Here is a 57,671-nt window from a genome sequence, read left to right on the forward strand (position 1 = left end):
CAGGTTTCATTGAAATAATTGTTTTTAAGCGGCAATGAAGCTTGCATGAGCTTCTTTTCATCTATAAACAAAGCCGCTCACGGATTGATTGGCGCGCGGTCAAGCGTTTTCATCAACCTTAAAAACATCGCAACGGCTTTTTTTTTGTCTTCGTTATATTGATAGTCGATATGCTCCATCAAATATTGGCGATAGTCAAAATCAAGCCTGGGCGGTAGTTGTTTGATAAGCTCTTCCCGATGGGCCAGTCCATAGGCCAGTGCTTCGTCAAATGCTTGGATAAAGGACACCGGAAGTGGTTTGTTGGCCACCCAAGCTGCAAATGTAAACGGTAACCCGGTAAACTGCTGCCAGTGCAGCGCCAAATCATAAACATAAGCATGCGAATGCTGCTTTCCGAACGTACGATCACCGATTTCGACATAAGCATCGGCATCACCGCTGGTCAGTACCGCTACCTCACGTTTCCAATGGTGCTGCAACAGGATTTGTGCAAGCCCATTTGATGTCCTGGACTGGCTGTCCAGGCGGAGCGTGTCGATTTCCTCAATTGGTTTTTCACTGAATATAAATACCGAATTGACCGCTCCTGTTGCGCCGAGGCAATAATCGGAAACAATCTCCGCATCAGGCAGATCAAGCAGGGCGGCTACCGGAACAATGCCCAAGTCAGCTTCGTTGTGGATTAGTTTGTACGCACATCGGCTAGGAACGTCCAGGCTCAATGTTATGCGATCGATAACAGCCGAACGTTGCAAGCCGTAAATAAAAGGCAATGTATTCGTATAAGACACCGCAGAAACTCTCACTTTTTCCATGCGCGTACGTATTATTCGGTAAGCAATCCTTCTAAATGCTGAATATTGTAGGCGTCTGCTATCGAAAATCCGCGGCCATCGTACAGCACCTTATAGAGCGCGGTATTGGTGTGCGGAAAATCATCCATCTGCGCAATATCCCGGTTGATCAACAAGCAGAGCAATACACGCATTGCCCTGCCGTGCATGCAGACCAATACCTTTTCTTCCTCGCGGACGGAAAGGATGCGGTCAAGCGCCTTCCGCTGCCGCGCAGCCAATTGATTTGGCGATTCGCCTCCGGCTACCGCAGCGTCCAGCTCGCCGTTGCGCCACCGCATAATCAAATCAGCAAACCCCTCCATGATTTCCGGTGTTTGCTCTTTGCCTTCGTAGATCCCCCATCCAATCTCATCCAGCCCTTCCAACTGTTCCATGGGTATGCCGTCCTGCATAAATGGAGCTACGGTTTGGTGCGTTCGCAACAAGGTAGACGTGTATATCTTATCGAAACGCTCGTCCCTGTAATGCGCATAGAAGGCCTCAGCCTGTTTTCTGCCCATCTCGTTCAATGGCGAATTGATCCCCCGGCCTTGTACGATACCCTTCAGATTGAGATCGGTTTGACCGTGACGAATGATGTAAAGTAATTTTTCCAAGAAGTATACGGCTATTTATCGTTCAACACTGGTAACTGATAATATCGCGACTGTTTGCCGGGCTGCTCGTCTTCAAAGACCACGTCTTTATAGTCGGTAATCACCCGATAAAGCGTATCCCGCTCAACGGGATGCCTTCCGGCATTTCGGATCAATTCAACCAGTTCGCGCGTCGACATTGCGGGATGCTGTTCTTCGGCACCGGCCATGGAATAAATTTTTGTGGTGTCATCCAGCGTTCCGTCAATATCGTTTACACCAAAGCCCAGTGCCAGCTGGGCCGTTTCCCGGCTAATCATGGCCCAATAGGCTTTGATGTGCGGAAAATTATCCAAGTAGATACGGCTAATCGCATAGTTGCGCAAATCCTCGACCACGGTTGTCTCCGGAACATGCGACATCTGGTTGTCCTTATTTCGAAACTTGAGCGGAATGAAGGTCTGAAATCCGCCTGTCTTATCCTGCAGGCGCCGCAACCGCTCCATATGGTCTATGCGGTGCCAGTATTGCTCGATATGGCCATACAGCATGGTCGCGTTGGAATGCATCCCCAGCCGGTGCCACACCTCATGAATCTGAAGCCATTGCTCCGCATTGCATTTATCCTTGGCTATCTGCTCCCGAATTTCGGGATGAAAGATCTCGGCTCCCCCTCCCGGCATCGAATCCAGTCCCGCGTCCTTCATCATCGCCATACCCGTCGCATAGTCGACCTTGGCTTTTTTAAAGATATAATGATACTCTACCGGCGTTAGCGCTTTCACGTGAAGATTTGGACGGTGACGCTTAATCGCGGTAAACAAATCCATATAAAAAGCCATATTGTACTGAGGCAATACGCCGCCGACGATATGCACCTCCGTTACCGGTTCGTTGTCATACGATCGGACCTGATTGAGCATTTCCTCCATCGTGGCTTCCCATCCATCATCGCGATGTTTAATCAATCGTGAATAGGAGCAGAACTTGCAATCATATACACAAAGATTTGTGGGCTCGATGTGAAAATTGCGATTAAAGTAAGTGACGGCGCCGTGCCTTTTTTCCCGGATAAAATTTGCCAATACACCTAAATACCCCAATTCGCCCCGTTCATACAAAAGCAGGCCTTCTTCTTCATTTATCCGCTCTCCGGCGTATACCTTAGCGGCGATGGCGCTTAACGCACCATCAAGGCGCTTATTTTCAAGGAGGAAGGTAAGTTTTCGTTCAGCATCCATTTCCTGAAATCTTAGCCAACAAACTTAGGCAAAATTGCGTTTATTTACAACGCAGCACCCGCAATCACGGCCGTCATTCGCCAAATTGCTGCATATCAATTAATTTTTTATATAGCCCACCCTTAGCCAACAATTGTTGGTGCGTGCCTTCTTCCACGATGTGACCGGATTCGAGCACAACGATTTTATCGGCATTCTGGATCGTGCTCAAACGGTGGGCAATGACCAGTGTTGTACGGTTTTCCATCAGCTTGCCGAGCGCTTCCTGTACCAGTTTTTCCGATTCGGTATCCAGTGCAGACGTCGCCTCGTCAAGCAATAAAATGGGTGGGTTTTTCAGTACAGCGCGGGCAATGCAAATCCGCTGCCGTTGGCCTCCAGACAACCTGATTCCCCGATCACCGATGTAGGTATCGTACCCTTTTTCGGTGTCCAGAATAAATTCATGTGCATTGGCAATTTTCGCTGCGGCAATTACGTCATCCAACTGTACATGCTCAGCCGCAAACGCGATATTGTTATATATCGTATCGTTGAATAAAAACGAATCCTGGTTGACCAATCCAATCAGCGAACGCAAATCGCTCGTTTTCAAATTCTTTACATTGACTCCATCAAGCAACACTTCGCCTTCTTTGACGTCTATAAACCGTGGGATTAGATCCATCAATGTCGATTTTCCACCGCCAGAAGGTCCTACCAGCGCGACGGTCTTGCCTTTAGGAATCTCCAGATTGATGGCTTTGAGCACCTGCCGATCGCCATAAGAAAAACTTACATCGACCAACCGGATACCTTGATTGAACGCCGTGAGCGGCTTCGCTGCAGGCGCATCGGGCAACTCGTTCTTCTGGTCAATTAAATCGAGCACGCGCTCACCTGCCGCTATCCCGGAGTGAATGTTGGCAAATGAGTCTGTGAGGGCCTTTGCGGGCCGCATGACCTGCGAAAACAACGCAATATAACCTATAAATGCCGCAGCCGATAAGTCATCGGAACCACTCAACACCAAATTTCCACCATAAAGCAGTATGACAGCAACCATCACGACGCCCAAAAGCTCAGAGACGGGCGATCCCAGCTGCTGCCGCCGGACCATCCTTCTGCTTATTTTGGAAAGCAATATATTTTCGTCATTGAATTTTTTCTTGATGAAATCCGTCGCATTGAAAGCCTTGATGATTTTCACGCCCGACAACGCCTCATCCAAATAAGCAATCATATTGCCGTATACTTGCTGTGCCCGGATGGCCTGTGCCTTTAGCCGCTTCACAATCCGGGAGATGAGAAAAGCGGACAATGGAATGACCGCCACTGCGAACAACGTCAATTCGGTGGAAATCAGAAACAACGCTATAATATAAAACACCAGCGTGAGCGGCTCCTTAAACACCACCTGTAGTGTACCGGTCACCGAAAATTGTACAACCTGCACATCCGACGCTATCTTTGAGATAATATCGCCCTTGCGTTGACTGTTGAAATAGCCGACATGCAAATCCATTACATTGTCGAAGACTGCTTTGCGCAGGTTCAATAGGGTATGGATACGGAGATTTTCCATAATCCGTTGCGACAAATAGCGAAACAGGTTGCTGAGGAACACGGAGACAACGATAATCAGACATACCCTTTTCAAGGCTTCATAAGGACCGTACAACAATCCGGCCTGCGTCGCATAGTAATTAAAATAATCGATCACATCATACCAGTTTTCGGGCTTTGCTACTTCGGCAGCAGTCCCATTGGTATTAAACAGGGTGTGCAGCAAGGGGATCACCAACGCGAGATTTAACGTGCTGAACACGACGCTCAACAACGTGCAAAGAACGTAGGGAATAGCAAATTTTTCAATGGGTTTGGCGTACGAAAGTAATCGAAAGTAAGTCTTCATCAAGAACTAAACAAGTTGCAAAGTTACCAAAAAAAGCAAGGCGACCGGAAAAATACGGACTTAATTATTGAATGTATTTATTTATTTTAGTCGCCTAAAAGTAAAAAAAATGCAAATAGAGCTTGCTAAGCGGATTCAACATACGGAAGAATATTATTTTTCAAGGAAGTTACGGGAAATCGACGCACTCAACCAAACGGGGGCTAAGGTTATCAATCTAGGCATCGGAAGCCCGGATTTACCGCCTCACCCAAGTGTCGTGGAGACCCTCCATCAATATGCGGCCATGCCAACGACGCATGGGTATCAAAATTACAAAGGAATCCACCCCCTGCGCAAGGCAATTGCCGACTGGTACCACCGGTACTATGGCGTGTCGATTCATGCGGACCGCAACGTGCTACCGCTAATCGGCTCCAAGGAGGGCATTGTTCATGTCTGTATGACCTATCTTGCAGAAGGTGACAAGGCGTTATTTCCCAATCCGGGGTATCCGGCCTATGCGTCAGCCGTACGGCTAAGCGGCGCTACCGGTGTTCCCTATAAACTCGCTTCGCAGCGTAATTGGTTGCCTGATTTGGATGCATTGACTAAAGGCGACCTTAGCGGGGTGAAACTCATGTGGCTCAACTATCCGCACATGCCCACCGGCGCAGCGGCCACAACGACTTTTTTTAACGAAGTGGTCGCTTTTGCGAAGCAGCACCGCATCCTGCTTTGCCACGACAATCCTTACAGCTTTATCCTTAACAATCAACCGCAAAGCCTCTTGGCTGCTGATGGAGCCCTGGATGTGGCAATTGAGCTCAACTCATTGAGTAAATCATCCAATATGGCCGGCTGGCGTGTAGGCACGCTTATCGGCGCCGAAGAACGCATCAATGAAATTATCCGCTTTAAAAGCAACATGGATTCCGGGATGTTTCTTCCCGTACAAATGGCTGCTGCAAAGGCCTTATCCCTGGATCCGGAATGGTACCAGGAGTTGAATAAGACCTACAGCCGCAGACGGGAAAAAGTATACCAGCTTCTGGATGCGTTAGCATGCACGTATGACAAGCAGCAGGTTGGCCTATTTGTATGGGCAAAAGTTCCGGCCTCCCAGGCCGATGGCTACGCACTAAGCGATGAAATCCTTCGGCAATCCAGGGTATTCATCACCCCCGGCGGAATTTTTGGGGATGGCGGCAATGCATACATCCGGGTAAGCCTCTGTGCAACGGAGGCCGTGCTGGATGAAGCCTTGGACCGCATTGCAAATGCCGTGATAACCCAATGATGTATTGAATAAACCATATACGCAAAGACAAATGAAGGTAGCCATCGTTGGTGTAGGACTCATTGGCGGGTCCATTGCCATCACCTTAAGAGAAAAAAAAGTAGCCACTAGGCTTGTGGGGGTAGACAAGAGTGAGCATAATCTAAAAAAAGCGATACAGCTGGGGCTTGTCGACGAGGGTATGACCATCGACGAAGCTGTTGATCATTGCGACGTGATCTTTCTCACCATCCCCGTTGATGCTATTCTGACTATCTTGCCTCCCCTGCTCGACCGGGTGACCAACCAAGTAATTGTCGACATGGGTTCGACCAAAGAGCGCATATTAGCACGCGTAACCAACCATCCGCAACGTGGCCGGCTGGTGGCCGCCCACCCCATGGCTGGTACCGAATACTCCGGTCCGGAAGCCGCTGTCGCCAATCTATTCAAGGGTAAAATGATGGTATACGTCGATGCGATGGATAGCGATGAAGATGCATTTGAGACGATGGAAGCCGTCACTGAGCACCTTGAAATGCGCACTACCTTTATGAATGCGCAGGAACATGACGTCCACACAGCCTATGTATCGCACATCTCGCATATTACTTCATTTGCGTTGGCGCTTACCGTGCTGGAAAAAGAAAAATCTCAGGGACGGATTTTCGAATTGGCCGGATCGGGATTCGAATCGACAGTACGGCTTGCGAAAAGCTCACCCGATATGTGGACACCGATTTTCCGGCAGAACCGTGAAAATGTACTCGAAGTACTGCAAGAGCATATCAAACAGCTCCAGCATATCCAAGAGGTGTTGGACAACGAAAACTATGACGCTTTCTACAAGTTGATCAAAAAATCAAACAAAATCCGGAAGATATTGAAATAGATCGCCCTCATCCTGAAAATACTAAAGGGCAACCGCCATTGGTTGCCCTTTAGTATTTTCAGATCAGCATAATGACCTAGTACTCCAGTACCGTCACCTCGGTCCTCCGGTTGGCCTGGTGCTCTTCTGCCGAACACGGGACACCATCGGCGCACCGATTGACCAATTTGTTTTCACCGTAGCCCTTCGCTACCATGCGATCGCGTGCTATACCACGGCTCACCAAGTAGTCTACCGCAGCCTGTGCCCTTCGTTGTGAAAGCACTTCATTATATGCGCGGCTACCCCGGCTGTCAGTATGGCTGGACAGTTCAATCTTCAAGGTCGGGTTGTCCCGCATCGTGCGAACCAGTTCGTCCAGTATCGCCGCAGCATCCGGACGGATGTTATACTTATCGAAGTCATAGTAGATATGCTCCAATTCGAATGTCTGCCCTGGCCGGAAAACGGGCTCCAACAGCAGGGCCACCTCCAGTGTATCAGATTTGGTGATTCCCAACGTACTCACCTTTGCCGAGTCGGCATGATAACCTTCTTTCTGTCCCAATACGGTATAATCGCAGCCAGGATCCAGCTCAAATACAAACGTACCGTCATTGCCGCTATTCACTTTTGCGACGATTTTCCGTTGGCCGTCATATAGGGTGACGGCCGTGGCAGGCAAACGCTCACCGGTGGCCTTATCCGCCGTGGTACCGTTCAGGATAATAATAATTTTCGGCTTCTCAAATGAAAACGAGTAAATGTCGTCGCCGCCCTTCCCTCCTGGCCTATCGGATGCAAGAAATCCATGGAAACTATCCCCTTCTTCGCGATGGACGATGTACGCGAAGTCGTCCGTAGCACTGTTGACGGGATATTTCAGGTTTTCCGGTGCCGTCCAGGAAGCTTTACTGCCTGTAGCCTGATAGATATCAAGGCCGCCCATGCCGGCAAAGCCATCACTGGAATAATAAAGGATCCCATCCGGGCCGATATTAGGGAAAAGTTCATCACCTGCACTATTGACTACATCGCCTGCGTTGACTGGGCTACCCCATGTTCCGTCAGCCTGCCGTTCACTGTACCAGATGTCCGTGCCGCCCTGGCCGCCGGGCATATCCGACACAAAATACAGGGTATTATCATCCGGAGACAATGTTGCGTGGCCTACCGAATAAGTGTTGACGTTGTTGAAGGCAAACGGCTCTTCGATCCATTCTCCATCTATTTTGCGGTACACGTAAAGTTCAAGCCTGTTGGTTCGATACCGGTGCCGTCCCGCTTTTTCCAATTGGCCGTCACGGCCGGCATATGTGCGGGTGACATAATACGTATTACCGTTCTTTTCGGCGGAAATCGGACCAATATGGTATTTGGCGCTGTTGATGGCCATGTCTGCCAGAGACGACGTGCCGAGGTTGCCACTGGCCGACAGCGGAGCGGTATAGATACGCAAAAAAGCGTTGCCCGTCCAACCATAGGTTGCTTCAAACGTCCCGGCAGCGGGTTCGCCGGCGTAATACACCTGATCTCCTACGGGAAAAACAGAGAACTCGGCATTCCCTGTGTTCACCTCAGTCTCGTTATGCAGCCGATGCAAGGTTGGGTTTGCCATCCAATGCAATGCCGAATCACAGCCCACAATTTCCAGCGCTACCCGCTCGCTATCGCCCGTTTTGGCGGCATAAGCTTCTAACTGCTGCTTTGCCGCTGCGTATTTACCGTTTATTTTGAGCACTGTCCCATAGTGCAGTAAGTGCTCAGGCGAGCTTTCGTCCTGTCCTATAAGGCGTGCATACCAATTTTCCGCCGACTCATAGTCTTTCATTTTCAGATAACTATCTGCAAGGCGTTCTAAATCTTGCACCCGCGGACGTTTGGTATCCACAAGCTTCGCGTATAATTTCACAGCGTTGGCATACTCAAAACGCCTGTACAACTCATCAGCGCGGTCGCGGAGACTGGGTTGTTCTTGGGCAAGGGAAATATGAGCCAAGAACATCAACGCCACCATCAACAAACCTACGTATTGCTGTTTCATTGGAAAATAATTTGTTCGTAAGGGTATGAGGGAATTTGCGTTTTTATCATCGTTTGTGTCAGACGCCGGCACGGCAGGTTTCGTTTGAATCATTGTTTTTAAGTGGCAATGAAGCTGGTATGAATGAATCATGTTTTTTTGCGATGGCAATTCAGGTTTCATATCGTCAAAATTAAAAGGAAGATGTCCATTAACTAAAAGAACCTTGGGCTTAATATACGCTGTGCTTTAGGACCGAAGGTGATCCCCAGTGTCACTTCATGTGACCCATTTTGGACGTTTGACAGCCTACTGATAATATGATCATATGAATAGCCTATCCTTAGCGTTTCGGTAGCATAAATCTGAGTCACCGCTGATATGGAGTTCCGGCCACTCAAGCTCTTGCCGCTTATCCGGTTATATTCACGTTCAAAGACGGCAACACCGGTGCGCCAGCCTGCTCCGAGCCAAAAGCGATCGCCGAAAATAAACATGGCATTTACGTCTAAACTCGTCGGCCCTTTGAAATCTTCCTTAACCAATAAGCTTGGGCGAAGCCTCAAACCTTGAGACAGATCAAATAATGCACCGGTGATAAAGTAAAGATGGCGCTTGCGCCGTATGTTGTCGGTGGTGGTTCCGTCCCAACGGAAGATATTATTGCTCTGGTCGCCGGAAAGCAAATCCATGACCGATACCCCGGCATACCATTTGGGATTGTAGTAGTATATCCCAAAGCGGAGATCAGGTATCCAATTGCTTATCTTACCTGCGGGAACCACTTGATCACTCCCTTCAATGGGCTGGAGTACTGTGCCGTCAAGACTGTATTGGGTCACGCCAGCACCAATACCAAAGCTCAATCGTTGCGTATCCTCCTCATTCAGCCGCAGCCGAAATGCATAGTTTGCATATGCCGAAGTTGAAGACTGCGGCCCCAGCCTGTCTGCAGTGAGCTGTAAACCTACGCCATGGCGCTTAGCTATCGGGTCTACGATACCGTCTATTGATAGTAAGCCCGTTTGCGGTGCCCCCTCCAATCCCACCCATTGGCTACGGAGGCCAAGCTGGCCAAACCATTGCTCCTTATACCCTGCATAGGCCGGGTTCACACTCATCGAATTGAAGATATACTGCGTAAATTGGATATTCTGCTGGCCATGGGCTTCCCTCGCTATTCCCACGGCAACCACCAATATCATTAATTTTATGTACTTCATCGTTTTTTTATTTTAATCAATGCCAACGTACTATGAGACCTCATGTTTACTATGTAATATCGATGATACGTACTACTGCCGTTTGATAAGCACCCAGCCCGTATGCCGCTCTTGACGTCCGCCCGCATGCGTGATGATGGAATAATAATAAGTTCCTTCATTCAACCCTTGCCCGTTCCACGTATTCTTGTAGTTTGTATTGCGATATACTTCATTGCCCCAGCGGTTCACGACCGTAATTTCGACACGGTCGAACCCTTCGATACCGACAATTTCGAAAACATCGTTACGGCCGTCGCCATTCGGGGTGAACACATTCGGAATCTTGAATGGATGGGCACTGACCGTAACCGCAATGGTAGCAACATTGGAAAGTAAACCGTTTTCATCGCTCACTTCATAACGCACCGTGCTTGTACCTACGAATCCAGCTTCCGGCATGAAAGATACAATGCCCTGTGTATTCACCTCATAGCGACCTTCGCCAGGAATGGTTACAGCATTCACACGATTGCCAGATGCATCGATCAACCTTACCGTGGCCGGCACTATCGGACTGCTTCCTGCTTGGTCATTTTCCAGTATCGCTATCGTCACGGCTTGCCCATGAGGGGTTGTCGCATTATCATCTACCGCGATCGGTGCGATTTCCGCTGCGACACCTTCCACCGTTATCGTAACGGTTGCTTCATTTGAAGCCAAGCCATTTTCGTCTTCTACAACATACTTCACAACGCTGACACCGACATATTCTGCATCCGGAACAAACGTGACACCGCCGTCCGAATGAACCGTATAGGTCCCCTCTCCTTCGATAAACACAGTGGTGACCTTATTGCCGGTCACGGGATCAATGAGGCGAACGGAACCGGGCACTATCGGGCTATTACCGGGCTCATCGTTTGCCAGCACAGTGACCGTTACTGGCTCGCCCTGGTTGGTATTGGCCTCGTCGTGATGAGCAACTGGCCCGATAATCACCGGTACATCCGGTGATTCAGGATGCTCGGTTTCCGGATTAGCGGGATCACCTCCCGTCACTAATGCGACGTTCCGTATTGCTGTGACTCCTGCCAACGCTCCCGCAACCTTTACTTTGAAGCTTACCGCGACTTGTTCTTCCCGGTTCAGGGAGATTTTCCAAATCAATTTACCGTTGACGAGCGCACCATTATGGCTTGCACTGCCAGCGATGTAGGTTGTATGGGCAGGAATCGCATCTTCTATAATGATATCATGGTAAACATCTTGCCCCATGTTTTTGACAATAATGGTATAGGTCAGCTCTTCTCCTGCCTCAGCTTTGCCGTCGCCGGTTGCGTCGGCCACCGTTTTACTTGATTCAAACCGGTTGTCCCGTACAACAGGCGTCTCGGTAGCTGGCTCTTCCGGTGTCTCCGGATCATCGCCCGTCACCCGGGCCACATTGCGGATGCTGCCAACACCTGTCAGATCCTCCGCAACGACTACCGTGAAGCGGACTTCCCGCGATGCGCCGAACGGCACGTCGAGTGTCCATGACAGCGTGCTGCCGCTCAACGTTGCCCCCGCACTGGCGCTGCCTTCTTTGTATATTGTATTTGCCGGGATGGCATCGGTGACCACGATACCCGTATAGTCCGCATCACCCGTATTGGTCACCCGTATCGTGTAGGTCAGCTCCTCGCCGGCCTTCACTTCCGATTTGTCCGCCGTCTTCACGCTGCTGAACGATTTCACCGGATCCGTCGGCGTTTCCGCCTCCGGCTCTTCCGGTGTCTCCGGATCATCGCCCGTCACCCGGGCCACATTGCGGATGCTGCCAACACCTGTCAGATCCTCCGCAACGACTACCGTGAAGCGGACTTCCCGCGATGCGCCGAACGGTACGTCGAGTGTCCATGACAGCGTGCTGCCGCTCAACGTTGCCCCCGCACTGGCGCTGCCTTCTTTGTATATTGTATTTGCCGGGATGACATCGGTGACCACGATACCCGTATAGTCCGCATCACCCGTATTGGTTACCCGTATCGTGTAGGTCAGCTCCTCGCCGGCCTTCACTTCCGATTTGTCCGCTGTCTTCACGCTGCTGAACGATTTTACGGGGTCGGTGTCGATAGTTGCCGTCGGGGTTTGTGGCGTCTCCATTACATCACTCGTTATAACGGCCGTGTTTTCGATCATGGAAACACCCGTCAAGTTCTCTGCAACTTCGACCACAAACGACACTGTGATACTTGTTCCCGCAGGAATTACCAGATCATCCCAAGTGATTTCATTGGCCGCAGCATCATAAATTCCGTTTGTAGCATTGCTAACATACACCGTATGAGCCGGCATTTGGTCGGCAATATTTACGGAGATATCTCGATCATACGTACTGCTGATTGCAATGGTATACGTTAATTGTTCTCCCGCCTGTGCCAGTCCATCGTTGTCCGCATCGGCAACCGTCTTTTCGCTTGTGATGGCACAGTCGCCGGCAATGGTCACCGATTTCTCCTGGTGTGCCACGCAATCCGCCTCACTTGATACGGTATAGCTAATGACAACCGTACCCGGTGCTAGCGCTGTAATCAAGCCGTTGGCGTCGACCGTGGCTATGGTTTCGTCACTGCTGGCCCAAATCCCCCCGGCCTGCACCGGTTGCATTACTGCTGTGGTTCCCGGGCAAAGCTTATCGGGGCCACTGAAATCCGCATCAGGTTGCGGATTTACCGTTACCGTAAATGAAACGGGGGTACCCTCGCAGCCATTCTCAGCCCGCGGAGTAACCGTAAAGGTTGCGACAATTGGTGCTTCGGTATCATTAACCGCGATAAATGAGATGTCACCTTCACCATTGTCTGCAACACCAATCGCCGCATTGTCACTGCTCCACAGGTACGTCAACGCTGCTTCGCTACGGAAGTCAATACGGACTTCATCGTTTGCGCATACAACCACATCCGAAGCACCGGTAAATGTAAAGCAGCTATTTAAGTCAACGTTGAAAGTCACCGCGCCATAAATCGGATTTCCCTCCGGGACGCAAGGTGTCTCGTCATCTCCAAAGCCACTGATAAAGCCCGAGGTAACCAGTTGCTCAGAAACCGAACCAATACCTGAAAAGCTACCGTCTATGGCAATCTGCGGCGAACACCCCCCTTCGATTCCTAATAACGAAGCGCAATCTTTCACCTTCACTTTATAGGTCATCCAGGCTATCACGTCGTTGATGTCGTCATGGCGATCAATCGCCGCAACATTCCAAATGAGTTTCCCGTCCACGAGCTGCGGTGTTTCGCCCTCAGAGACTGCGACAACTTCGATATCGATAAAATCGGGAACAGGAATTGTAATCACACCATCCCGAATGGCTTCATTACCTTTGTTTTTTATTTCGAGCCTGAACTCGACCTCATCGCCAGCCGCTACCGTACCGTCGGGAGAAATTCCCGAAACTACACGGTTGATCGGTTCAATAATCGGGATATACGCATCAACGGCAAATGTCAGGTTGTAAATCACATAGCTGTCATCTCTCGTGCTGTACCGAAAACTCGTATGATCGTCGCGGTTCCGGATGTATTGTTTTTCTTCATTGGGGATCTGGAAGACCGCGATGTCAATACCTGCATTGTCTGCCAAAACGGGCCTCCGTGGGGCGTCGTTGAGGATGGTGGAGTTGAAAAAGTTATCCACGTCATTGAGCGAATGCTGCAAACGGTCATAACTCCCGGTTTCCTTATTGAGGATACTCAAGTAATCGCCTAAGTCAATCCGATCGCCCTCGCCGGCCAATATGCCCAATTTGACATTTACAGGCCCCTCTTCATTAGACAAGAAGTCTTCAATGTCGATTTGGTATTCATCGGTGGTTCCACCCTGTACAAATGCGAACCCATCATATACCACCACATTCCGGGTGTTCATCACGGGGTTCTGGTATACCACGACCAATCCCCACCCACCGTAATAGCCAATCAGGCCTCCGCTCCGGTCCGGGCCTTCCGTCGTTGCAATATCTGCCACATAATATGCACCTTCTTTGTGGTTTTTCACGTAAGCTGTCACGTCCGCGAATGCCACATACATGCCACGATTCGTGGCGACATCCAACGGGTTGCCATCTTCAGCAACGATTTCATCCGCTGTAATATCCACATACGTGTCGCCTTCGTGCTTGAATTTCACCTTGTTTTTTTGGAAACGGGTATTGCTCCATTGGCCGTCAGGAAGCCTACCGGGCACATCGTTATTTTCTGTCTGCGCCCTACCGCTCCAATAAAGTCCGGCAAAAAGAACTTCCGTACATGCCGCCAGCGCACCATTTTCATTGGAAAACTGGAGTGAAGCCGATGAAGAATTTTGGGTCTGCGCATCGTCGTCGATATCAATGAACTCAACTCCTATACCATTGTGCGCGTCGGGACCGCTTTCGGTCAATCCGACGTTTGTATTACCCAATATGGAAAAATCCCCCCGGATAGGTGCGTTTGGAAAACGCGGGACAAATTCTTTCCTTACCTGTGCTTCCACAAAGCTGAACAGTGTTGCAACCAACATTAAGCTTGTCAACACATACTTACACAAGGATTTAAAGTCTACGTGTTTCATTTAGAATATATTTCAATAATTAATAGTCAATATCAGATTCCACTCAATAGGTATTTTTTCACCCGGCCAAGCAATAGTCGGCCAAATGATGTGCACAAATAGACAGATTTAGGTTATGAGCAGCAATTTGATGTGTACGAACGACAGGAAAATGTATGTAAACAGAAAATAATGTAGGTGAAATACTACAGTCTGACCCGTGACGCCAAGCTGCTAAATGGTGCTACCTATAGATTTTCGATAAGGCGATAAGATCAGATAACGCCTTGACATTGGTTTTTCTGAAAACCCGCTTTTTGTACGTACTGACCGTCGTTTCCTTTAAATTCATCCGTTTGCTGATTTCAATTAAGGGAATTCCCTTGATAAGCAAATCAGCGATTTGGGCTTCTCGGGCTGACAATAGGCTAAACGGTCCCCATCGGGTCACCCGCGATGGCTGCAATACGTCGCCGGTTTCCCGCTGAAAAACCCCGCCTCTCAATGCCGTTTCGAATGCTTGCACAATGCTATCGACCGCTGCATTCTTGGTTAGGTATCCATTGATACCAAATGCAAGATACTTGGGCCCATAAATGGCTTCATCCAGTTCGGAAAATATCAGTATGCGGGTTTTAGGGCTGATGGATTTGATATGCTCTACGATAGCCAACACGTGCGCGCTGTCGCTAATCTCGGCATCCAATACCACGAGGTCGTATTGTTTTTTAGGCAGATCGTTAAGCGTTTTTTGAAAGTTCTGTGCTTCACCGATGGCGGAAAACGGGAAATGCTGCTGCACTAACCACTTCATGGCGATTCCCACAATTTCATGACAATACGTCAAAAAAATATTATGCCCGATGTTTGCTAAGCTACTATCCATGGTCGTTTATGAGATTCCGCTATTTATTCTTGGTCAAAGTTAGGGGGTTACAGAGGCTTGCGGAAAAGAATGCGTGTAAACAACAAAAAATTGTATACGAACGACAAAGGCAAAAAAAAACCGCGCCTTTGGGAAGCGCGGTAAAAACAAAATGTTTTTTATCAACCTAAACCTAATCTCTTAACGCTGCAGATTTCATTTTGTTTTATGCAAACATGATTTTTTTTGAAATTCCAGCTAATCAGGGCGTCAATTTATCCAACGTTCGAAAAATTCATAAGTACGCAGCATCTGGTCGATGCGTTGCCGGTTATCCCCGCTGCGTGTAATTTCGTGACCTGCACCCGGATGGCGGACATATTCCACGGGCCTGTCCAATACTTTAAGGCTCTTGTAGAGCATTTCGCTTTGTATCACCCCCGTCCGAAGATCGTTTTCGCCATGGAAAATGATATAAGGCGTCTTGATCTGAGATACGTAATTGATCGGCGACTCGCGCTCCAGCACATCTTTTACCTGATCGTCCCAGGGGTATCCGCCAAAATAGTTGGGTACCAACCGCCATGCATTGCCTTCACCAAAAAATGTCTTTAAGTCATATACCCCACGCTGGCTACATGCGGCTTTGAAACGGTGATCATGAGCAATGATCCAGCTGACCAGATAGCCAGCATACGATCCGCCAGTAATCAGTAGTTTGGCGGTATCTACCCAGCCTTCGGCGATGGTTCTGTCCAAGGCGGTAAGCACATCACTGGCGGGACCGGCGCCCCAGTTATTCATGTTAGCCCGCAGAAATTCCTCACCATATCCACCTGATCCCCTCGGATTGCTGTATACTACGCCATAACCCTGTGCGCAGAAATATTGAAATTCATGCCACATGCTTGCCTCTCCCGGCCCCCACATGGCCGACGGTCCACCGTGGATTTCCAATAGCAACGGGTATTGTGTTCCTTCTTTGTAGCCGATTGGCTTCATAACCCAATATTCGATTTCCATTCCATCGTCATTGGTAAACACATGCTTTTGCGGAACACTCAATTGCTTCTTTGCTATCCAATGAGTGTTGAAATCAGACAGCTGCTTACTATTTTTCAACGATAAATCATCGGCGATGAACAGTTCCGACGGGCTGTTGATGCTGGTCTTCGTGTAAACGACACGTCCCCGTTCGAAATCGTAGTCGCCGATACCTTCATCTACTGAGGTGAGTCTGTCGACGTTGGCACCGTCAATTGCTGCCCTACATAATATTGTACCACCATTGCTTGCGCTGGTAAAGTACAGGTACTTTTCGTCACTACTCCACTTCAGTCCACTTTTATTCCGGTCAAAGGTGATGGATATCGGTGTACCGGCGGCGCCAGAGGCGCTCAAATTCACTACATATAATTTCGGGACGGAAGGTTTACCGATTTCAGACTCCTGATAGGCGAGCCATTTGCCGCTTGGTGAAACGGCTCCGACCGAAAAGCTTTTGCCCGGTTGCGCCAGCAGCTCCTTTTCGCCGGCGCCATCGACAGCTAACATCACTACCTGGCTCTCCTGTACGCGATCGGGATGAAGCACCCCTTCCCTTCTCACATTGACCACTAACCTGTTATCGTCCACCATCTGCGGCGATCCGTACGAATAAAACCCGCGGGTGATTGCTTTTGGTGATGCTCCGACTTCTGCGTCCGTGATGAAAATATGGGAAAAGCGGATCTCCGCCGAGGTGGCTGTTTCTCCTTGAAAATTAAGCTTGGTCAACACTTTCGCTTTCCTATCTTCCTCATTCTTTTTTAAGTAAGCTCGAATCTCGGCCAAGGACCCGTCCGGGTCCGGCTTGCTTGCCGTGTCCATTCTTAAATGCTCATTACCGCTGAATCCCGGTTTTTCATCCACCCATTCAGGAAGCCTGCCCCCTGGGTTGATGACGGAGTCGCGCAGTACTTCCTGTAGCGACAAAGATGCCGTAAACAAAATCCTCCGGCCGTCTTTTGTCCATTGCGGGTTACTCGCTCCATAACGGTGATTGGTAAGCTGTTGCGGCTCACCGCCAGTCAATGGCAGCAAAAAAAGCTGGGGTTTACGATCCACCGCTCTGACGAAGACGATGGATTGCCCATCCGGGCTGAATACTGGCTGGGAAACGCCTCCTTCGGAAAATGTAAGCTGCCTTGGGCCATTAGTGCCGTCGGTCGCCGCGAGCCATAGCTGATTGTCATAAGAATAATCGGATTTGCTCTGTTTATCCGGAACGATAGCCTGTACTGTAAACAGCACTTGTTTTTCGTCCGGAGATAAGTCAACAGATGTTATCGATTTGATCTTCAGCAAATCAGTCACTTTAATTTTCTCGGTAGCCTGTTGGGCCGTCGCGGCAATGAATAACTGGAAAAAAACAGCAATCAGTAAAAATCGTTTCATGGATTAATAATCGTTGGGTAAAGTATGTATGTGTATAAGCTAATAGTCGACATCCAGCAGACTGCCCAATGGCAAGACCACCCCATTTTTGATCTGAAGCGCGTCATCGGTAACCGTCCAAACCGTCGTTTCCACCCGTTTTGGTCCGTCGATTGTCTGAAACGTAATGGTTGCCTTGGCTTTAAATTCATTACCTAACCGCTGAGCACCTTGCAGTTTGGGACGCAACTCCACTGAATGATCTGCCGACGCTTTTGCCAACCTATACTTCGGGATCTCTTCCTTAGGTATCAATTCTACAGCTGTCATCATGGCTAGTGATTTGGATAAACAATACTACTGAAATTGAACCAGAATAACAATGACTGGTTTGAAAAATTGCAGTTACATGATCACTTCCAGGCACATTTTCATTATTTTGCACAATATTTTATTCATTGCAAATCGGCTTATGGTGTTTATAAGGACATTCATTATTATCATTTCCTGCCTGCTGGCCGTTTTGAACGGTTCAGCGCAAAAGGTCGACAGGGATCGCTTACTGAACGATATCAAAACTTTGTCATCCCGCGACTTTTCAGGCAGAAAGCCGGGTACGATGGGCCATCAGAAAGCCAGGACTTACCTTGCCGGGCGGTTTCAAGCGTTGGCACTGAAACCTTTCCAGGAAGGTTACCTTGACACCTTTGCCATGACCAATGGGCTCACCGGATACAACATTATCGGATACATACCCGGCAAACGCGAGGACGCCATCGTTATTTCAGGACACTACGACCACCTTGGCGAACGCAACGGTGCGATTTATTACGGGGCAGATGACAATGCCAGCGGTGCATCTGCTTTGCTCGCGTTGGCCGCCTATTTCAGCGGGCACCGACCCAACCATACCTTAATTTTTGCCGCCTTCGATGCCGAAGAAATGGGTTTACAAGGTGCACGGGCATTTGTCAGGGCACCGCCGATCCCGCTGGACAGGATTGTACTCAACGTCAACATGGATATGGTAAGCCGCAACGATAACAATGAACTTTACGCTTCAGGCACCTATCATTACCCTTTTCTCTCGCCTTTTATCAAAAGCGACAGCCGCTTCATCACCCTTAAGACGGGGCATGACCAACCCGGCAGCGGCCATGACGACTGGACAAAGCAGAGCGATCATGCAGCTTTCCATGAAGCAGGCATCCCATTTATCTATTTTGGTGTGGAAGATCATCCCGATTACCATACGCCACGGGATACTTACGAGCGTATCCAGCCGGATTTCTTTCATCATGCTGTCTTGGCGATACTGGACGTATTGGAGAATATCGACAAAGAAACCCTTCCGTCGCCCAAATTGGTTAGAAGCGGTTCTGCAGTAGGCGATTTGCCGTAAGCATCCCCGCTCTTGTGTACTTCCCCGCTTAGGTAGCCCAGGCCTTATCGCCTTTTTTATAGGGATAATCACCGTCGTACCGTCCGGGGATCTGAACGTAGCGCAATGCCTTGGTAGCTCCCAGCTCCGACGTAAAAAATCCAAGCAACGTCAGCTGCTTAAACAGGTGAAAATAATGGTCGGGGTCTTCGGCTGTTTTACTTTTTTGGTAATCCTTTGCCTCCTTATCGATCGCCGCCAGAAGCTCCGTACGTTCCGTAGCATTCAATTCCTGGAATTTCCGGCCGAATTTTTCATCAGCAGCATCTTCGAGTTTGCCAAGCCCGTCTACGAATGTCTTTTGCTCATTAGCTGTGTAACAATCTTTGACCATCACGGGGATAAATGCACCCACGCCGGCCTCTTTTGCACCCGGACTGCTTGTCGGCGGTAATATGGTGTCTGCCACATCCCCGAGAAAATCTACCATTTCCGGTTCAAAAAGGCCCTCCACATGCTTAGTGGCCTTGCGGGTACACCCTTCCAAAAATAGATTAGCACCAACAACCGCTCCGCCCATTATCCATGCAACCCTTGCCAAAGCTTCTCTTCTATTCATAATGTCATCTCGTTAATCGTTAAACTTGTCGTTATCAATGTCTATCCGGCTCCAATCGTGCAATGCACGTTACAAGTTGCCTTTCTTCAACTCGCTCACCGCAAAATCAACAGCACGAGCCGTCAATGCCATGTACGTGAGCGACGGATTCACACAGGCGGCAGACGTCATGCAAGCACCGTCCGTTACAAACACGTTAAGTGCATCCCATACTTGGTTGTTGCCATTCAGTACCGAGGTTTTCGGATCCCGGCCCATTCTTGCCGTACCCATTTCGTGGATGCCTTGCCCGAAGCCATATCCGTTGTCGTACGTATATACATCTTTCACTCCGGCCGCTTCCAACATTTCCTTGCCATCCTCCATCATATCCTTACGCATTTTCAGCTCATTTTCCTTGATTTCCATATCCATGGCCAATACGGGCAATCCCCATTTGTCTTTAACATCCTTGTCCAGGAATATCCGATTTTCATGATAGGGCAATGTCTCGCCGAATGCGGTGAAGCCAACAGACCAGCTGCCCGGCTCGCACATGGCATCCTTCCATTCGCCACCGATACTCATTTCAGCAATCTCACCACTCCACCGGCCACGGCTCGCAGAGCCTTGATAACCAAAGCCGCGCACATAATCGCGCTTATCATTGCCGACATTCCGGAAGCGTGGTATATACAGACCATTGGCCCGCCGGCCGTAGTAATATTTATCTTCGTACCCTTCCACGCGTCCGCTGGCACCGCAGCGGAAATGGTGATCCATCGCATTGTGGCCGAGCTCGCCGCTGCTGCTGCCCAATCCGTCCGGCCAGATATCGGTTGCCGAGTTCATCAATATCCAAGTCGAGTTGAATGCGGATGCGCATACAAACACGATTTTAGCAAAATATTCATAGGTCTGATTGGTTTCAGCATCCAACACCTCTACCCCTTTTGCCTTTTTCGTATCCTTATCGTACAGAATCTTGGTCACAATCGAAAAAGGGCGCAATGTCAGGTTGCCGGTAGCCACCGCAGCGGGCAACGTAGATGACTGTGTGCTGAAATAAGCCCCAAAATTACAGCCCAACCAGCATTGATTCTGGTATTGGCAATTGACTCGCCCTTCATGCGGCACGGTAAGGTTTGCCACACGGCCAATGATAAAATGGCGCTGTCCTTTATAGTGGGCTTTGATGCGCGCGGCCATATCTTTTTCTACCACGTTCATTTCCATGGGCGGCAAAAAATCACCGTCCGGCAATACATCGAGGCCGTCGCGGTTGCCACTGATGCCGGCAAAGCGCTCGGCATAGCTGTACCAAGGAGCGATGTCCTTGTACCGGATTGGCCAGTCCACCCCATGGCCGTCCTTGAGGTTTGCTTCAAAATCCAAATCGCTGAACCGATAGCTTTGGCGACCCCACATCAACGAGCGTCCGCCCACGTGATAACCCCGGTACCAGTCGAAGCGTTTCACCTCAACATACGGGCTTTCCTTTTCGTTTACCCAAAAATCAAGGTTCTTTTCATTCAAGGGGTAATCCCGCCGTAATACGGGATAATCTTCAACCATTTGCTGTGTCCGTCCGCCGCGGTGCGGAAACTCCCACGGGTGCTTCGTTGCCGCATGGTAGTCTTTCACGTGCTCCACGTTGCGGCCACGCTCCAGCATGATGGTCTTTAATCCTTTTTGCGTTAACTCTTTTGCAGCCCAACCACCGCTAATCCCTGATCCGATGACAATCGCATCATATACATTATCTGCCATAGCTTGTTATATAGTTTTTGTTTTAGTTATGCGTTAGTTTATCCCCTGTAACGGGATTATATTATTGACGTTATTATTATCATTTTATTGTCTCAAGTGGTGAAAATTAGCCGTTTACCGTCGCTTTCTCATTCCTGAAAAACACCGCAAACAGGAACAGCACCACAGCGGCGATTCCCGCCGGCACCAACCAGACATTCTGCCAAAAGTGATCCCCGGTAGGATTGGTCTTGTAATATTCACTGACCAATCCGGCCACCCAAAAACCGATCAATTGCCCGACGCCATAGGTCGCCAGGGTAATTAAGCCCTGTGCCGAACTTTTGTATTTTTCCCCTGCCCGCGCATCTGTATAAATCTGGCCCGATACGAAGAAAAAATCGTAGCAGATACCATGCAGCGCAATGCCTATAATCAGCATATAAGCCAACTCGCCGGCGTTGCCATAGGCAAAGAGCAAATAACGCACAGCCCATGCCAACATACCGAGCATAATGGTGTTCTTGAATCCAAAGCGGCTAAAAAATACCGGCAGCAGCAGCAGGAAGAATGCTTCCGAAATTTGGCCGATGGTCATTTTTCCTGTCGGGTTGGCTAATCCGATTTCCGAAAGGAACTGATTGGCATATTGGTAATAGAACGCCAAAGGGATGCATATCAGGATAGACGATATAAAGAACACGAGAAAGTTCTTGTTGCCAAGCAGTTTCAGCGCATTCAAACCCAGCATTTCGCTAATACTGCTACTTTCGGTAGTATCTCTTTTTACGGGGGGAGTTTTAGGAAGCGTAAAGCTGAACAGCCCCAGGACCAGTGAAGCGACAGCGGCCATCAAAAACGTATTTTTTAATAGGCCGGCACCGGTGTCCCATTTGAAGAGGTAGCTAATGGACAGGCCTGCCACTATCCAGCCGACCGTTCCGAAAACCCGTATTGTCGAAAATTCTTTTTCCGGATTTATCATTTGCCTGAACGATATCGCGTTGGCCAACGACAACGTAGGCATGTATAAGATCATATACGCTAGTACATACGGATAAAAGGCGCTCACATCCGGGGCATTGTACATTTGATACATCAAAAAAGCACCTATCAAATGCAATGTCCCGAAGATACGCTCTGCGTTAAAGTACTTGTCGGCAATCAGGCCGATGATAAATGGTGCGATAATCGCGCCGAGCGATTGGGTAGAAAACACATTAGCTTTCTCCAGTTCCGACGCATTGAGATTCTGGCTCAAGAACGTCCCCAATGTCACAAACCAAGCTCCCCAAATAAAAAATTCGAGGAACATCATAAAAGACAACTTAATTCTTATGCTTATGTTCATAATTGACTATGCACGACTGACGGAATGGTGAATCCGCAACGAATATGAGATATATTTATGAATACTACAACAAATTAACACTTATTAACCCAAAAAATTATCGACTTCGCGATAAGCAGCGATCAGCTTTACTTCGCCTTCCTTACCGCTCATTGATTTGCCGTGTTCCATACCAACCACGCCACGGTATCCCTTATCGTAAATGTGCTTAAACAAGTTTTTGTAATTGATCTCGCCTGTTGTAGGCTCCCGCCGACCGGGGTTATCTCCGGTCTGGAAATAAGCAATTTCATCCCAGCAGCGGTCGATATTGGCGATCAGGTCTCCCTCATTGCGTTGCATGTGGTATACATCGTATAGAATCTTGCAGGATGGGCTATTTACGCCTTTGCAGATGAGATATGTCTGGGTAGACGTCCGCAGGAAAAGATCAGGCGTATCGCTCAGGGGTTCCAACACCATCACGATGCCGTGGGGCTCCAATATCTCCGCACCGCGTCTCAATGCTTCGATAACATTGGCTGTCTGGATGTCCGGGGGCAGGTTTCTCGCGAAATCCCCCGGAACCACGGTCGTATACTTACCGCCGCACCGCTTAGCCAGTTCCACGGCCTGCCGGCATCCCTTTAGGAATATGTCTACATGCTCCTGCTTTCCCGCGGCCAACGTATTGGCACCATTCCCCCCTTTGTCCAGCACAAAAACCCCCATCGTCATGCCCAATTTCGCCAACAAGCTTCCGATACGTTCCTGCTCCTCCACAGGCCGGCCCGAAAACCCGTTGTCTTCGATGCTGCGAAAGCCTTGGTCATAGGCAAATTGGATTTGATCGAGGATGTTTTTCCCCGCATGGTTTTCAAATTGGCCTTGATGGGGCCCATAATTGAGGTTGAAGGGTTTGTTTTCCTGTTTTGGAGCGCCATTCGGTGTATGTCCAAAAGCATGTAAAGCCCCACTGCCCGCTACGGCACCGGTAGCCAAGAGGGAATTGCGAATAAATTGACTTCTCTTCATTGTATTAAATAGATTATACGATTTGTTAATAGCTGGATAACAACCTATTGAATCCAGCACTTGACGTATCCCGAACGAACCCGGATGCATCTCGATAAACGACCAGCACGTCCAAGTCCTCCCGTTGGTTGACAAATGCAACAGCCTCGTCAGCTTTCATGGCCATAATAACATTGTCATATCCATCCGCAGTGACTGCATTTTTTGCATAGATAGTGGCACTGATAATCTCGGTATCGAAGGGGTAACCTGTTTTTGGATTGATGTGGTGTGATACCCTACGTTCGCTGTCCTGTAAAAACTTACGGTAACTGCCTGCCGTGGTGACTGCCCCTTCCCGCACTTCCATCACGTCTTCGATCACCACCTGCTCCATGCCCTTACCTGACGGCCGTTCAATGCCGATACGCATCGGCGTGCCATCCGGCTTGGGCCCTTTAACGCGCAATTCGCCCCCCAGTTCTACGAGGTATTGGACTATTCCTTTGCTTTCCAAGTGGTCGGCCAGTACATCTACGCTGTATCCTTGCGCTATGCCATTCACATCAAGTTGTACACATAGGCACTGTTTCTCCAGCTTACCGCCCAGTAAGCGGATTTTGTCCATCCCTACACAGGCCAATGCCTGGTTCACCTCGGTACTATCGGGAAATTTTGTTATCGCTGTTGGTCCGAACCCCCAAAGCTGCACCAATGGCGCCACCGTGATGTCGAATATGCCCTCGCTGTCGTGATGGATTTCAAATGAACGGGCGAGTACCTTGTAAAAATGTTCGTCAACGTCAAAGGTCCCGTCCTCACTCCCGTTGATCTCATTGATGAGCGAATAAGGGTTGTATAATGACATGGAACTGTCAATCGCGGCCAGAATGCTGTCAACCGCCGCCTTGGTGACCGAGCTATCCGTTGCATAATAGGTAACCATGTAGTCCGTACCTTGCGCATAGCCCGTGATGGTATATCGCGTTAGCCCGCCGTCAACAAAGCCGGCCGCCACGCACCAGCAAGCCGTTATTCCGGCCATTAACAGCTTTGACTGTTTTTTCACTATAAGACGACCGTTTGCCCAGGAATCGCATAAGGGTACATCCCGTTTTCGCCGGGCAATACCTTAGGAAGGGCATCCCATGCCAGGCGTTCCGGCATTAAATCGACGTTGGATTTCAGCGCATCCTCCCATTTGATGACCTGGCCCGAATACGTAGCCAGCCTGCCGATGATTCCCGTCAGTGTACTATATGCACCATATTCCGCATTGTCAAACCGATATTCACCCTTGCTTATGGCATCAAAGAATTCCACGTGTTCATGCTGGTAAGGGTTGGCATTCCCGCGTTTCGGATGGCTATAAAGCTCGTTGCCCTTGGCATCCCACAGAATAGCATCATTGCCCGCTGAGAGGTATACACGTCCCTTGGTACCCTGGAATGTCTCATCGACCCTGTTGGATGTGCCTTCGAAATGCCGGCATTGGCTGTATATCACCGAACCATCAGCATAGGTAAGCTCTACCGCATGGTTATCGTAGATTTCGCCGTATTCCTTGCCCGTCCGCCATGCGCGGCTGCCGGTGCCTTGTATAGACACCGGGTAGCTCCCTTTTACCCAGTTGGCAACATCGATATTATGCACGTGCTGTTCGACGATGTGGTCGCCACAGAGCCAATTGAAGTAGTACCAGTTGCGCATTTGATATTCCATTTCGGTTTGATTGGGTTGGCGGGGCCTCACCCATACGCCGCCACTGTTCCAGTACACCTGTCCGGACACAATATCGCCAAGCGCTCCATCCTGTATACGTTTAATAGCCTCCCGGTAGTTGGCTTGATAACGGCGCTGCAACCCCACGACAACGTTCAGTTTCTTCCGCTTGGCCTCTTCGGCAGCTGCGAGCACCCGGCGCACACCGGGGACGTCTGTAGCCACGGGCTTCTCCATAAACACATGCTTGCCGTGTTTGACAGCTTCTTCGAAATGTATAGGCCTGAAACCGGGCGACGTGGCCAGTATAACGACATCAGCAAACGGAATGGCCTTTTGATAGGCGTCAAAACCCACGAATTTCCGGTCTTCGGGGACATCCAACTTATCCGCATGGCGCTCCGACAACTTGGTATATGCTTCATCCAGCCTATCGCGAAACGCATCGGCCAGCGCTACTATCTTAATATTGGCCCCCGAAGCAATAGCATCGAAAGCGGCCCCCGTTCCTCTGCCTCCGCAACCAATAACGGCTACCTTGATTACATCGTCTCCATGGGCGTATGCGCCCAATACGGGCATTCCACTAAGCAGGGCTCCGCCCGCCAGCAGTGCCGAACTTTTCAGAAATTCGCGGCGTTGTTCACCTATACGTTTTGTGCTCATCTGTTTTGTTTTAGATCTATATTAAGGTTCTCTTTTTTAATAATCCTGTATGGGCGCTTTATCGTAGTACGCCATGATTTCCGTTTCGGAAGGTGGGTTCAATGGTCTAACCAGTCTGATGCCGATAAAGGGTGCTTCCGGAAACCACCAATTACTTTTCGGTATCTGCGGGTCCAGCTGTTTCCATGACGGATCCGAAGGCAACCGGGATGCTGAGCGCAGATCACGGGCACTATCCTCAAAGGATCCCCCTCGGATGCTATGCGGATACAGTTGATCCGGTACAGCTACGGGGTTATCAGCGACAGTGCCATCAGACAACTGCTGATAGCGATCTTCGATGTATTGGTCATATGTCCATTCGGCTACATTGCCATGCATGTCATAGAGCCCCCATGCATTGGGCTTTTTCTGGCCTACGGGATGGGTTTTATTGTCGCTGTTTTCCTTATACCACGCATAATCCGATAAGGCCGCCGGGTCATCTCCAAAATAATATTCGGTACTGCTACCGGCCCGGCAGGCATATTCCCACTCGGCTTCCGTAGGCAGCCGGTAGAAAACCCCCGTGCGTATATAGAGCCACTTGCAGAACTGGATAGCATTATACTGTGTCATCGCAAGAGCCGGATGCCCCTCCTTCCCCATCCCGAAGGTCATATCCAGGTAGGGCTTAGTAGGCCGGGTCACTGCGTCTACCTCCGGCGCGACACGGCCACCGCTGCGGGCGAGCTCAAAATCCTTATAGACGAAGGGCTCGTATAGGTCCCAGGTCACTTCATAAGTCCCCATCCAAAACGAATCTACCCTCACGGGGTGCGGCGGTTGCTCATCCTTATTTCCCATTGGACTACCCATCGTATACTCTCCGCCGGGAATGGGTTGCATCGGAAAACTCAGCGCAGTGCCTTCGATATGCTGGGTATACGGTTCAAACAGCTCCTGCGCCTGCGCAAGATTCAGCAATACTAGACTACAAATAAACAAAGACTTCACAAACATCTCAGCTATAATCAAAAATTGGTGGCTGAATTTAAAGTCTTTTTATTTAAATGCAAAATAGATCAAGTATTTTAACCGTGACACGTCCAGCTTACAGCACCAAGGCGAATAATTAGGAATAAAAAAAATCGCCCACATTGTGTCCTTATTACACTTATGGGCGATTCGTTATTGTGGAAAACTTTTCGTGGGTACCGTTCCCGGCGCAAGCTTAAAGTTTGCGTTTTACCTCCACTTGTTCGTAGGCTTCAATGATGTCGCCTACTTTGATATCGTTGAAATTCTGAATATTTAATCCGCATTCATAGCCGGCAGAGACCTCTTTCACATCATCTTTGAATCGTTTCAAGGACGCCAACTGACCTGTATACACCACCACACCATCACGGATAACACGTATACTGTGGTTACGATTAATTTTGCCATCAAGCACCATACAACCGGCGATGGTGCCTACCTTGCTAATCTTAAACGTTTCACGGATTTCCACGTTGGCCACTATCTTTTCCTCATATTTAGGCTCCAGCATGCCTTCCATGGCTGCTTTCACCTCTTCTATCGCATCATAGATAATAGAGTACAGTCGGATATCGATCTGTTCTTGCTCTGCCAGCTTACGGGCACTTGTAGATGGCCGTACTTGGAAGCCAATGATGATGGCATCCGAAGCAGACGCGAGCAATACATCCGATTCGGATATCTGGCCCACTGATTTATGGATGACATTGACCTGAATTTCTTCTGTCGATAGCTTCAGCAGCGAATCAGACAATGCCTCGATAGAACCGTCCACATCGCCCTTGACAATGACATTAAGCTCTTTGAAGTTTCCGATGGCCAATCGTCTGCCAATCTCGTCGAGCGTGATATGCTTCTGCGTACGTAATCCCTGTTCGCGTTGCAATTGCAGCCGCTTGTTCGCCACTTGCCTGGCCTCCACCTCGCTCTCCATTTCGTAGAACTTATCTCCGGCAGTGGGTGCGCCAGACATCCCCAATATCTGTACGGGAGTAGAAGGACCCGCTTCCGTGACCTTTTGACCACGTTCGTTGTGTAATGCTTTCACTTTGCCGCTGTGGGAACCAGCCAATATAGGAGCCCCCACCTTAAGCGTTCCGGACAGAATCAACACTGTTGTTACGATTCCTCTTCCTTTGTCGAGACTGGCTTCAATGACCGAACCGACGGCCCGTTTTTTAGGGTCGGCTTTCAATTCCAGCAGTTCAGCTTCAAGCAACACCTTTTCAAGCAATAGATCGACATTTTGCCCGGTCTTGCCCGAAATCTCCTGGCACTGGTATTTGCCACCCCAATCCTCGACTAAAATATTCATATTGGAGAGCTGCTCGCGGATCCTATCCGTATTTGCGCCCGGCTTATCGATTTTCGTAAACGCAAATACAATCGGTACACCTGCGGCCTGCGCGTGGTTGATGGCTTCCCGGGTTTGCGGCATCACGCTATCGTCTGCCGCAATCACGATAATAGCAATATCGGTCACCTGCGCTCCACGCGCACGCATCGCAGTAAAGGCCTCGTGGCCCGGCGTATCCAAAAATGTAATTTTACGGCCGTCATCCAACTTCACCTCATAGGCGCCGATGTGCTGGGTAATTCCCCCTGCCTCCCCGGCAATCACATTGGATTTGCGGACATAATCGAGCAATGACGTCTTACCATGGTCTACGTGCCCCATAACAGTCACAATAGGCGCGCGGGGGACTAGATTTTCTGGATTGTCCGGTTCCTCAAGCTCGGTATTTTCCTCATCTTCAGGTTTGACAAACTCAATCTCATAGCCAAACTCATCAGCCACAATGGCAATGGTTTCGGCGTCCAGGCGCTGATTGATGGAAACAAAAAGCCCCAGGCTCATGCATGTAGCAATAATCTGAGTGACAGGCACGCCCATCATGTTGGCCAAATCATTAGCCGTCACGAACTCGGTCACCTTCAACACCTTAGACATCATTTCCTGCTCAAGTGCTGCCTCTTCGGCCGAATGAGCAATGTCATCCCGTTTTTGACGGCGGAGCTTTGCACGTTGCGCAAACTTACCGGACTTACCTGCACCGCTGAGGCGGGCAAGTGTTGCCTTAATTTGATCTTGTATTTCCTTTTCTGACGGTTCTTCCCGGCTTTCGGTGGCGTGCCTTGGTTTGCCTTTAAAGTCGTGGCGTCCCTTCGGCGCGGCGGTGCCGTGCTGCCCTTGTTGCCCTGGCGCGGCAGCCCCCGGGCGCTGGACTCCCGGTTTGTCTTTACGCTTCCGTTTGCGTTTATGGTCGTGCGCCGAAACGCCAGAAGTACTGGAGGAAGATGCGACCGGTTTTTCTCTCGGTTGGTGCGCCGTTAAATCAATTCGACCAACAACGTTGGGTCCCGTCAGGCGTTGGGCGCGAGCACGTATAACCTCATTTTGAGGCTCAGGTGCACGCTCTTTCGGCTGCGGCTTTTCCTCCGGCTCCCGGTTTTCCGGGACTTCGGGAGCAACCGGCTGGTCGATAACAGCCGGCGGCGTCTCTTCCTTGGCCTCCGGCTTGTGGTCGGGCTCCTGTTGAGCCGCCGGAATAGGCGCAGGCTCCTTCTCTGCCTGCGTGTCCGCAGGTGCCTCTTTCTCTTTCGTTTCTTTTTCCCCTTTGAGAGTCTCCTTCTGGTGCTTTCCGCCCCGGAAGTTGTCCAAATCAATTTTGCCGACGATCTTCATGCCGGGGATATGCGGCTTTTCAGTGGTCTTAACCGGATCCGGTTCTTTATCCTGCGCTTTTTCTTTGTCAGCCGGAGGCGTCTGACGCACCTCAGGTGTAAATGCACCCGTATTCTTAATCAGTATTTCTTCGGTATCCGTGTCTTTCTGTGGTTTTTGCACAACAGTTTCCGAAGGGGATTCTTCACGACGGATTTTGCCAATGATAATCTGATTGGCTTCTTCCTTCACAATTTTATCCCCCTGAAACTCACGCAAGAGAACATCGTAGGTTTCGCTATCCAATTTGGTTCCCGGTTTGGGCTCAATATCGTAGCCACTCTTGACCAAGAAATCAACAGCTGTACCTATACCAATGTTCAATTCCTTTGCTGCTTTCAGCAATGTTATGCTCTTACCTTCTGACATCTAATTTATTTACCTCTTATTTTTTGTGTTGATACAAAAATATATTTTTTTAAGCGTATATCGGCAAAGAATTAAAAAAGCACGACAAGCGGGTACATCGCCCGGTAGTCAATTATTCAAATTCAGCCTGCAACACCTGAATGATTTCGTGTATGGTGTTTTCCTCCAAATCAGTACGTCTCACCAAATCATCCACGGAAAGTGCCAGTACGGATTTGGCCGTATCCAGCCCCACGCGTTTTAGTTCATCGATGATCCAGCCATCGATTTCATCTGCGAATTCTTCGATATCCACATCCTCTTCGACCTCTTCTGCTTCGCGGTATACGTCTATTTCATAACCCGTCAGTTTGCCTGCAAGTTTGATGTTATGCCCTCCACGGCCTATCGCCAGTGATACTTGATCGGATTTGAGGTAGACTGCTGCCGTTTTGTGTTCGTCATCCAATTTTATCGAGCCAATGCGTGCGGGACTTAATGCCCGCTGGATGTAGAGTTGCGTATTGTTCGTATAATTGATGACATCGATGTTTTCGTTCCGCAACTCACGGACAATACCATGGATGCGGGAACCTTTCATGCCGACGCACGCACCTACCGGATCAATGCGGTCGTCATAGGATTCAACGGCTACTTTGGCACGCTCACCCGGTTCACGCACGATTTTGCGGATAGTGATTAAGCCATCAAAAATTTCAGGCACCTCCAACTCAAACAAGCGCTGCAAAAATTCGGGGGCGGTACGGGAGATAATAATCCTTGGATTGGCATTAACCATTTCAACCTTGTGTACCACGGCACGGATGGTATCGCCCTTTTTGAAATAGTCCGCCGGGATCTGTTCGGTTTTAGGTAAAATCAATTCGTTGCCATCATCATCCAGCACCAAGGTCTCTTTTTTCCAAATCTGATAAACTTCGCCGGTGATCAATTCACCTTCCCGGTCCTTGTATTTTTTAAATACCTCATCCTTCTCAAGTTCCAGGATTTTGGACACAAGCGTCTGGCGAGCCGCTAAAATCGCCCGGCGCCCAAAGCTCTCCAACGTTATTTCTTCGATATAGTCATCCCCGACTTCGAGATCGGGATCGTATTTACGGGCTTCTGCCAATTCGATTTCCAAATCGTCATCCTCTGAAAAACCATCTTCGACCACCACCCGCGTACGCCAAATCTCCAAGTCACCATTATCCGGATTGACGATGACGTCACAATTTTCATCGGTACCGTATTTCCTACGAATCATGCTTCGGAAGACCTCTTCCAACACACTGATGACCGTAGGTCGGTCGATGTTTTTGAACTCTTTAAATTCTTGAAAAGAGTCAATCAAATTGATATTATTGCTCATTTTATTTAAATGAAATTAACACCTTTGCTGTTTTGATACTTTCAAAGGGGATACTGTTTTGCTGTTCGACTGCTTTCTTCCCTTTTTCTTTAATTTCTTCCATAATCACGATATACTCGTCAGCCACTTCCAGCAATTTCCCTTCCTTCTGCCCTCCGTCTTGTAGCTTTACCTGTATATTCCTCCCGACATTTTTCTGGTATTGCCTCACTGAAGTGAACGGCGCATCGATACCCGGCGAAGAAACCTCAAGCCGATAAGCATGCGCGATTACATCTTCCTCCTCCAGATGGAAGCCTACATGCCGGCTAATAGCGGCACAATCCTGAATACTTACGCCCTGGTCACCGTCTACCAACACCTCAAGCTTGCCATTGGGATGCATCTTTATACTTACTATAAATAGGTCTTCCCTATCGGCAATCTTATCTTCAACCAATGCCTTTACCTTATTTTCTATTGAGTGCTCCACTTACAAAAATAAACCATTAGCCATGAAAAAAGGGGACGATTTCCGTCCCCTCTTTTTCAAGATGATGCAAAGATAAGTAAAATGTTTTATAATTAAAAATCTGCTTATGCCAATGGGTATGCCCGGCCGTTAACGGTTATCCACGACCGTACTGATGGTCTTCTGCATCTGGGCCATCATGGCGGTGAGTGTTTCCATGGTAGGCTCTGGGCTCGGCTCAGGCAGTTGGGTACTGATATAGGCCTTGGCCTTCCATATTTCCAGAATATCCGCTGCCGGCACCCAATAGGGCTCATAGCTCTTATTATCAGAAACCAGCTTCAACCCTTTATCGTCTTTATATTTAAATGCGATGCGTTTATAGACAACCCCATCGTTCCGGGATATCACCACATAGGTCTGACCCGGTTTTACGTCGTTCCAATTTTCGAGGTATTCCGCTATCACGATACTTCCCGGCTGAAGGGGCAGCATCGAATCGCCCTTGATTTCAAAAGCCCGATAGGTCCCCTGCCTGAACATGGGTAAGCTGAACTTCGGCAGTTCAGCTATATATTCGGGATCCGCGTACCCGTTAAGATAACCCGCGCTGGCCTTGACCGGCACCAATTCAATGTTCTCTTTATCGCCACCATCCACTGTTATACTCAATACCCGCACGTTAGCTGCATTGCCACGGGGAGTGGGCCGCCATTTGTCGTTGATCGTGTCATTTGCCAGCTCGTCCATGGTCAACCCATAGAAGTCGGCAATTTTCTTTAGCAATTCATATTTGGGTTCCGCACGATTTTCCTCATATGCACCGACAGATGCGCGTTTGATACCCATCTCATCCGCAAACTGTTGCTGAGTAAGCCCCTTTTTCTTACGGAGGTATTTAAGATTGTTAGCAATGTTCGACATAAAAAGTAAAAATAAATTTGAACAAACTAAATAAATTAGTATTATTGTGCCAATAAAGTTAGTAAAACTTTTCAGGGCGACAAAAAAATAACGTTAAATAATTTTCAACATATGAATAATTACATCTATATCTTAACCGATTGCAACCGTACCTGCTTACACGTTGGCATGGCACAGGACCTTGAAAGGGCGATTAAAACCTATAGAGAAGCTCCGGGCTTATTTTTTGATGCATGTGCAAAAGTTTCCCGCTTGGTTTACCACGAAGCGCTTCCTACCGAAGAATCTGCCTTACGCCGGTTCAGGGAATTAAGCACATACACCCGTATGCAAAAAGAAAAACTCATCCGGAAATATAATCCCAATTGGGTCGATCTCGGGTTGGTAAGACCGTTGAATGCCTTCGGCTCAAGCGGCCTTACCAACGCCCGGTTACATTTAAGAAGCTAAGCCGGTCCTGGGCGTCCTCAGGGTGCCCAATTGGGCGGCCACGATGTGCAAAATAGCAAATTACCACCCGGGTGCAAAATTAAGCCCGAATGTGCCAAAGTTCACGTCAGTACGCTGAAACGGGAACGCATAGTAAGGCTCGAGCACCATGGCTCCAAATAAATTGACCCGTAAGGATACACCGGCGCTTAACGCAGGGATACGCTCATAAACATCTACCATCTGGCCATTTGATGCCTCCACAGTTTCCAGGTACCTGGGTGTGCTTCTAAATGCGACTTTGGAGCTACTATCCCAGGCAAGCCCGGCGTCAAAAAAGAAATTCAGGTCAGAAAACAACATATTGGATCGAAGCACAGCCAACCGTTCAGGGCCGGTGAATGGCAGCCGTACTTCAAAATTAAATACGGCAATGCGCGTTCCCATCAAACTATTGAAATTAAAACGCTGATCCATATTGTTCCTAAAAGAAGCACTTTCATAGCCCCGGATCAGGTGAGGGTATCCCAAAAACAGCGGAAATAATGCATCTTCATTACGGCCTGATCGCATATAGGTATACGCCCTTGCTGCAATGGTGACCGGTTGATACCGATTATATTTCCGTAAGTCGAACGTATACGCCCTAAAGTTAAAATCACCGAAATACTGTTCCATCCCCACCCGGTAACGGAATCCCTGTAAGGGCGCAGCGATGCCGAACACTGCATTATCGCCGACAAACGAGGTATTGATCTGCTGGATGGTAAATGCATTGAAGTTGCCACCGAAGATGCCACTTGCTTCATCATTCGGCACCCTATCCCGACCGCCGTATCCGTAAAGGTAACTTTGCCACCAGCGATCCACCCGATAGCTATACCGCGCAAATGCCCCGCCCATTTCGAAACGGTGATGCCTTGAAAACGGGTATGCACCGAAAGCTTCCGCCTGCTGCTGGAATGTCCGGATGATATACGTATCCAATATCGGCTCCGGACCGTTTCCTACATCTCTTTGGCTATAGAGCGAATAGCCCGACATGAACGGAATGTGCGAGACGGCTCCGCCCCAATTTATCCGGCTCCGCTGGTTTATGTACGCGACCTGGCCGCCGAAATCATAAATTTCGCCATTAATGGACAGCGCGGCAAAGATCTGGTTATGGCCAAGGATGTCCGAAAACATTCCCTGTATGCCGCTGGCGATGCCGGCCCCGTACCGACTGCCCACCGCCAGGCCCATTCCGCTATTGGCCAAGTAGTCCAACTTGAAATTGGGCTTGTATGCGACCGATGAAATCTGCTTATCGCTGATACGCTGAAACAAGTTGAAATTACTCAGGTTGGCATTCACGACATCCACGCCAAGGTTTTCCGGAGGAGGCAGCATTGCGGCGTCGAAATTAACGACATAGGGATCGACCTCCTTCGGCTCAAACTCATCCACTTTCGCGTTATAGACACTGTATTCGTTCCGTCGGTAATAGGAATAGACGACGTCGCCATTAACCGAAAGGCTTAAGGCGGGAGAGTATTCCGTGATGCCACTGATGCCTGTGAAATATTCTGTCATCCGCTCAACCTTACGCTCAGCCAGCGTATACCGGTACATATTCCGGAAGCCGTCGCTATTGGAAAGGAAATAAATCTGGCTGTCGTCCGCAGAAAACTGAGGATTTAAATTATTCGCGCCCTGGAATACATCGACGTTTGTGATTTCGCCGGTTTCAACATCAACCATGGCAATATTCATGGGAATATCCACACTTCTTGTATCGGATTGAAGCGCTACGCGGTCGGTACTGAAAACAATGTATCTGCCGTCATGAGAAAAACTCGGTTGAAAATCCGAATACCAATCGTCGGTAAGCTGCGTCAGCTTTTTTGTATTCAGGTTATAGAGATAGATATCACTGTGGCCATTCTTCAGCCCCGAAAACGCAACGGTCTCGCCGTCGGGGGCCCATGCAATATTGGCAAACTCGGTGATATCCCCCATCGCTTCCAACGCCAGCGTTTTCCCATTCGCAACGTCCACAACCATGAGCTTGCTTCTACCCCGACTGAAGACACTGAAGGCAAATTTCTTACTATCCGGCGAAAAGGCACCCGCTGATTCCAAGTAACTGAATTCATCAATATCTGTATTGGTAAGCCTGCTGGACAATTTCCGGATTACGTCGCCGGTCTGGGCGTCCGCCAAAAACAAATCGATGCTGAACAAATCCCGTTCGGACATAAAAGCGACGTATTTGCCGTCGGGTGAAATCGCCGGCGATACATTCAGGCGGCCTGAATTCTTGCTGTTGATGATGGAGCGTCCTACCGGCGCTTTCCCCGTGTCAACCGGAAGGTTTCGGTAGGCATTCTCCATGCTGTTTCTCCACAGGTTGGATAAGGTCTGGGCATCATAGCCAAATACCCGCCTGATACCCATTTCATAGCCATACATGGCTGTCGCCTTAAATAACGGCATGATGACCGTATCCCCGTAGGTGGAGCCGATATAGGCCCAAAACGCCTGCCCAAACCGGTAAGGGAAATACCGGTTCATATTTTCGGTCATGGCTCGCAGAGATGGAATATCATTATTTATGTAGGCGTCACGCATCCACATGGCTGTAAACGCATCCTTTTTTCCGATGGAAAAATACTCCGCCATCCCTTCTACCATCCACAGGGGAATGTTACCTATATTTTCCAAACGAGTGGAATCGCCGCCTTCCATCAGTACCCGATATTGAAACGCATGCACCAACTCGTGTCCCAGTACATGCCGTGTCTGATGGTTAATCTGCATCACAGGCATCACGACCCGCGTCTTGAACGCTTCGGTAACACCTCCGGTACCTACTCCAATCTCTCCCTGGATCGTAGTCGTTTGCTGGAATTCGGGGTGATTGCTGTATAGGATAATCGGATTTTTACGCAAAAACGTATCCCTAAACACCTGCTGGTGCAATTCGTACCAAACTTCGCTTTCTTTAGCCAACCACCTGATCAATGTGTCATTTTGCAAATAATAGTGCAGATTAAAATGAGGCGTTCCGTAGACCTGAAATTTGAGCGACTTATATCGCATTTTATTTTGGCCGAAATATTGGGCCCGGGCGTTTAGGCCAATTGCGCTAAACATCAACACCAAACAACTATTCAGCAAGATAAGCTTGACAAATCGATTAAGGTACGTCATGGAAAATGGGTGTATAATCACAATGTCTAAATTAGAACGAATATCGGTGAAAAAGTTTAATTATTACCAACGGATATTATTTTTTTGACGGATACCGAATGCGAATCTTATTATTCGGGTGGGGCTCGGTGTGTGCGGCCGGCCCGTCTTGATCGCCATTCGCCTTGTGTTCTTCAGGAACCGGCGCTGTATTTTCAAACTGTTTTTTCAATTCTTCGACATCCACTGGAATTTCCACCGGGGAATCAGGCAACCTTAACGGTATGATCGTATCCAACAGCGTGCTGTCCGGACGGGAAATGCGTGGACTCGGGCAGTCGTATTTCCGGTTTATCGCTACGGCCGGTTCAGGAAACGGCCCGTAATCGTAATCCAATGAATCGTCATGATAGATTTTCTCCATAAACCGGCCGAACACCGGAAGCGCTGTGCGCGATCCCTCACCGGTCTGCGAATTTCTGAAATGAATACTCCGTTCGTCACACCCTACCCAAACACCCGTGACCAAATCCTTGGTAACACCCATGTACCATCCGTCTACATAATCTGACGATGTGCCTGTCTTTCCCCCTATCTGGTTTTTATTTCGCCACAAATCCCATTCCCAGAGCGCTTGAGAGGTACCTTCCGGTTCCTCCATGCTCCCCCTGAGCATATAGCCCATCAGCCAGGCTACCTCCTCACTGATGGCCTGCGTGGCAGTTGTTTCAAATGTAGCTACAATGTTGCCGTTGTAGTCGACAATTTTTGATACCAAGATGGGTTCCACCTTTTTTCCACGGTTCATGAACGTTGCGTACGCATTGACCATCTCAAACACACTGACGTCGTTGGAGCCGAGGCTCACCGAAGGCACACTGGCCAAGGGGCTGGTAATGCCACAGCGTTCGGCCGCATCAACCACCTTGTCCCATCCGATTTCTTCGGTAATCTGAGCCGTGATGGAATTGACGGACCTTCCCATCGCCCAGCGTAATGACATTTCGCGGCCACTAAATACCCAGTCGGCATTTTTAGGCTCCCATACTTTTTCTTCCCCGTTTTCCGTATAGGTTATGCGCACAAACTTATCGACATATTTGTCGCAGGGCGACATGCCTGCTTCCAGTGCTGCGAGGTATGCAAATGGCTTGAAGGTGGAACCGGCTTGCCGCTTTGCCTGGAATACGTGATCATATTTATAGTACTGGTGGTTGATCCCCCCCACCCAGGCTTTTATTTCACCGTTATACGGATCCATCGTCATCAGCCCCGCATTAAGCATCATTGCGTAGTGTGCCAGCGAATCCATGCTGGAATACTGCACCTGCTTAATTCCATCCCACGTGAATACCTCCATAGGTTTGGGCAGGTTCAAGTAGTAAAAGATACTGTCTTTATTGCCTTTATACCGCTCATCCAACTGCTGATAATACGTTGTCCGCACGGCGAGGTTTTCCAGAAAATCTTCAATAACATTACCTTCAGAATCCCGCCAGGGGATCTCGCCCTGCCAGGCATTTTCCAATCGCCGCTGCAAGGGCTTCATTTGTTCGGCCACCGCCTCCTCCGCATGCCGCTGTACCCGCGAATCAATGGTGGTGTATATTTTCAGACCATCCACGTAAATATCATATCCGTTTTCTTCGCACCATGAGGCCAGCCATCGTTCCACCGCCGTGCGCAAATAGGAATCACCGTTTCCAAGATCCTCGATTTCCCCGAGGTGCAATCCCAGTGCAGCCGCCCTGGCGGCTTCATACTCCTGCGCCGATATAAATCCGGCTTTATGCATCTGCCCCAAAACCACATTCCTCCGCTCAAGCGACCGTTCAGGGTTGCGTATCGGATTATAGAGCGTGGTGCCCTTCAACATACCGATGAGCACTGCCGCTTCTGCGGCAGTCAGTTCCTGTGTTTCCTTGTTGAAGTAACGTCTGGCCACCGTTTTTATACCGTACGCATTATTACTGAATGACACGGTATTGAGATACATGGCGATGATATCTTTCTTGCTATATTCCCCCTCCAGCTTGTATGCGGTAAGCCATTCTTTGAATTTTATGACCAGCATACGCACTCCGGGCACCTTATCCAGCAGCCCGACGGCCTGATTGTACCGGGTGCGGTATAAGTTTTTTGCAAGCTGCTGCGTGATTGTACTGCCTCCTCTCCGGTCGCCTTGCGCGGTGGATACGATGCTCGAGAAGATGGCCAAAAAATCCACCCCACGGTGTTTAAAAAAGCGAATGTCTTCTGTAGCAATCAGCGCGTTGATTACATTAGGCGAAATACTGTCATAGTGTACCGGGGAGCGATCTTCCTTATAATAACGGCCGATGAGCACGTGGTCTGCCGTATAGACTTCCGACGCCACGCTTTGAATCGGTTTACTGATATCTTTTGATGTCGGAGAATAGCCGAATAACCAAAGAAAATTCACTTCAACCATACAGACTATCAAAACAACCACATAAACGATTATTACAGCATAGCGTATATAGCGATTTCGTATCTCCTTAAACATCGCGTAAAGATGATGAAATGTTTTGATATTGCATACGGTTGTTCACCGCTTTATATTTTGTATTTACTCGTTATTCGTGAAAGTGTTTCTCGTTTTTACTGATGATCCGCTTATCCCAGACGATGTCAACGCGGGAAGCTTCACTGCGAATTGGGCAGTTTTTTACCCTGCAATAGTGACAACAGGCAGGCACGCAGGGATCAGCATGAATAAACAATTCAGCATTTGCATGCAACCCCTTATTAATCAGTTGATCGATAGCCGACACTTCATCATGAACTTTATTTAAGTCATAGTAATTGGGCAACGTTACATGACAATCGATATGAAGTTCGTGACCATAGCGCTGCACCCGCAGATTGTGCACATCTATCCAATCGTCCCTGCGATATCGCTGCAGGACGGCGGCCACGTCGCCCACCAACTTCATGTCAGACTCATCCATTAAGCCGGCGATTGACTTACGGAGCAGTTTATACCCACTGAACAAGATGTATAAGCCAAGCCCGATGGACAGCACGACGTCGATCCACGCCATTCCGGTAACATAGATGATGAAAAGCCCGACGAGTAACCCTGCGGTACTGTAGGCGTCGGTCTGTAGGTGCTTCCCGTCTGCCTGCAAGGTCAACGAGTTGAGCAGTTTGCTCTGTTTTACCATATAGGTGCCCAACGCAAAATTGACGATGCCCGTCAGCGCGACAAGCCCGATGCCTTCCAATAGGTTACCTAACGGCTCCGGCAAAAAGATATTGTACACTGCCTTTCCCAGAATCAGAACACCGGCGATAAAAATCAGCCCGCCCTCCAAAAAGACGGAAAAGAACTCAACTTTACCATGGCCGTACGGATGGTTCTGATCCTTTGGCCGCGCCGACAGATGGATGCTGTAGAAGGCGAAACCTGAAGCCACCACATTCACAATGCTTTCCATCGCATCGGTCAGTATGGCATTGGAATTCGTCAGCAGGTACGCCGTAAACTTAGTCAACATCAGTACAACACCAGCAGCTAATGCGAAAAGAATGATGTTTTTCTGTTTATTCAAAACCGATGCACTTAAGATAATTGGCAAAGATAATGAATTAGCGCCATACCGGTTGGAGGCAAATTTCTTGGGCGATTCTTCATGGCAAAGAAGTTTTTTATAATAGTAGAAATTTAGCTAAGTTTGCGCACCATGAGTACACCATCTGTTCTTTCTGATAGGATCAATAATCTATCTGAATCCGCTACGCTTAAAATGACCAAATTGGGTCGCGAACTTGCAGCAAAGGGCGTCAATGTCATTAGCCTTAGTGTGGGCGAACCGGACTTCAATACGCCGGCGCATGTAAAACAAGCCGCCAAGCAGGCGCTTGACGAAAACTACACCCGCTATTCCCCGGTGCCCGGATATCCCGAACTACGTAAGGCCATCGCGAATAAGTTGAAAAACGAAAACGGGCTGGACTATGACGTTTCGCAAATCGTGGTCTCAACGGGTGCCAAACAGTCGCTTTCTAACGCCATCCTGACGTTGATTAACCCAGGCGATGAAGTCATCATCCCGACACCTTACTGGGTATCTTATTCCGAGATGGTAACGCTTGCCGAAGGCAAGTCGGTGTTTATCAATACCACAATCGACAGCGATTTTAAGATTACCCCCGAAGAGCTGGAGGCGGCCATCACCCCCAAAAGCAAATTATTCATGTTTTCCTCACCATGCAACCCTACCGGCAGTGTTTATACCAAGGCCGAACTTGAAGGGTTGGTCCGCGTGTTCGAAAAACATCCTCATATTTATATCATTTCGGATGAGATTTATGAGCACATCAACTTCATTGGCAAGCATGAATCGATCGCTCAATTTGACAGCATCAAGGACCGCGTCATCCTCATCAACGGCTTCTCGAAAGCGTTTGCGATGACCGGATGGCGGCTTGGTTATTTGGCTGCCAGCAAAGAAATCGCTGCTGCCAACGACAAGCTGCAAGGACAAACCACGTCAGGTACTTGCTCTATTGCGCAGCGGGCCGGCATTACCGCCCTGGAACAAGGGCTGGAAACCGTGCAAGAGATGAAGGCGGCCTTTGAACGGCGCAGGGAATTGGTATATAACCTTTTGAAAGATATACCAGGTGTAAAGACGAATTTACCTCAGGGGGCTTTTTATTTTTTCCCTGACATCAGCTCGTTTTTTGGCAAAAAAGACGCACAAGGCCAAATTATAAAAGATTCGGCAGACCTTGCCCTGTACCTGTTGAACGAAGCTCACGTAGCGACCGTTGGGGGCGACTCATTCGGCAACAACAACTACATCCGCTTATCATACGCGGCCTCCGACGACAATCTCACGGAAGCATTGCGCCGGATAAAAGCGGCGTTGGCCAAATTGGCCTGACAGCATAACCGGGGAAAGACGAACTACCACATAAGCCGTAGATGGAACCGGGTCTCCAAACCCAACTCCGTTTACGGCTTACTTGCTCCGTATCGCCTCCACCGGATCAAGCCGCGCGGCCATAGCCGCGGGCACAATACCCGCAATAAGTCCAATTAGGGTAGACAATATAATGGTAAGCATCACCATTCCCATGTTGACAACAATGGTCAGGTCGAATGCAAACTTCACCAAAACCGTAAGCAGATACACAACAGACAACCCCATCAGGCCACCGATGAGGCACAAAGCGATGGCCTCGATAAGAAATTGCGACAGGATGAAATAGTTCTTGGCGCCTAACGACTTTTGAATGCCGATGATGTGCGTGCGTTCCTTGACGGACACAAACATGATGTTGGCGATACCGAAGCCCCCCACCAAGATGGAAAATATGCCAATAAAACCGCCGGCTGTATTGATGACCTGAAACATGGCATCCAATTGGGCTGTAATGATAGTGGTTTTGTTGAGTGAAAAATCATCTTCCTGCTGGGGACGCAACCGGTGAATGGAGCGCATAACACCGCGCAGTTCGCTTTCGGTTTCTTCCAATGATACATTTGGTGCGGCACTCACCATGATGGCTGGGCTATACCGCCGGATATTCACCACATTACGTGCAAAATTGAGCGGCACCATAATGACATTATCCATGGATACGTCAAAAATCATCCCCTCACCTTCCCTTTCAAATATGCCAATCACCGTGATTTTCCGCCCCAGCACCCGGATTGATTTTCCAATGGGTTCTGTGTTGGGGAATAAGCCTTCGGCTATGGTAGCTCCAATAACCGCCACATTCGTTCCCCGGCTCGATTCAGATTCGGTAAAATAACGGCCGTCCGCAATATCCAGCTCCCGGATGTCATACATTTCATGAGAAGCTGCCGTGACCGTTACCCCTGAGACGTTGTTATTGAGGTATTGCGCGGTCCGCCCACCGATATCAATAGAAAATGAGATAGCCTCTGCGGTGGTCATCCTCGCTTTGAGGGCTTCGTAGTCCCGAATGTCCGGCTCCGGACGGTTCACGTATTTCCACCACGGAAAATCCGGACCGCCATCCCATGGCCACTTCATTACGTAGATGGTCTTGCTACCTAATTTTTCGACACTGCTTTCCAAGTTTGCACGCAAGGTGTCTACTGCCGAAAACACGCCAATAATAATCAAGATACCAATCGTCACGCCAAGTAAGGACAGCAGGGTACGTGTGCGGTTTTCGCGCAGCGCCGAAAACGCAAAGCCAAAACTCTCTCCGATTAATTTCAGGAACAATATCATACGCAGTTAAGACGGCCAATCATTCGTTAAGTTACAGCGAAGATAAACTAATTTTCCAGATAATAATTATACTTATCCTTCACATCGCGTATGAAATAATTTTGTAACTTTGCACGCTAATTTATATACGTTGGGCATATATTTTGTGCCGCTATCTAAAATTTTGCATCAACAATGAAGCTATCACAATTCAAGTTCAATTTACCCGAATCCCTTATCGCATACGAGCCAACCGAAAGCCGCGACGAATCCCGATTGATGGTGCTCGACCGTAAAACCGGCAAAATAGAACACAAAATATTCAAGGACATCCTCAATTATTTTGACGACAAGGATGTCATGATCCTGAATAACACCAAAGTGTTCCCGGCGCGTATGTATGGCAACAAGGAGAAAACCGGCGCTACCATCGAGGTATTCCTTTTGCGTGAGTTGAATAAAGAACTCCGGTTGTGGGATGTATTGGTGGATCCAGCGCGGAAAATCCGCGTGGGCAACAAGTTGTATTTTGGCGACGACGACTTGTTGGTGGCCGAAGTGGTAGACAACACAACCTCTCGCGGACGCACTATCCGGTTCCTTTTTGACGGAACCGATGAGGAGTTTCGCCGCAATATTGAAATACTGGGCGAGACGCCACTGCCCAAATACATCAAGCGCAGGGCTACCCCGGAAGATAAATTCCGGTATCAGACGATATTTGCCAAGCATGAAGGTGCTGTGGCAGCCCCTACCGCAGGCCTGCATTTCAGCCGTGAGCTCATGAAACGCCTCGAACTAAAAGGCGTGGAATTTGCCGAAATCACGCTCCACGTAGGCTTGGGCACCTTCAGGCAGGTGGAAGTGGAGGACCTCACCAAACACAAAATGGATTCGGAGCAATTCGTAATCCCTGAAGAAGCCGCAAGGATCGTCAACCAGGCCATAGATGCCAAAAAAAGGGTATGCGCCGTGGGTACCACTTCAATGCGGGCCATTGAATCATCGGTGTCTGCGGACAAGCACCTAAAACCGGCTAACGAGTGGACCAGTAAATTTATTTATCCACCCTATGATTTCAGCATTGCCAACAGCATGGTTACCAACTTCCACACCCCTGAGTCGACGCTATTGGTCATGATTGCTGCGTTTGGCGGCTACGAAAATGTCATGAATGCCTATGAAATAGCCGTCAAGGAGAAATACCGGTTTTATAGCTATGGCGATGCCATGCTCATCATCTAAGCCGGCGAGTTTCGAAAAAATCATGAACTACGCGATCATCGTGGCTGGGGGTACCGGGAGCCGTATGAACGCGGATATTCCTAAACAGTTCCTGTCTTTGAAGGGTATGCCTGTCATGATGCATACCCTTCTTGCATTCCACAAAAGCCAAAGCTCACCCTGTATCATCGTCGTGCTGCATAAAGACATGCATGATTATTGGTCTGCGCTTTGCGAAACATACCGGTTTGATATACCGCATACGTTGGTAACCGGCGGGGACAGCCGTTTCAGCAGTGTAAAAAACGGCATCGAAGCTATAAAATCCATGCATGCCAATTTGTCGAACAGCCTGATCGCCGTTCATGACGCCGCGCGTCCGCTGGTGACGCCCGCATTAATTGATCGGACGTACGAGCAAGCCTCGAATACCGGAACGGCGGCATTGGCCGTGCGAAGTATCAACTCCGTCCGGATTGTGAGCGGCAACGGGCTAAAGAACAACGCCTGCCGGCGGGAAACTGTTTACCTGATGCAGACTCCCCAAACATTCAACGGTGCTGTCTTATCCGACGCTTACGAGCAACCGGAGCATGAAATGTATACAGACGATGCATCTGTGGTAGAAAAAAAAGGGTATCCCATCTCAATCATCGATGGCGACACCCGAAATATTAAAATTACTTTCCCTGAAGATCTGCGTATCGCAGCGATACTCTTAGAGACAATCGATTAGGCAGCGCTTCGAATAACGCGCAACAAAATCGCAATGATAGCTATCACCAATAAAACATGGATAATTCCTCCGGTGTAGTATCCACCAAAAAAGCTTATTGCCCAAACGATAACCAAGATCACGGCAATGATATAAAGCAAATTTCCCATAACTGTATAAGGTTAATGATTAACGATTATTTATACAGTACAACACCGGCATATAAAAAATGTTTGTCGGCGCCGTTGGTTTCAGGCCAGCTCCACCGACAAGCCATCATATGCCAGGAAAATCCCTTCCGGCAGTTCGGCCTGTACCTCATCGTGGAGCCCCAGTTTGTGGCTAATATGGGTAAAATAGGTTTGTTCGGCGCCGACTTGCCCCGCAAAGGCGATTGCTTCGTCTAACGTAAAATGGGAAATATGTGCTTCCCGCTGTAGCGCATTGACCACCAATATTTTCGTCCCCCTGATTTTCTGCACTTCGGTGTCTTCCACCGTTTTTGCATCGGTGATGTAGGTAAAATCACCTATACGAAATCCCAGGACGGGCATCATGTAATGCATGACCTCAATCGGGATGATCGGCATCCCAAACAGTGAGAACGGCAATGAAGATATTTCGTGCAGGTTCAGTTGGGGGACACCGGGATATTTTTTGGCTGCGAAGGCATAGTAAAACTCCCGCCGAAGGGCTTCATGTACCTCCAGAGCGCCATAAATATCAATGGCGTGGCCCTGTTGGCGGTTGAAGGCCCGCACATCGTCCAATCCGGCAATATGGTCCTTATGCGAGTGGGTAAACAGAATAGCATCCAAGTGGGTGACGTGCTCACGAAGCATCTGATACCGGAAATCCGGGCCGGTATCGATGACAATATTTTTGCCATTCACCTGTATCAATACAGCCGATCGCAACCGCTTATCTTTAGTATTTAAAGAAGTACATACCGCGCAATCACATGCAATCACCGGGATACCTTGGGATGTTCCTGTTCCTAAAAATCGTATGGTCAAATCGTTAGCTTAGTTTGTTTGATACTGCGCAAAAATTGCTTTTGCTTCTCATCGAGTGTCCCACTATCCGTCGGCATATCACGTAATATGCCCATCAGCGCACCGATTTTCATCTCCAGATTCGAAAATCGATTGACGACGACCACTTTACTGCTCTGCAGCACGCATGCTCCTGTCTTGAAGTTCCCTTTTTCGTACCGCACCCTGTATCCCAGATCTTTCAACAGGGCTTCCAGTTTATCCAGACTATGTTGCGTATTCGGTAACAACGGCAATCATTTTTAGTTCTGCCAAAATACGATTCGTCTGATGAAATCGCAAAAGTGTTTTATCCACAATAGCCGTGAGCCGGCATTAACGGCGGTTGACGATTACCCGTTTGATAAAGTCCTGCATAAAACCCAATCCATAAGCTACCAACTGGATGAATGAGGCAGCCACGCTGAGCAGTGCCACCCACGTATCTCGTGTCCTTGCCCAGGCATGGAAAAAGATCAGCGTAGCGTAGGCAAGCAGCAGTATATTGCCGGCAAAAGCAAGTGTACAACCTGCACCTGCGATGGCATTCCATGCATTGAGCCCCGCCACAATCATCAGAAAGCACACAAATGCCGCCGGAAAAAAATGTACCAGCTTCAGTTCGCGCGGAAAATGTTTATAAATATTGATTCTGGCCCGACCGAAAAAATGCAGCTGCTTATAAAACTGCCAGAAATCCGTCCGCCGCTTATGATATACCAACGCTTCGGAAATTAACCCGATCTTAAAACCCGAAGCCTGGATCCGAATGCTGTATTCGATGTCCTCCCCCAGCCGTGTAAGCTTGAATCCGCCTATCCGCTCCCAGACTTTCCTTGACACACCCATATTAAAGCTCCTTGGATGAAACGTCCCCAGATGTTTCCTGTTTCCGCGGATGCCACCTGTAGTAAAAGGCGACGTCATGGAATAACTGATGGCCTTTTGTACCGGAGTAAAGGACTCATGGGCTGCATCGGGACCACCAAAGGCATCCAGCGGTGTCTTTTTTAGAAACGCGACGACGTTGGAAAGATAATCCGGGGGAATGAGGCAATCGGAATCAAAAACAATAAAATAATCGCCCTTGGCACGCGCAAACCCGAAATTACGTGTAAACCCCTGCCCCTCATTGGGCTTACTATAATAATGTACGTCCAGGCTGTCGCTGTAGCGTTCGACAATGGTTCGCGCGTCATGCATGGAGCCATCCTCAATAACCAGTACCTCGAATGCCGTGAAGCGTTGATGGGTAAGACTTTCCAGCAGCTCATTAATCTCCTGGGGCCGATTGTACAACGGAATGATGATGGAAAAAAACATAGAACAGGAAAGCCAACCTAAAATCGAAAATTTAATATCACAACGCTAACATCAAATCACTTTCTCAATCTGGTAATTGTTGCGATCGGCGCTGTTGCGGGAAACCAGTTCGGCAATAAATCCGGTCAGAAACAGCTGTGTTCCCAAAATGATAGCCACCAACGCCAAAAAAAACAGAGGTTGGTCGGTGACGTTCCGGTAAGGACTTTGATTGGCTATGCTGATCAGTTTTTCAGCGATAAGCCACACGGCAATGATGAAGCCGGCCAGAAAACTCAACACGCCCATTGTACCGAAAAAATGCATCGGCCGCTTTCCGAATTTGCCGACGAAGAATATCGACAGCAAGTCCAGGAACCCCTTGATAAATCGCCCCGGTCCGAATTTCGTCTTCCCGTATTTCCGCGGGTAATGTTGCACGACCTGCTCATCAATACGCTTGAAGCCCGCCCATTTGGCAATAACGGGAATATAACGGTGCATCTCACCATACACCTCGATATTCTTCACCACGTCCTTCTTGTAAGCTTTCAGTCCGCAGTTGAAATCATGGAGATTATGGATACCTGACATCCCCCGGGTGACTGAATTGAACAGTTTGGTAGGAATGGTTTTACTTGGCGGATCATGGCGCTGCTTTTTCCAGCCTGATACCAAATCAAACCCCTCCATGGCAACTCTTCGGTATAATTCGGGGATTTCATCAGGACTGTCCTGTAGGTCGGCGTCCATGGTGATCACGACGTTGCCCTGCGCCGCCGCAAATCCAACATTGAGTGCTGCCGACTTGCCATAATTGCGCCTGAATTTGACACCGGTAATTCTCGCATTGACAGCTTTTAACTCCTCAATAACTTCCCAAGAGCCATCGATGCTGCCATCGTCTATCAATATAATTTCATAGCTGAACCGATGGTCGTCCATCACACGCTGTATCCAAGCCGTTAACTCGGGCAGCGACTCCGCTTCATTGTATAAAGGAATAACGACAGAAATATCCATATCCATAGTCATGCGACGTTGCAAACTTAGCTAAATCGCATGACATTATCGGCTACTCTTCATCGACCTGGGCAAATATGGGCGGATTCCGCTTGAAAATTGCCGCAAAAATCAGTGCACCGATAAAATACACAATGGCCGCGATGGCCAAGCCCTGAATGAGATCGACCAAGCTGGGATTCACCTGCTTTTCAATACTTTTCTCAGCTTCCTCGATCATCTTATCGATAACCTCCTGGTCTGAGCTAAAGGCCTCCGCCATCCGCGTGGTAGCGTTCAGCGATGCTTCCCGCATCATATTGGCATAATCCGGCTCTATCCATTTGGCAAAGGCTGTCGTAAACAGCGTATAGATCACGACCTGCACAAAGAACATCAGGAAGATATTCCCCAGCGCTTCCCGAAACGACCAATAACCGCCGATTTTTTTCCGAAGATCCAGCGTGAAATAGACCGCCAACCCGATTCCTACTGCAATGGAAATAAAGCCAAACACGGGACTGGCCAGTGTTGCCGGAGATGCGTAATACACCAATAGGAAAATAATGACGTTGATCGCCGCCCATATCAGCGCGTTGTTAACTGCAATTTTCCTGGGGTTAACTATTTCAGCTGTGTTTAGATTTGTTGTCATGGTTCTTTATTTTTGAATTAACGACTATAGGCTACCAGTAAATGATATACGGCCTTGTCAAACGCAGGATTTACACTCGCCGCAATATATTCCTCCCAGTCCTGTGCCGTGGGGCGCTGCTCATAGAAGAATCCCATCATGGGATAAAACAATTCAGCCAATTCCGTGTCCTGGGAGATTTTCGCAGCCACCTCGGCGATTTCGTCATAGGAACTATCCACGAGCAATTGGTTGGCAATGACTGGCTCGTAAATCCGATGCTCATCCTGGAATTCATCCTCATCCACCAACAAAAATTCTTTGAGGTAATCCTCCAGCTGCGGTTCGATAGCTTCATCTGCACATTCGCGCAAATAAAGCAGCAAATTCAACACTTCCGTTCCCCGGTCAATGGTCTGGTCTTCGATGGCTTCCCATTCGTCCGACTCCAGGTAGTCGCCCTCCAATTTTTCCACATCCGCAGCGAAAAAATTCATCAACAGTAAATCGAACGCGATCTCCCGCAGTTCTTCTAATTTGGGGTGGTCGTCAAACGCCTCATCCAATAGCGCAACCTTCTCCAGGTAGGGTACGTCTGCTTCAAACACGCCACTGAGCTGAGCCGATAGGCCATCAACGCCGACGCCCGCTATTTCGCCATAAGATTGTAGAGCTGCCTCAAGAGCCCGTTGTATGTGAAGATCCATAGTTAGTGCTGTGTGTTTACCATTTGACGCTTATTAACCGCCATTGTTACCTGGCCCGTTAATTCTTTTCCAAGCAACGGGCTGTTGCTTGACTTAGACCGGTTGGTACGCTGGTCAAAACGCCAGCGTCTTCCGGTATCAAGCAAAATAAAGTTTGCCATTGCCTGCTCTTGAAATTCCGGAATGGGCAATCCCAATATACGCCGAGGGCCAACAGCCAGTTTGTCTACGATCAAATCGACCGATAATCCGGCCTCCAAGGCGAGTGGCAGTACGGTTTGTAGACCAATGATTCCTTCTGCCGCAACCTGAAACTCGACCTGTTTGAACTCGACTTCATGAGGCGTATGCTGCGACACAATGGCGTCGATGGTACCATCTTCAAGCCCTTTGCGCAGCGCCATCACATCGGTATCCGTCCGCAACGGCGGGTTTACTTTGTAGTTGCTATCAAAACCGACGACCAATTCGTCCGTCATGATCAGGTGGTGCGCCGCCACATCACAGGTTACCCGGATACCGCTTGCCTTTGCGTTACGAATCAGGTTGACGCTCTCAGCGGTACTGATTGTCGTGAAGTGTATCGCCGCTTCATTGTATTCAGCGAGATGCAAATCGCGGGCAACCATCAGTTCTTCCGCCAGATTGGGGTTACCTTTCATTCCAAGGTAAGTACTGGTAACGCCTTCATTCATCTTCGCTCCACCAGCTACCGAAGCATCCTCGGGATACGATACTATCACGCCGTCAAAGCCCTTTGCATACAACAATGCCCTGCTCATCAGCCCTGCTTGCTGCACCGGTCTGTCGCCATCGCCGAAGGCGACGGCTCCCGCCAATTTCATGTCGTACAATTCAGCCAGTTCCTCCCCTTGCCTTTTTTTGCTGATGGCACCTATCGGAAATACATCAACCGGCAACGTCTTTGCCCTGTTTACAATCAATGCTACCTCCGACCGGCTGTGTACCGGAGGTTGCGTATTGGGATGAACGGCCACTCCCGTGAACCCTCCCGCAACTGCCGCTGCACACCCCGACAAGATATCTTCCTTGGTTTCCAGCCCCGGCTCCCCAAAATTGGCATTCATATCAAAAAAGCCAGGGGCAACGTATTGCCCACTTGCATCAACAACAAGCAGCTGGTCATGTTCAACCCCGATATGAGGCGCTATCTTGACGATTATCCCGTTTTCTACCAGGATATCCACTTCTTTACCATGAAAAGGTGAGTTGCGAAAGGCTACTTTGGCCGATTTGACAAGTAAGTTATCCATGTATATAAAAAGAAGAATAAGGCGTTAATAGGACAAGAAAGGCGATTTTCAAAGGAATTATGGCAACGAGCACATTCATTAAAAAACAAAAGTACAAAATTGACCGTATTGGCAAGGGTTTATTTTGAAATATTCGTTTTCCCCGGCAGTCAACTTCCCCATTCGTACCCGTTAGTTTCCAGCCCCGCCAACCCCAGTGCCCGATCCACCACCGTCGTAGCGAGTTCCTCAAAATTTGCCGGAAGGCTGTAAAAAGATGGACTCGCCGGACAAATGATGCCTCCTGCCTCGGTAACGGCGACCATATTACGCAAATGAACCAAGCTTAGCGGCGTTTCCCTTGGCAATAAGATGAGCCTGCGCCGTTCCTTCAGCATCACGTCCGCGGCACGGGTAGTCAAGTCAGACGAAGTACCCCCAGCGATGCGGGCCAATGTACCCATAGAACATGGGCATACGATCATCGTGTCAAACTTGGCTGAGCCCGATGCAAACGGGGCATAAAAGTCGTTTTTTTGGTAAAATGAAAAAGGATATTTGGCATAGTCCTCATTGTTCAACTCGAATTTCCAGACGTCCTTTGCATTATCGGACATGACGACGGCCACAGTTTCCAGCTGGGATTGGAGACGCGAAAGCTTATCAAGCAATACTTTGGCATAAATAGCACCACTTGCACCGGTGACGGCAACAATTATTTTTCTGGACATCCGCTTAAAATAATGGCCAAAGCTATAAAAAAATAGCCCAAGGTGATGACTTGGGCTCAAGAAAAATCGGATTAAAGCAATCTCATCGCGATCGGATTTCCTTCCGCATAAACGAAACGTAGGATAAGACGAAGCAAATGACCGTTGCCGCAATCAATCCTGTTAACTGCGGCCAAACAATCAGCAAGCTCTGCCCCAGGGGCAGTGGGCTCGGTATCGCCCCATAAGCCTGCTCCATCGTCAGCGGACCCAAGCTTCGTACCGAGGGACTCAACAACGTCGTCGTGGCATCCGTATACAGCTGGCTCGGGACGACACGCATTAAATTAAGCACAAACTGCTGGTGGCCTATCAGCTGTTGCGGAGACGCCATTTCCGAAGGCATCATCGCCCGGGCGACGAGATTCACGATGATCTGGTAAAACACCGTGAAGAACAGCCAGATAGCTATGGCCGTGAGTGCCGAAGTAGCAGCCTGCCGAAACCGAATAGACAAAAAGACAGACAGGTTGAGCCAAAAGGCTACATACAACACACTCAACAGCAAAAAAAACACAACCCTTAAAAACTCCTCAGCAGTGGGCGGTATCCCAATGATGACCATGCCAAACCCCATCACCAAAAAACCCAACGCGAAAAACATGACGCCAATGACTACAAATGCCGCCATAAACTTGGCATTAATCAGGTAATCGCGATGGATGGGTTGGGCCATGATGCGGCTCAACGTGCCCGAATTCTGTTCGGAATTAATTGCGTCAAAACCAAGGCCTATTCCCAATAGCGGGCCAAGAAACCCGATGAACACATGAAAGGGCGGCAACGAACCGTCTGACAACGTAAACAGCTTTAAGAAAAAGTAAGGATCGTCGGCATCATTAGCTTTTGCCGCTTCATCGACCAGGTTGGTTATCGACGTATAGAGCGAACCAAAACAGGTCAACAATATTAAGAAAAGCAATACGTTGAAACGCCAGCTGCGTACATGGTCAGCCACTTCTTTCTGGACAATCACCCAGAAAGGATGGGTAACGCCATTCATCCGCCTCTCCCTTACCCGCTCCAGGTAGCGGCTGGACGAGTCTGCCAACTTCGCCGCCCAGGGCCTGGTCTTCAACTGCCTGACGGCATTATGCAGTTTTTCCATATAGCTCCCCTCCTTCAAAGTATTTCGTGTAAATATCATCAAGCCCGTATTCTTTCATGTTGAGGCTCTTCAATCCAAACCCAGAATCGACAATTGTCTGCGCAACCAAGGTGGTCACATCTTGGGTACTTCCAATGTAAAACCGATTGCCGTCCACTCGTACGGATACCACTCCCCGCAATCCAAGCAACCGCGCCCTCAATCCCTCTGCCAGCGGCCTACCGTCGGTTGTTTCCGTCCGCTCAATACGGGCCTCGGTGCTGTAGGGTTCCTTATCGGAAAATAACGCCTTCGATAACTCAGCAATATTCCCCTGTGCAAGTAATTTTCCAGCCACGAAGATCCCTACCCTATCACAAACCTGCTGCACCTGATGCAGATGATGTGAAGAAAGCAATACCGTAATCCGTTCTTCGCGGCTGAGGGAAACGATCAAATCAAGAAATTCACGTACGCCTATCGGATCGATTCCCAGTGTTGGCTCGTCGAGAATAATGACCTCCGGATTTTTTACCAGCACATCGGCCAACCCTAAACGCTGACGCATACCACGGGAATATTTGCCCGCTTTTTTCGCGGATGCTTCGCGAAGCCCTACCCGATCAAGCAGCCTGTCTACCCGTTTCTCCGCCTCCCGCCAGGACAGCCGGTTGAGCCTGGCGGTATATAATAGGTTGTCGCGCCCGCTCAATTGTTCATAAAACCCGACGTCATCGGGCAAGTACCCCACTCGCCTTTTCACCTCGATTGGATTCACGGTGGAGTCGATGCCGCATACGCTTACTTTGCCGGATGTCGGCTCAGTAAGCCCAAGCATCATGAGGATAGTCGTCGATTTACCGGCGCCATTTGGCCCCAGCAAGCCAAATACCTCACCTTTCGTAATGGAAAGGTCGAGACGATCTACCGCCGTAAAATCGCCATACTTCTTGGTTAGCCCCTTCAGCTCAATAATGGTGTCGCTCACGGCTTACCTCCTTCCGTATTTGCGGAACAAATAGTACACGCCACCCGCGGCGCCGAGGATAATCAATATGCCCAGCCAGCCCCAAAGCAAGGGCGTGCGGACCGCCATCCGGAAGGATGCCGTGGCTGACTTCTCGGGGGTCTTAGCCTCCATATTGACTACGTAATCACCGGCGATAGCTTTTCTGCTGGCGTTGATTGTCGCAAAAACCTGTGCATGTTGCCCCGGTGCAATCACATCAATTTTACTGGGCTCAAACTGTACGGTCCAATCCACTGGCGCAGAAGCTTTCATTTCGATGTTTTTCAGCGGTGCCGATCCCGTATTTTTGACCAGCATCTCCACTTTTTTATTGCTGCCTGCGGTGATGTTCGTGCTCAACCTTCCGGAAGGTGTGGTCAGTTCCAAACTATACGAGCCGGTAATTACCACCTCAAGTTCCAGGTTGGATGACATTCCGCTTGCGGAAGCCACGACAGGAATTTTGTACTTTCCTGCGCCAAGGTGATCGGGTGGATCCAGTTCGATGGTGATATTCTGCGTTTGATTCGGCCCCACATTAACCGATGACACCTGCTTGCCATTGGCCCGGAAAAGCGCATTCCAGCCCTGCGGGACCTGGGCCCTCAGCCCATAGACCTGCTCCTCACTGGATGGGTTCCGCAGTGTAGCGTTGAATGTGAAGGTCGAGTTTGCCGCTCCCTCCATATTGGCCTGGTCGGTATTAAACTCTGACTTAAAGCTACCCTGCTCCGACACCACCACCGTCAGCGGCAATTGGCTCATTCCTTTGGCAACCACTTGAAAACGGTAGGTGCCCTTATCTACTTTATATGGCACCTGTACCTTGAATGAGAAGTTCTTTTTTTCCTTAGGCAGTACGGCAAGCTGTTCCACCGACCATCCACCGGATTTGAGCTCATAAGACCATCCTTCGGGAAGGCCAACAACAGCAATCTCAGCGCTTCTGACGCTGCCGCCGTTGTTGATGACGTCGACGGAATAATCAATGGACTCGCCAGGCGGGACGGAAATTTTCGTGTAGGGAGTATAAAGCGTAACACCTTGTGCCACAGCTTTTTTACAAACCAATTGAATCGGAATTACTCCACAAAAACAGAAAAATAAAAGAAAGATTTTAGGTAAAGTATTGGCACGTGCTAACATAAAAAACTAACTATTAATTTAGAATGATAAACAGTACGCGCGCAAAAATAGAAATTCACCAAAATATCAAAAATATTTTTTACATTTTTTAACATTTGGCTTCAGCGGGTGTATGAGAGACATCCATTTGCTCAAATTCAAAATTATCGTGCTGCCGATTTAAGCCTCGCATGAAGACAAAAAAAAGGGCCGAATAATAGAATATTCGACCCTACATCTACCTATGAAAAACATGCCCTTTGGGAGGGCATTACAAAAGTACAGCTAAGAATGAGGATCCAAAACAAATAACGTGTTAAAAAACGTTTTTGTAGATGTAATACTACAAGAAATGACTACAAGACGTCCTATACCTTGTTTTTGATGGCGGTGAAGCGGCGATTAGACACCTTTTATAGGCGACGATTCGTGCAGGTTTAATATTTTTTTAGTTAATTCGTCCCTGAATTTTAATTGTAGATTTATCCAAACTGAAAACATGAGCCTTAGTCAACTCGAAGAATACATCGAAACGGGCAATAGCCTAGCCATTGACAATTTGCTACGTAGCGACCCAAGCTTAGGCAAACAAAAAACCAGTCACGATATATCCCCTCTGTTATTGGCCTGTTATTACAACAAACCTCAAATTGTCAGTGTTCTATTGAGACATATTGATGAATTGACCATCCACGAAGCTGCGGCAGCCAATCTTTTGGAGCAGGTACAGGCGATGATTGATGACAACCCACATTTATTGGATGAAGTCTCGGATCATGGCTTTACCCCGCTGGGACTCGCCACACACTTTGGAAACGAAAATGTCGTGCGGTATCTTCTGGCGAAAGGCGCCGATCCCAATATACAATCCCACAACGGTTACAATGTATATCCCCTCCATGCGGCCATCAGTTCGGGGTTTGACAACATTGCCAAAATGCTGATTGAAGCAGGTGCCGAGGTAAACGTTTTCCAGGCATCGCGGATCAGCCCGCTCCATTTGGCTTCCCAGACCGGCAACATCGATCTGATCATCCTGTTGTTGGAAAATGGTGCACTTATCGAGGTCAAAAATGATATGGGCAAGACCGCATCAGACTTAGCGGCGGAGAAAGGGCATGTCGAAATCGCTAATATTTTAAAAGTCTAAACGTCCCAAAGCCTATGGCGCATACGTTTGATGTAATTCCGAAAATCCAGCACTATCCCGGCTAAAAAGTAGAAGATGATCGGAAATCCTACAGCCAGGAAGGAAGTGTAAATAAAAAACAAGCGAAGCTTGGATATGGAAATACCTAAACGTTCGCCGATATAGGTGCATACGCCAAATGAACGTTGTTCAAAAAAGAGAAGAATCCGCTTTACCATCACGCATCGTTTTAATCAATTGTAAGCCTACCCCGCAATCCAAGCATTTTTTCCTATCGCAATAATATGCTTTCATTTGTAACAAAGCCTGCGAATCAGCGGCTTGTTCCGCATGCACGCCCAGCGCCGAAAAACGCCTGATAACAGCATTATCCTCGGCTTTCAGGTGCTCCAACAGGGCAATAGCCCGGTAAAGATACGCTTCTTTACCAATATATTTACCATAAGCAAATAAAATACCAGTTATCGCATTAATTAGCAACACATCGATAGCCTGCGCCCCCAATTGGTTGCTGTGTGCGGGCGCCGGCGTATCAAACCGGTAATGGCGCTGCCAATAAGGGTGCACGGGCAGCTTATCAAACCATGCTTTCAACACCGCTACTTCTTTGTTGTCAATAATGGCAGAAAATAAATGTACGGCATATTGGCAAAGTGCGGCAAACTGCGCGATACGCATGGTGGGAAAATTCGCGGGGCGGATACGCATAAATTTCCATACGGTCGCATCGACCGGCGTTAATGCATGGAGCTTCCGCAGGTAGCCATATTCTTGCTGCAGCATCCGCGGATAATCGTCGCTGAAATTAACACGTTCAAGCATACCGGCCTGACCGAAGAACAACGCTTCCACCGCGGCCGGATGATCCTTGTGTTTAGCGACTACGCCGCGCGGCAAGCTACGGGCAAGCTGTTCGAAAGCTTGCGCATTCACCTTGAATCCGAAGCTCCGCGCCATCCAGATGTAGCAGGTCTCTTCCCAGTCTCCTTTTTGTTGGGTGAGTAGATCAAAGACGGCAGAAACCCGCCGTTCCAGACGTTCGATTACCAGCCGGGACAGCCATTGGGACAACTGGAATGACGGTACGGCATGAATGCGCCGCTCACAAGGTATCCAATGCCTACCGGCCATCAGCTCCCGGTATCGGCCCAGAATATTTTTCGGCACCAACGGCCCCAGTTCGAGGGTTTCGGGAGGGATGCCATCCTCGCGTTTTATAGCCCGGTCATATTCATAGACGACATGCAAAATTACATTGTTATACGCCCTGTCAAACTGGTGGCGATGAACATCCCAATCAGAAGCCCGTACGTGTATCTCCACGTTCCCCGCCCACTCGGTATCGCCAATTCGTATGCGCGCGCCAAGAAAATCAGGACCAGCATCCCGGTTGTACATTCCAGCATCTAATACCGTAACAGTTTTTCCCGATACCGTAAGGACATGCCGCGTACTGTAAAGGCGATATCTCCAAACGAAATGTAATATGTCTTCTGGCAAGGTCATTCCTTTCGGCTTTAGGTAATGTATGCCAAAGATAAAAGTTTCAGCGAAAAGCCCAAATTTTTAGCGCATGGTAGGCGCGCTTAGCAGCCCGTTCAATAGTAATCAAACCAAGACACGACATCCGTCTGTTTAAGTGCCAACTTAGCCTGCTGATCACAATCCCGGATAATCTTGCCATTTTCCATTTGGATAAGCCGTGTCCCGTAACGTAGAGCCTCAGCAATATTATGTGTCACAAGCAATGCCGTGA

General features: G+C 48.8%; 48 protein-coding genes (1 of these 48 only partly in view). 8 read left to right on the forward strand and 40 right to left on the reverse strand.

What is annotated here, in order from left to right; all coding sequences use genetic code 11:
* Window positions 1–77 precede the first annotated feature (77 nt).
* From B5X72_RS17930 to B5X72_RS17945, 4 genes are all read right to left on the reverse strand, one after another.
* Window positions 78–818, reverse strand: coding sequence for a menaquinone biosynthetic enzyme MqnA/MqnD family protein (locus tag B5X72_RS17930; protein WP_079718304.1), 741 nt, complete (start codon window positions 816–818; stop codon window positions 78–80).
* Between the two features lie 11 nt (window positions 819–829).
* Window positions 830–1,456, reverse strand: coding sequence for a histidine phosphatase family protein (locus B5X72_RS17935; protein WP_079718305.1), 627 nt, complete (start codon window positions 1,454–1,456; stop codon window positions 830–832).
* 11 nt (window positions 1,457–1,467) lie between these two features.
* On the reverse strand, window positions 1,468–2,676 hold the full coding sequence (mqnE, locus tag B5X72_RS17940; RefSeq protein ID WP_079718306.1) for an aminofutalosine synthase MqnE: 1,209 nt from the start codon (window positions 2,674–2,676) through the stop codon (window positions 1,468–1,470).
* 73 nt (window positions 2,677–2,749) lie between these two features.
* Window positions 2,750–4,570 carry an ABC transporter ATP-binding protein gene (locus B5X72_RS17945; RefSeq protein ID WP_079718307.1) on the reverse strand — a complete coding sequence of 607 codons (1,821 nt, stop codon included), beginning with the start codon at window positions 4,568–4,570 and terminating at the stop codon, window positions 2,750–2,752.
* A 109-nt stretch (window positions 4,571–4,679) separates the two neighbouring features.
* On the opposite strand from B5X72_RS17945, the gene B5X72_RS17950 reads away from it, so the two are divergent.
* Together B5X72_RS17950 and B5X72_RS17955 are read left to right on the forward strand one after the other, a co-directional pair.
* Window positions 4,680–5,849, forward strand: a complete 1,170-nt coding sequence (locus B5X72_RS17950) for a pyridoxal phosphate-dependent aminotransferase (protein ID WP_079718308.1) — start codon at window positions 4,680–4,682, stop codon at window positions 5,847–5,849.
* Between the two features lie 31 nt (window positions 5,850–5,880).
* The gene (locus tag B5X72_RS17955) at window positions 5,881–6,720 is read left to right on the forward strand and encodes a prephenate dehydrogenase (protein WP_079718309.1); all 840 of its coding nucleotides are present in this window, start codon (window positions 5,881–5,883) and stop codon (window positions 6,718–6,720) included.
* 76 nt (window positions 6,721–6,796) lie between these two features.
* On the opposite strand, the gene B5X72_RS17960 is transcribed toward B5X72_RS17955, so the two are convergent.
* The 6 genes from B5X72_RS17960 to B5X72_RS17985 form a co-directional block, all read right to left on the reverse strand.
* Window positions 6,797–8,743, reverse strand: coding sequence for an OmpA family protein (locus tag B5X72_RS17960; RefSeq protein WP_079718355.1), 1,947 nt, complete (start codon window positions 8,741–8,743; stop codon window positions 6,797–6,799).
* A 194-nt stretch (window positions 8,744–8,937) separates the two neighbouring features.
* Window positions 8,938–9,945, reverse strand: a complete 1,008-nt coding sequence (locus B5X72_RS17965; RefSeq protein ID WP_079718310.1) for a PorP/SprF family type IX secretion system membrane protein — start codon at window positions 9,943–9,945, stop codon at window positions 8,938–8,940.
* A 72-nt stretch (window positions 9,946–10,017) separates the two neighbouring features.
* Window positions 10,018–14,523: a DUF7927 domain-containing protein gene (locus B5X72_RS17970; protein ID WP_079718311.1), complete on the reverse strand. Its 4,506-nt coding sequence runs from the start codon at window positions 14,521–14,523 to the stop codon at window positions 10,018–10,020.
* Window positions 14,524–14,746: 223 nt separating this feature from the next.
* Complete coding sequence (locus B5X72_RS17975) at window positions 14,747–15,316, reverse strand: response regulator transcription factor (protein ID WP_176146259.1); 570 nt, start codon at window positions 15,314–15,316, stop codon at window positions 14,747–14,749.
* Between the two features lie 321 nt (window positions 15,317–15,637).
* Window positions 15,638–17,803: a S9 family peptidase gene (locus B5X72_RS17980; RefSeq protein WP_079718313.1), complete on the reverse strand. Its 2,166-nt coding sequence runs from the start codon at window positions 17,801–17,803 to the stop codon at window positions 15,638–15,640.
* Between the two features lie 39 nt (window positions 17,804–17,842).
* On the reverse strand, window positions 17,843–18,115 hold the full coding sequence (locus tag B5X72_RS17985; RefSeq protein WP_233632477.1) for a hypothetical protein: 273 nt from the start codon (window positions 18,113–18,115) through the stop codon (window positions 17,843–17,845).
* A 139-nt stretch (window positions 18,116–18,254) separates the two neighbouring features.
* On the opposite strand from B5X72_RS17985, the gene B5X72_RS17990 reads away from it, so the two are divergent.
* Window positions 18,255–19,184 carry a M28 family peptidase gene (locus B5X72_RS17990; protein ID WP_079718357.1) on the forward strand — a complete coding sequence of 310 codons (930 nt, stop codon included), beginning with the start codon at window positions 18,255–18,257 and terminating at the stop codon, window positions 19,182–19,184.
* Window positions 19,185–19,212: 28 nt separating this feature from the next.
* Here the strand turns inward: B5X72_RS17990 and B5X72_RS17995 are convergent, their stop codons facing one another.
* From B5X72_RS17995 to B5X72_RS18045, 11 genes are all read right to left on the reverse strand, one after another.
* Complete coding sequence (locus B5X72_RS17995; protein ID WP_079718314.1) at window positions 19,213–19,782, reverse strand: gluconate 2-dehydrogenase subunit 3 family protein; 570 nt, start codon at window positions 19,780–19,782, stop codon at window positions 19,213–19,215.
* A 69-nt stretch (window positions 19,783–19,851) separates the two neighbouring features.
* Window positions 19,852–21,531: a GMC oxidoreductase gene (locus B5X72_RS18000; protein ID WP_079718315.1), complete on the reverse strand. Its 1,680-nt coding sequence runs from the start codon at window positions 21,529–21,531 to the stop codon at window positions 19,852–19,854.
* Between the two features lie 106 nt (window positions 21,532–21,637).
* On the reverse strand, window positions 21,638–22,861 hold the full coding sequence (locus B5X72_RS18005; protein ID WP_079718316.1) for an MFS transporter: 1,224 nt from the start codon (window positions 22,859–22,861) through the stop codon (window positions 21,638–21,640).
* Between the two features lie 84 nt (window positions 22,862–22,945).
* Complete coding sequence (locus tag B5X72_RS18010; RefSeq protein ID WP_079718317.1) at window positions 22,946–23,875, reverse strand: hydroxypyruvate isomerase family protein; 930 nt, start codon at window positions 23,873–23,875, stop codon at window positions 22,946–22,948.
* A gap of 25 nt (window positions 23,876–23,900) precedes the next feature.
* Window positions 23,901–24,899, reverse strand: a complete 999-nt coding sequence (locus tag B5X72_RS18015) for an FAD:protein FMN transferase (protein WP_079718358.1) — start codon at window positions 24,897–24,899, stop codon at window positions 23,901–23,903.
* A gap of 23 nt (window positions 24,900–24,922) precedes the next feature.
* A complete protein-coding gene (locus tag B5X72_RS18020; protein WP_079718318.1) occupies window positions 24,923–26,242 on the reverse strand; it encodes a Gfo/Idh/MocA family protein in 1,320 nt (439 codons plus the stop codon).
* A 36-nt stretch (window positions 26,243–26,278) separates the two neighbouring features.
* The gene (locus B5X72_RS18025) at window positions 26,279–27,208 is read right to left on the reverse strand and encodes a formylglycine-generating enzyme family protein (RefSeq protein WP_370584473.1); all 930 of its coding nucleotides are present in this window, start codon (window positions 27,206–27,208) and stop codon (window positions 26,279–26,281) included.
* 247 nt (window positions 27,209–27,455) lie between these two features.
* Complete coding sequence (gene infB, locus B5X72_RS18030) at window positions 27,456–30,356, reverse strand: translation initiation factor IF-2 (protein ID WP_079718320.1); 2,901 nt, start codon at window positions 30,354–30,356, stop codon at window positions 27,456–27,458.
* 112 nt (window positions 30,357–30,468) lie between these two features.
* The gene (nusA, locus tag B5X72_RS18035) at window positions 30,469–31,707 is read right to left on the reverse strand and encodes a transcription termination factor NusA (protein ID WP_079718321.1); all 1,239 of its coding nucleotides are present in this window, start codon (window positions 31,705–31,707) and stop codon (window positions 30,469–30,471) included.
* Window position 31,708: 1 nt separating this feature from the next.
* On the reverse strand, window positions 31,709–32,179 hold the full coding sequence (rimP, locus tag B5X72_RS18040; RefSeq protein WP_079718322.1) for a ribosome assembly cofactor RimP: 471 nt from the start codon (window positions 32,177–32,179) through the stop codon (window positions 31,709–31,711).
* 129 nt (window positions 32,180–32,308) lie between these two features.
* On the reverse strand, window positions 32,309–33,082 hold the full coding sequence (locus tag B5X72_RS18045; RefSeq protein WP_079718323.1) for an XRE family transcriptional regulator: 774 nt from the start codon (window positions 33,080–33,082) through the stop codon (window positions 32,309–32,311).
* A gap of 111 nt (window positions 33,083–33,193) precedes the next feature.
* Between B5X72_RS18045 and B5X72_RS18050 the strand changes: the two genes are divergently transcribed.
* Window positions 33,194–33,532: a GIY-YIG nuclease family protein gene (locus tag B5X72_RS18050; protein ID WP_079718324.1), complete on the forward strand. Its 339-nt coding sequence runs from the start codon at window positions 33,194–33,196 to the stop codon at window positions 33,530–33,532.
* Between the two features lie 60 nt (window positions 33,533–33,592).
* Here the strand turns inward: B5X72_RS18050 and B5X72_RS18055 are convergent, their stop codons facing one another.
* The 3 genes from B5X72_RS18055 to B5X72_RS18065 form a co-directional block, all read right to left on the reverse strand.
* A complete protein-coding gene (locus B5X72_RS18055; RefSeq protein WP_245826999.1) occupies window positions 33,593–36,595 on the reverse strand; it encodes a DPP IV N-terminal domain-containing protein in 3,003 nt (1,000 codons plus the stop codon).
* A 187-nt stretch (window positions 36,596–36,782) separates the two neighbouring features.
* Complete coding sequence (locus B5X72_RS18060; RefSeq protein ID WP_079718325.1) at window positions 36,783–39,212, reverse strand: penicillin-binding protein 1A; 2,430 nt, start codon at window positions 39,210–39,212, stop codon at window positions 36,783–36,785.
* A gap of 70 nt (window positions 39,213–39,282) precedes the next feature.
* A complete protein-coding gene (locus B5X72_RS18065) occupies window positions 39,283–40,260 on the reverse strand; it encodes a cation diffusion facilitator family transporter (protein ID WP_079718326.1) in 978 nt (325 codons plus the stop codon).
* Between the two features lie 132 nt (window positions 40,261–40,392).
* Here B5X72_RS18065 and B5X72_RS18070 point away from each other — a divergent pair, with 132 nt between their 5' ends.
* On the forward strand, window positions 40,393–41,598 hold the full coding sequence (locus tag B5X72_RS18070) for a pyridoxal phosphate-dependent aminotransferase (RefSeq protein WP_176146260.1): 1,206 nt from the start codon (window positions 40,393–40,395) through the stop codon (window positions 41,596–41,598).
* 78 nt (window positions 41,599–41,676) lie between these two features.
* Here B5X72_RS18070 and B5X72_RS18075 read toward each other — a convergent pair whose 3' ends face one another.
* Window positions 41,677–42,924 (reverse strand): ABC transporter permease, encoded by a 1,248-nt coding sequence (locus B5X72_RS18075; RefSeq protein WP_079718327.1) that lies wholly within the window; start codon window positions 42,922–42,924, stop codon window positions 41,677–41,679.
* Window positions 42,925–43,098: 174 nt separating this feature from the next.
* On the opposite strand from B5X72_RS18075, the gene queA reads away from it, so the two are divergent.
* Both queA and B5X72_RS18085 read left to right on the forward strand, forming a co-directional pair.
* Window positions 43,099–44,148, forward strand: a complete 1,050-nt coding sequence (gene queA / locus B5X72_RS18080) for a tRNA preQ1(34) S-adenosylmethionine ribosyltransferase-isomerase QueA (RefSeq protein WP_079718328.1) — start codon at window positions 43,099–43,101, stop codon at window positions 44,146–44,148.
* Window positions 44,149–44,170: 22 nt separating this feature from the next.
* Window positions 44,171–44,863, forward strand: a complete 693-nt coding sequence (locus B5X72_RS18085; RefSeq protein ID WP_079718361.1) for a 2-C-methyl-D-erythritol 4-phosphate cytidylyltransferase — start codon at window positions 44,171–44,173, stop codon at window positions 44,861–44,863.
* Here B5X72_RS18085 and B5X72_RS20660 read toward each other — a convergent pair.
* The 12 genes from B5X72_RS20660 to B5X72_RS18140 form a co-directional block, all read right to left on the reverse strand.
* Window positions 44,860–45,012, reverse strand: coding sequence for a lmo0937 family membrane protein (locus tag B5X72_RS20660; RefSeq protein ID WP_139378774.1), 153 nt, complete (start codon window positions 45,010–45,012; stop codon window positions 44,860–44,862). The two genes, B5X72_RS18085 and B5X72_RS20660, sit on opposite strands and share 4 nt — an antisense overlap.
* A gap of 81 nt (window positions 45,013–45,093) precedes the next feature.
* Window positions 45,094–45,858, reverse strand: a complete 765-nt coding sequence (locus B5X72_RS18090; protein WP_079718329.1) for an MBL fold metallo-hydrolase — start codon at window positions 45,856–45,858, stop codon at window positions 45,094–45,096.
* Window positions 45,855–46,127 (reverse strand): hypothetical protein, encoded by a 273-nt coding sequence (locus B5X72_RS18095; protein ID WP_079718362.1) that lies wholly within the window; start codon window positions 46,125–46,127, stop codon window positions 45,855–45,857. Before B5X72_RS18095 ends, B5X72_RS18090 begins: the two co-directional genes overlap by 4 nt.
* Window positions 46,128–46,212: 85 nt before the next feature.
* The gene (locus B5X72_RS18100; RefSeq protein ID WP_079718330.1) at window positions 46,213–47,199 is read right to left on the reverse strand and encodes a glycosyltransferase; all 987 of its coding nucleotides are present in this window, start codon (window positions 47,197–47,199) and stop codon (window positions 46,213–46,215) included.
* A 51-nt stretch (window positions 47,200–47,250) separates the two neighbouring features.
* Entirely contained in the window at window positions 47,251–48,201 is a 951-nt protein-coding gene (locus tag B5X72_RS18105) for a glycosyltransferase family 2 protein (protein ID WP_079718363.1), read from the reverse strand.
* A gap of 52 nt (window positions 48,202–48,253) precedes the next feature.
* Window positions 48,254–48,835, reverse strand: a complete 582-nt coding sequence (locus B5X72_RS18110) for a DUF4199 domain-containing protein (RefSeq protein ID WP_079718331.1) — start codon at window positions 48,833–48,835, stop codon at window positions 48,254–48,256.
* Between the two features lie 17 nt (window positions 48,836–48,852).
* Window positions 48,853–49,521: a hypothetical protein gene (locus B5X72_RS18115; protein WP_079718332.1), complete on the reverse strand. Its 669-nt coding sequence runs from the start codon at window positions 49,519–49,521 to the stop codon at window positions 48,853–48,855.
* Between the two features lie 2 nt (window positions 49,522–49,523).
* On the reverse strand, window positions 49,524–50,795 hold the full coding sequence (locus B5X72_RS18120) for a dihydroorotase (protein WP_079718333.1): 1,272 nt from the start codon (window positions 50,793–50,795) through the stop codon (window positions 49,524–49,526).
* 149 nt (window positions 50,796–50,944) lie between these two features.
* A complete protein-coding gene (locus tag B5X72_RS18125; RefSeq protein ID WP_079718334.1) occupies window positions 50,945–51,505 on the reverse strand; it encodes a UbiX family flavin prenyltransferase in 561 nt (186 codons plus the stop codon).
* Between the two features lie 82 nt (window positions 51,506–51,587).
* Entirely contained in the window at window positions 51,588–52,691 is a 1,104-nt protein-coding gene (locus B5X72_RS18130) for an ABC transporter permease (RefSeq protein WP_245827006.1), read from the reverse strand.
* Window positions 52,636–53,619, reverse strand: coding sequence for an ABC transporter ATP-binding protein (locus B5X72_RS18135; protein ID WP_079718335.1), 984 nt, complete (start codon window positions 53,617–53,619; stop codon window positions 52,636–52,638). Before B5X72_RS18135 ends, B5X72_RS18130 begins: the two co-directional genes overlap by 56 nt.
* A 3-nt stretch (window positions 53,620–53,622) precedes the next feature.
* Window positions 53,623–54,693 carry a COG1470 family protein gene (locus tag B5X72_RS18140; RefSeq protein WP_245827008.1) on the reverse strand — a complete coding sequence of 357 codons (1,071 nt, stop codon included), beginning with the start codon at window positions 54,691–54,693 and terminating at the stop codon, window positions 53,623–53,625.
* 571 nt (window positions 54,694–55,264) lie between these two features.
* Here B5X72_RS18140 and B5X72_RS18145 point away from each other — a divergent pair.
* Window positions 55,265–55,915 (forward strand): ankyrin repeat domain-containing protein, encoded by a 651-nt coding sequence (locus tag B5X72_RS18145; RefSeq protein ID WP_079718337.1) that lies wholly within the window; start codon window positions 55,265–55,267, stop codon window positions 55,913–55,915.
* Here B5X72_RS18145 and B5X72_RS21070 read toward each other — a convergent pair.
* The 3 genes from B5X72_RS21070 to B5X72_RS18160 all read right to left on the reverse strand — a co-directional run.
* Window positions 55,912–56,133 (reverse strand): PspC domain-containing protein, encoded by a 222-nt coding sequence (locus B5X72_RS21070; protein WP_079718338.1) that lies wholly within the window; start codon window positions 56,131–56,133, stop codon window positions 55,912–55,914. The two genes, B5X72_RS18145 and B5X72_RS21070, sit on opposite strands and share 4 nt — an antisense overlap.
* The gene (locus B5X72_RS18155) at window positions 56,105–57,421 is read right to left on the reverse strand and encodes a DUF2851 family protein (RefSeq protein WP_079718339.1); all 1,317 of its coding nucleotides are present in this window, start codon (window positions 57,419–57,421) and stop codon (window positions 56,105–56,107) included. Before B5X72_RS18155 ends, B5X72_RS21070 begins: the two co-directional genes overlap by 29 nt.
* 92 nt (window positions 57,422–57,513) lie before the next feature.
* Window positions 57,514–57,671 carry the end of an ABC transporter ATP-binding protein gene (locus B5X72_RS18160; protein WP_079718340.1) on the reverse strand. Its footprint extends 598 nt past the window's final position, so the window shows 158 of its 756 coding nt (coding positions 599–756); the start codon falls outside the window, past its right edge; it ends in the stop codon at window positions 57,514–57,516.

Origin of the sequence: Parapedobacter luteus, from assembly GCF_900168055.1 — a bacterium.
Lineage (GTDB): Bacteria > Bacteroidota > Bacteroidia > Sphingobacteriales > Sphingobacteriaceae > Parapedobacter > Parapedobacter luteus.

Excerpts from the sequence above, each read along its gene's own strand:
- B5X72_RS17930 (WP_079718304.1), bottom strand. The coding sequence starts at position 818 with ATGGAAAAAGTGAGAGTTTCTGCGGTGTCTTATACGAATACATTGCCT.
- mqnE (WP_079718306.1), bottom strand. The coding sequence starts at position 2,676 with ATGGATGCTGAACGAAAACTTACCTTCCTCCTTGAAAATAAGCGCCTT.
- B5X72_RS17945 (WP_079718307.1), bottom strand. The coding sequence starts at position 4,570 with ATGAAGACTTACTTTCGATTACTTTCGTACGCCAAACCCATTGAAAAA.
- B5X72_RS17950 (WP_079718308.1), top strand. The coding sequence starts at position 4,680 with ATGCAAATAGAGCTTGCTAAGCGGATTCAACATACGGAAGAATATTAT.
- B5X72_RS17955 (WP_079718309.1), top strand. The coding sequence starts at position 5,881 with ATGAAGGTAGCCATCGTTGGTGTAGGACTCATTGGCGGGTCCATTGCC.
- B5X72_RS17960 (WP_079718355.1), bottom strand. The coding sequence starts at position 8,743 with ATGAAACAGCAATACGTAGGTTTGTTGATGGTGGCGTTGATGTTCTTG.
- B5X72_RS17965 (WP_079718310.1), bottom strand. The coding sequence starts at position 9,945 with ATGAAGTACATAAAATTAATGATATTGGTGGTTGCCGTGGGAATAGCG.
- B5X72_RS17970 (WP_079718311.1), bottom strand. The coding sequence starts at position 14,523 with ATGAAACACGTAGACTTTAAATCCTTGTGTAAGTATGTGTTGACAAGC.
- B5X72_RS17975 (WP_176146259.1), bottom strand. The coding sequence starts at position 15,316 with ATGAAGTGGTTAGTGCAGCAGCATTTCCCGTTTTCCGCCATCGGTGAA.
- B5X72_RS17980 (WP_079718313.1), bottom strand. The coding sequence starts at position 17,803 with ATGAAACGATTTTTACTGATTGCTGTTTTTTTCCAGTTATTCATTGCC.
- B5X72_RS17985 (WP_233632477.1), bottom strand. The coding sequence starts at position 18,115 with ATGATGACAGCTGTAGAATTGATACCTAAGGAAGAGATCCCGAAGTAT.
- B5X72_RS17990 (WP_079718357.1), top strand. The coding sequence starts at position 18,255 with ATGGTGTTTATAAGGACATTCATTATTATCATTTCCTGCCTGCTGGCC.
- B5X72_RS17995 (WP_079718314.1), bottom strand. The coding sequence starts at position 19,782 with ATGAATAGAAGAGAAGCTTTGGCAAGGGTTGCATGGATAATGGGCGGA.
- B5X72_RS18000 (WP_079718315.1), bottom strand. The coding sequence starts at position 21,531 with ATGGCAGATAATGTATATGATGCGATTGTCATCGGATCAGGGATTAGC.
- B5X72_RS18005 (WP_079718316.1), bottom strand. The coding sequence starts at position 22,861 with ATGAACATAAGCATAAGAATTAAGTTGTCTTTTATGATGTTCCTCGAA.
- B5X72_RS18010 (WP_079718317.1), bottom strand. The coding sequence starts at position 23,875 with ATGAAGAGAAGTCAATTTATTCGCAATTCCCTCTTGGCTACCGGTGCC.
- B5X72_RS18015 (WP_079718358.1), bottom strand. The coding sequence starts at position 24,899 with ATGGCCGGAATAACGGCTTGCTGGTGCGTGGCGGCCGGCTTTGTTGAC.
- B5X72_RS18020 (WP_079718318.1), bottom strand. The coding sequence starts at position 26,242 with ATGAGCACAAAACGTATAGGTGAACAACGCCGCGAATTTCTGAAAAGT.
- infB (WP_079718320.1), bottom strand. The coding sequence starts at position 30,356 with ATGTCAGAAGGTAAGAGCATAACATTGCTGAAAGCAGCAAAGGAATTG.
- nusA (WP_079718321.1), bottom strand. The coding sequence starts at position 31,707 with ATGAGCAATAATATCAATTTGATTGACTCTTTTCAAGAATTTAAAGAG.
- B5X72_RS18045 (WP_079718323.1), bottom strand. The coding sequence starts at position 33,082 with ATGTCGAACATTGCTAACAATCTTAAATACCTCCGTAAGAAAAAGGGG.
- B5X72_RS18050 (WP_079718324.1), top strand. The coding sequence starts at position 33,194 with ATGAATAATTACATCTATATCTTAACCGATTGCAACCGTACCTGCTTA.
- B5X72_RS18055 (WP_245826999.1), bottom strand. The coding sequence starts at position 36,595 with ATGCGATATAAGTCGCTCAAATTTCAGGTCTACGGAACGCCTCATTTT.
- B5X72_RS18060 (WP_079718325.1), bottom strand. The coding sequence starts at position 39,212 with ATGTTTAAGGAGATACGAAATCGCTATATACGCTATGCTGTAATAATC.
- B5X72_RS18070 (WP_176146260.1), top strand. The coding sequence starts at position 40,393 with ATGAGTACACCATCTGTTCTTTCTGATAGGATCAATAATCTATCTGAA.
- B5X72_RS18075 (WP_079718327.1), bottom strand. The coding sequence starts at position 42,924 with ATGATATTGTTCCTGAAATTAATCGGAGAGAGTTTTGGCTTTGCGTTT.
- queA (WP_079718328.1), top strand. The coding sequence starts at position 43,099 with ATGAAGCTATCACAATTCAAGTTCAATTTACCCGAATCCCTTATCGCA.
- B5X72_RS18085 (WP_079718361.1), top strand. The coding sequence starts at position 44,171 with ATGAACTACGCGATCATCGTGGCTGGGGGTACCGGGAGCCGTATGAAC.
- B5X72_RS20660 (WP_139378774.1), bottom strand. The coding sequence starts at position 45,012 with ATGGGAAATTTGCTTTATATCATTGCCGTGATCTTGGTTATCGTTTGG.
- B5X72_RS18100 (WP_079718330.1), bottom strand. The coding sequence starts at position 47,199 with ATGTTTTTTTCCATCATCATTCCGTTGTACAATCGGCCCCAGGAGATT.
- B5X72_RS18105 (WP_079718363.1), bottom strand. The coding sequence starts at position 48,201 with ATGGATATTTCTGTCGTTATTCCTTTATACAATGAAGCGGAGTCGCTG.
- B5X72_RS18110 (WP_079718331.1), bottom strand. The coding sequence starts at position 48,835 with ATGACAACAAATCTAAACACAGCTGAAATAGTTAACCCCAGGAAAATT.
- B5X72_RS18115 (WP_079718332.1), bottom strand. The coding sequence starts at position 49,521 with ATGGATCTTCACATACAACGGGCTCTTGAGGCAGCTCTACAATCTTAT.
- B5X72_RS18120 (WP_079718333.1), bottom strand. The coding sequence starts at position 50,795 with ATGGATAACTTACTTGTCAAATCGGCCAAAGTAGCCTTTCGCAACTCA.
- B5X72_RS18125 (WP_079718334.1), bottom strand. The coding sequence starts at position 51,505 with ATGTCCAGAAAAATAATTGTTGCCGTCACCGGTGCAAGTGGTGCTATT.
- B5X72_RS18130 (WP_245827006.1), bottom strand. The coding sequence starts at position 52,691 with ATGATATTTACACGAAATACTTTGAAGGAGGGGAGCTATATGGAAAAA.
- B5X72_RS18145 (WP_079718337.1), top strand. The coding sequence starts at position 55,265 with ATGAGCCTTAGTCAACTCGAAGAATACATCGAAACGGGCAATAGCCTA.
- B5X72_RS21070 (WP_079718338.1), bottom strand. The coding sequence starts at position 56,133 with ATGGTAAAGCGGATTCTTCTCTTTTTTGAACAACGTTCATTTGGCGTA.
- B5X72_RS18155 (WP_079718339.1), bottom strand. The coding sequence starts at position 57,421 with ATGACCTTGCCAGAAGACATATTACATTTCGTTTGGAGATATCGCCTT.